At 37.9% G+C, this 57,671-nt stretch carries 59 protein-coding genes and 2 pseudogenes (2 of these 61 only partly in view); 37 read left to right on the plus strand and 24 right to left on the minus strand.

Features of this window, described 5'->3' with window-relative positions:
* The 19 genes and pseudogenes from R8495_RS00735 to R8495_RS00825 all read left to right on the plus strand — a co-directional run.
* Positions 1-69, plus strand: the end of a protein-coding gene (locus R8495_RS00735; protein ID WP_317635657.1) for a DUF262 domain-containing protein. The gene continues 1,890 nt to the left of window position 1, outside the view; 69 of the gene's 1,959 nt are visible here — the last part of the coding sequence; its start codon lies beyond the left edge, outside the window; its stop codon occupies positions 67-69.
* Positions 70-123: 54 nt separating this feature from the next.
* Positions 124-1,302, plus strand: coding sequence for a MalY/PatB family protein (locus R8495_RS00740; protein ID WP_317635658.1), 1,179 nt, complete (start codon positions 124-126; stop codon positions 1,300-1,302).
* A gap of 121 nt (positions 1,303-1,423) precedes the next feature.
* Positions 1,424-2,269 (plus strand): class II aldolase, encoded by an 846-nt coding sequence (locus tag R8495_RS00745; protein WP_317635659.1) that lies wholly within the window; start codon positions 1,424-1,426, stop codon positions 2,267-2,269.
* A 16-nt stretch (positions 2,270-2,285) separates the two neighbouring features.
* Entirely contained in the window at positions 2,286-4,145 is a 1,860-nt protein-coding gene (locus R8495_RS00750; RefSeq protein ID WP_317635660.1) for a BglG family transcription antiterminator, read from the plus strand.
* 4 nt (positions 4,146-4,149) lie between these two features.
* Positions 4,150-4,554, plus strand: a complete 405-nt coding sequence (locus R8495_RS00755) for a PTS sugar transporter subunit IIA (protein ID WP_317635661.1) — start codon at positions 4,150-4,152, stop codon at positions 4,552-4,554.
* 2 nt (positions 4,555-4,556) lie between these two features.
* Positions 4,557-5,033, plus strand: a complete 477-nt coding sequence (locus R8495_RS00760; protein ID WP_317635662.1) for a PTS sugar transporter subunit IIB — start codon at positions 4,557-4,559, stop codon at positions 5,031-5,033.
* A 9-nt stretch (positions 5,034-5,042) separates the two neighbouring features.
* Complete coding sequence (locus R8495_RS00765) at positions 5,043-5,819, plus strand: PTS mannose/fructose/sorbose/N-acetylgalactosamine transporter subunit IIC (protein WP_317635663.1); 777 nt, start codon at positions 5,043-5,045, stop codon at positions 5,817-5,819.
* The gene (locus tag R8495_RS00770) at positions 5,812-6,639 is read left to right on the plus strand and encodes a PTS system mannose/fructose/sorbose family transporter subunit IID (RefSeq protein ID WP_317635664.1); all 828 of its coding nucleotides are present in this window, start codon (positions 5,812-5,814) and stop codon (positions 6,637-6,639) included. The genes R8495_RS00765 and R8495_RS00770 overlap by 8 nt, the downstream gene beginning before the upstream one ends.
* Before the next feature lie 3 nt (positions 6,640-6,642).
* Positions 6,643-7,685, plus strand: a pseudogene (locus R8495_RS00775) (zinc-dependent alcohol dehydrogenase).
* Position 7,686: 1 nt separating this feature from the next.
* A complete protein-coding gene (locus R8495_RS00780; RefSeq protein ID WP_317636642.1) occupies positions 7,687-9,135 on the plus strand; it encodes a xylulokinase in 1,449 nt (482 codons plus the stop codon).
* A complete protein-coding gene (locus tag R8495_RS00785) occupies positions 9,132-9,638 on the plus strand; it encodes a DUF4428 domain-containing protein (RefSeq protein WP_317635665.1) in 507 nt (168 codons plus the stop codon). The genes R8495_RS00780 and R8495_RS00785 overlap by 4 nt, the downstream gene beginning before the upstream one ends.
* A gap of 110 nt (positions 9,639-9,748) precedes the next feature.
* Positions 9,749-10,027: an autorepressor SdpR family transcription factor gene (locus R8495_RS00790; protein ID WP_317635666.1), complete on the plus strand. Its 279-nt coding sequence runs from the start codon at positions 9,749-9,751 to the stop codon at positions 10,025-10,027.
* Positions 10,017-10,604, plus strand: a complete 588-nt coding sequence (locus R8495_RS00795; protein WP_317635667.1) for a DUF1648 domain-containing protein — start codon at positions 10,017-10,019, stop codon at positions 10,602-10,604. The genes R8495_RS00790 and R8495_RS00795 overlap by 11 nt, the downstream gene beginning before the upstream one ends.
* 41 nt (positions 10,605-10,645) lie before the next feature.
* Entirely contained in the window at positions 10,646-13,483 is a 2,838-nt protein-coding gene (locus tag R8495_RS00800; RefSeq protein WP_317635668.1) for a YfhO family protein, read from the plus strand.
* A gap of 24 nt (positions 13,484-13,507) precedes the next feature.
* Positions 13,508-16,249, plus strand: a complete 2,742-nt coding sequence (locus tag R8495_RS00805; protein WP_317635669.1) for a YfhO family protein — start codon at positions 13,508-13,510, stop codon at positions 16,247-16,249.
* A 162-nt stretch (positions 16,250-16,411) separates the two neighbouring features.
* Positions 16,412-16,753, plus strand: a complete 342-nt coding sequence (locus R8495_RS00810) for a YwqH-like family protein (RefSeq protein WP_317635671.1) — start codon at positions 16,412-16,414, stop codon at positions 16,751-16,753.
* Positions 16,750-17,028 carry a hypothetical protein gene (locus tag R8495_RS00815; protein WP_317635672.1) on the plus strand — a complete coding sequence of 93 codons (279 nt, stop codon included), beginning with the start codon at positions 16,750-16,752 and terminating at the stop codon, positions 17,026-17,028. Before R8495_RS00810 ends, R8495_RS00815 begins: the two co-directional genes overlap by 4 nt.
* A gap of 11 nt (positions 17,029-17,039) precedes the next feature.
* Complete coding sequence (locus R8495_RS00820) at positions 17,040-18,602, plus strand: DUF3114 domain-containing protein (RefSeq protein WP_317635673.1); 1,563 nt, start codon at positions 17,040-17,042, stop codon at positions 18,600-18,602.
* Between the two features lie 10 nt (positions 18,603-18,612).
* The gene (locus R8495_RS00825; protein ID WP_317635674.1) at positions 18,613-18,846 is read left to right on the plus strand and encodes a hypothetical protein; all 234 of its coding nucleotides are present in this window, start codon (positions 18,613-18,615) and stop codon (positions 18,844-18,846) included.
* Between the two features lie 26 nt (positions 18,847-18,872).
* Here the strand turns inward: R8495_RS00825 and R8495_RS00830 are convergent, their stop codons facing one another.
* The 6 genes from R8495_RS00830 to R8495_RS00855 all read right to left on the minus strand — a co-directional run bounded on the left by R8495_RS00830 (position 18,873) and on the right by R8495_RS00855 (position 25,172).
* Positions 18,873-19,712 (minus strand): hypothetical protein, encoded by an 840-nt coding sequence (locus tag R8495_RS00830; RefSeq protein ID WP_317635675.1) that lies wholly within the window; start codon positions 19,710-19,712, stop codon positions 18,873-18,875.
* Positions 19,713-19,715: 3 nt separating this feature from the next.
* On the minus strand, positions 19,716-20,579 hold the full coding sequence (locus tag R8495_RS00835; RefSeq protein ID WP_317635676.1) for a hypothetical protein: 864 nt from the start codon (positions 20,577-20,579) through the stop codon (positions 19,716-19,718).
* A 366-nt stretch (positions 20,580-20,945) separates the two neighbouring features.
* Positions 20,946-21,419, minus strand: a complete 474-nt coding sequence (locus R8495_RS00840) for a PTS sugar transporter subunit IIA (protein ID WP_317635677.1) — start codon at positions 21,417-21,419, stop codon at positions 20,946-20,948.
* Positions 21,420-21,430: 11 nt separating this feature from the next.
* On the minus strand, positions 21,431-22,990 hold the full coding sequence (locus tag R8495_RS00845) for a PTS transporter subunit EIIC (RefSeq protein WP_317635678.1): 1,560 nt from the start codon (positions 22,988-22,990) through the stop codon (positions 21,431-21,433).
* A gap of 115 nt (positions 22,991-23,105) precedes the next feature.
* On the minus strand, positions 23,106-23,852 hold the full coding sequence (locus R8495_RS00850; RefSeq protein WP_317635679.1) for a carbohydrate deacetylase: 747 nt from the start codon (positions 23,850-23,852) through the stop codon (positions 23,106-23,108).
* A gap of 9 nt (positions 23,853-23,861) precedes the next feature.
* Positions 23,862-25,172, minus strand: a complete 1,311-nt coding sequence (locus R8495_RS00855) for a family 4 glycosyl hydrolase (protein ID WP_317635680.1) — start codon at positions 25,170-25,172, stop codon at positions 23,862-23,864.
* 175 nt (positions 25,173-25,347) lie between these two features.
* Between R8495_RS00855 and R8495_RS00860 the strand changes: the two genes are divergently transcribed.
* Together R8495_RS00860 and R8495_RS00865 are read left to right on the plus strand one after the other, a co-directional pair.
* Positions 25,348-26,094: a MurR/RpiR family transcriptional regulator gene (locus R8495_RS00860; RefSeq protein WP_317635681.1), complete on the plus strand. Its 747-nt coding sequence runs from the start codon at positions 25,348-25,350 to the stop codon at positions 26,092-26,094.
* A 133-nt stretch (positions 26,095-26,227) separates the two neighbouring features.
* Positions 26,228-26,404, plus strand: coding sequence for a transposase (locus R8495_RS00865; protein ID WP_317635682.1), 177 nt, complete (start codon positions 26,228-26,230; stop codon positions 26,402-26,404).
* Between the two features lie 457 nt (positions 26,405-26,861).
* On the opposite strand, the gene R8495_RS00870 is transcribed toward R8495_RS00865, so the two are convergent.
* The 12 genes from R8495_RS00870 to R8495_RS00925 all read right to left on the minus strand — a co-directional run bounded on the left by R8495_RS00870 (position 26,862) and on the right by R8495_RS00925 (position 36,620).
* Positions 26,862-28,244 (minus strand): bacteriocin secretion accessory protein, encoded by a 1,383-nt coding sequence (locus R8495_RS00870; protein WP_317635683.1) that lies wholly within the window; start codon positions 28,242-28,244, stop codon positions 26,862-26,864.
* Positions 28,237-30,411 (minus strand): peptide cleavage/export ABC transporter, encoded by a 2,175-nt coding sequence (locus R8495_RS00875; protein ID WP_317635684.1) that lies wholly within the window; start codon positions 30,409-30,411, stop codon positions 28,237-28,239. The genes R8495_RS00870 and R8495_RS00875 overlap by 8 nt, the downstream gene beginning before the upstream one ends.
* A gap of 14 nt (positions 30,412-30,425) precedes the next feature.
* A complete protein-coding gene (locus R8495_RS00880) occupies positions 30,426-31,172 on the minus strand; it encodes a response regulator transcription factor (protein WP_317635685.1) in 747 nt (248 codons plus the stop codon).
* A gap of 3 nt (positions 31,173-31,175) precedes the next feature.
* Positions 31,176-32,504 carry a sensor histidine kinase gene (locus tag R8495_RS00885; protein ID WP_317635686.1) on the minus strand — a complete coding sequence of 443 codons (1,329 nt, stop codon included), beginning with the start codon at positions 32,502-32,504 and terminating at the stop codon, positions 31,176-31,178.
* A 48-nt stretch (positions 32,505-32,552) separates the two neighbouring features.
* On the minus strand, positions 32,553-32,675 hold the full coding sequence (locus R8495_RS00890; protein WP_317635687.1) for a hypothetical protein: 123 nt from the start codon (positions 32,673-32,675) through the stop codon (positions 32,553-32,555).
* Between the two features lie 694 nt (positions 32,676-33,369).
* The gene (locus R8495_RS00895) at positions 33,370-33,537 is read right to left on the minus strand and encodes a class IIb bacteriocin, lactobin A/cerein 7B family (RefSeq protein WP_317635688.1); all 168 of its coding nucleotides are present in this window, start codon (positions 33,535-33,537) and stop codon (positions 33,370-33,372) included.
* A 21-nt stretch (positions 33,538-33,558) separates the two neighbouring features.
* Positions 33,559-33,750 (minus strand): bacteriocin, encoded by a 192-nt coding sequence (locus tag R8495_RS00900; protein ID WP_317635689.1) that lies wholly within the window; start codon positions 33,748-33,750, stop codon positions 33,559-33,561.
* A 39-nt stretch (positions 33,751-33,789) separates the two neighbouring features.
* Positions 33,790-33,984, minus strand: a complete 195-nt coding sequence (locus R8495_RS00905; RefSeq protein ID WP_317635690.1) for a hypothetical protein — start codon at positions 33,982-33,984, stop codon at positions 33,790-33,792.
* 33 nt (positions 33,985-34,017) lie between these two features.
* Entirely contained in the window at positions 34,018-34,179 is a 162-nt protein-coding gene (locus tag R8495_RS00910) for a hypothetical protein (protein WP_317635691.1), read from the minus strand.
* A 21-nt stretch (positions 34,180-34,200) separates the two neighbouring features.
* Positions 34,201-34,392, minus strand: coding sequence for a bacteriocin (locus R8495_RS00915; RefSeq protein ID WP_317635689.1), 192 nt, complete (start codon positions 34,390-34,392; stop codon positions 34,201-34,203).
* A gap of 313 nt (positions 34,393-34,705) precedes the next feature.
* Positions 34,706-35,992: a PTS sugar transporter subunit IIC gene (locus R8495_RS00920; protein WP_317635692.1), complete on the minus strand. Its 1,287-nt coding sequence runs from the start codon at positions 35,990-35,992 to the stop codon at positions 34,706-34,708.
* Positions 35,993-36,002: 10 nt separating this feature from the next.
* The gene (locus R8495_RS00925; protein WP_317636643.1) at positions 36,003-36,620 is read right to left on the minus strand and encodes an AAA family ATPase; all 618 of its coding nucleotides are present in this window, start codon (positions 36,618-36,620) and stop codon (positions 36,003-36,005) included.
* A 29-nt stretch (positions 36,621-36,649) separates the two neighbouring features.
* Here R8495_RS00925 and R8495_RS00930 point away from each other — a divergent pair, with 29 nt between their 5' ends.
* Positions 36,650-37,342, plus strand: coding sequence for a MurR/RpiR family transcriptional regulator (locus R8495_RS00930; RefSeq protein WP_317635693.1), 693 nt, complete (start codon positions 36,650-36,652; stop codon positions 37,340-37,342).
* A 134-nt stretch (positions 37,343-37,476) separates the two neighbouring features.
* On the plus strand, positions 37,477-38,901 hold the full coding sequence (locus R8495_RS00935) for a 6-phospho-beta-glucosidase (protein WP_317635694.1): 1,425 nt from the start codon (positions 37,477-37,479) through the stop codon (positions 38,899-38,901).
* Between the two features lie 69 nt (positions 38,902-38,970).
* On the opposite strand, the gene R8495_RS00940 is transcribed toward R8495_RS00935, so the two are convergent.
* Genes R8495_RS00940 through R8495_RS00950 form a run of 3 tightly spaced genes read right to left on the minus strand, consistent with a single transcriptional unit; the run spans position 38,971 to position 41,844 of the window.
* Positions 38,971-39,726: a MurR/RpiR family transcriptional regulator gene (locus R8495_RS00940; protein WP_317635695.1), complete on the minus strand. Its 756-nt coding sequence runs from the start codon at positions 39,724-39,726 to the stop codon at positions 38,971-38,973.
* Positions 39,727-39,772: 46 nt separating this feature from the next.
* Positions 39,773-40,576 (minus strand): tyrosine-protein phosphatase, encoded by an 804-nt coding sequence (locus R8495_RS00945; protein WP_317635696.1) that lies wholly within the window; start codon positions 40,574-40,576, stop codon positions 39,773-39,775.
* Positions 40,577-40,593: 17 nt separating this feature from the next.
* Positions 40,594-41,844 carry a PTS sugar transporter subunit IIC gene (locus R8495_RS00950; protein WP_317635697.1) on the minus strand — a complete coding sequence of 417 codons (1,251 nt, stop codon included), beginning with the start codon at positions 41,842-41,844 and terminating at the stop codon, positions 40,594-40,596.
* 228 nt (positions 41,845-42,072) lie between these two features.
* Here R8495_RS00950 and R8495_RS00955 point away from each other — a divergent pair, with 228 nt between their 5' ends.
* From R8495_RS00955 to R8495_RS01010, 12 genes and pseudogenes are all read left to right on the plus strand, one after another.
* Positions 42,073-42,252, plus strand: a complete 180-nt coding sequence (locus R8495_RS00955; RefSeq protein WP_317635698.1) for a hypothetical protein — start codon at positions 42,073-42,075, stop codon at positions 42,250-42,252.
* A gap of 454 nt (positions 42,253-42,706) precedes the next feature.
* Positions 42,707-44,023, plus strand: a complete 1,317-nt coding sequence (locus R8495_RS00960; RefSeq protein WP_317635699.1) for a PTS sugar transporter subunit IIC — start codon at positions 42,707-42,709, stop codon at positions 44,021-44,023.
* Between the two features lie 27 nt (positions 44,024-44,050).
* Positions 44,051-44,992, plus strand: a complete 942-nt coding sequence (locus tag R8495_RS00965; protein WP_317635700.1) for an ROK family protein — start codon at positions 44,051-44,053, stop codon at positions 44,990-44,992.
* Positions 44,992-46,428, plus strand: a pseudogene (locus R8495_RS00970) (6-phospho-beta-glucosidase). Before R8495_RS00965 ends, R8495_RS00970 begins: the two are co-directional and overlap by 1 nt.
* Positions 46,429-46,562: 134 nt before the next feature.
* Positions 46,563-48,068: a gluconokinase gene (locus tag R8495_RS00975; protein WP_317635701.1), complete on the plus strand. Its 1,506-nt coding sequence runs from the start codon at positions 46,563-46,565 to the stop codon at positions 48,066-48,068.
* A gap of 112 nt (positions 48,069-48,180) precedes the next feature.
* Positions 48,181-49,626: a 6-phospho-beta-glucosidase gene (locus R8495_RS00980; RefSeq protein WP_317635702.1), complete on the plus strand. Its 1,446-nt coding sequence runs from the start codon at positions 48,181-48,183 to the stop codon at positions 49,624-49,626.
* An 11-nt stretch (positions 49,627-49,637) separates the two neighbouring features.
* On the plus strand, positions 49,638-50,420 hold the full coding sequence (locus R8495_RS00985) for a tyrosine-protein phosphatase (RefSeq protein ID WP_317635703.1): 783 nt from the start codon (positions 49,638-49,640) through the stop codon (positions 50,418-50,420).
* On the plus strand, positions 50,398-51,702 hold the full coding sequence (gene celB, locus R8495_RS00990; protein WP_317635704.1) for a PTS cellobiose transporter subunit IIC: 1,305 nt from the start codon (positions 50,398-50,400) through the stop codon (positions 51,700-51,702). Before R8495_RS00985 ends, celB begins: the two co-directional genes overlap by 23 nt.
* A 332-nt stretch (positions 51,703-52,034) precedes the next feature.
* Positions 52,035-52,295, plus strand: a complete 261-nt coding sequence (locus tag R8495_RS00995; protein ID WP_317635705.1) for a SemiSWEET family transporter — start codon at positions 52,035-52,037, stop codon at positions 52,293-52,295.
* Positions 52,296-52,333: 38 nt separating this feature from the next.
* Complete coding sequence (locus tag R8495_RS01000) at positions 52,334-53,044, plus strand: MurR/RpiR family transcriptional regulator (RefSeq protein ID WP_317635706.1); 711 nt, start codon at positions 52,334-52,336, stop codon at positions 53,042-53,044.
* A gap of 39 nt (positions 53,045-53,083) precedes the next feature.
* A complete protein-coding gene (locus tag R8495_RS01005) occupies positions 53,084-53,947 on the plus strand; it encodes a MurR/RpiR family transcriptional regulator (RefSeq protein WP_317635707.1) in 864 nt (287 codons plus the stop codon).
* Between the two features lie 76 nt (positions 53,948-54,023).
* Positions 54,024-54,227 (plus strand): hypothetical protein, encoded by a 204-nt coding sequence (locus R8495_RS01010; RefSeq protein ID WP_425613250.1) that lies wholly within the window; start codon positions 54,024-54,026, stop codon positions 54,225-54,227.
* A gap of 80 nt (positions 54,228-54,307) precedes the next feature.
* Here R8495_RS01010 and R8495_RS01015 read toward each other — a convergent pair whose 3' ends face one another.
* The 3 genes from R8495_RS01015 to R8495_RS01025 all read right to left on the minus strand — a co-directional run bounded on the left by R8495_RS01015 (position 54,308) and on the right by R8495_RS01025 (position 55,889).
* The gene (locus R8495_RS01015; protein WP_317635708.1) at positions 54,308-54,673 is read right to left on the minus strand and encodes a Fic family protein; all 366 of its coding nucleotides are present in this window, start codon (positions 54,671-54,673) and stop codon (positions 54,308-54,310) included.
* A gap of 89 nt (positions 54,674-54,762) precedes the next feature.
* Positions 54,763-55,323 (minus strand): hypothetical protein, encoded by a 561-nt coding sequence (locus tag R8495_RS01020; RefSeq protein WP_317635709.1) that lies wholly within the window; start codon positions 55,321-55,323, stop codon positions 54,763-54,765.
* Between the two features lie 32 nt (positions 55,324-55,355).
* Positions 55,356-55,889 (minus strand): type I restriction endonuclease subunit R, EcoR124 family, encoded by a 534-nt coding sequence (locus R8495_RS01025; RefSeq protein ID WP_317635710.1) that lies wholly within the window; start codon positions 55,887-55,889, stop codon positions 55,356-55,358.
* A gap of 632 nt (positions 55,890-56,521) precedes the next feature.
* Here R8495_RS01025 and R8495_RS01030 point away from each other — a divergent pair.
* Together R8495_RS01030 and R8495_RS01035 are read left to right on the plus strand one after the other, a co-directional pair.
* The gene (locus tag R8495_RS01030) at positions 56,522-56,695 is read left to right on the plus strand and encodes a hypothetical protein (protein ID WP_317635711.1); all 174 of its coding nucleotides are present in this window, start codon (positions 56,522-56,524) and stop codon (positions 56,693-56,695) included.
* Positions 56,685-57,671, plus strand: the 5' portion of a protein-coding gene (locus R8495_RS01035) for a hypothetical protein (RefSeq protein WP_317635712.1). The gene runs 21 nt beyond the window's last position; only the first 987 of its 1,008 coding nucleotides appear in the window; its start codon is at positions 56,685-56,687; its stop codon lies beyond the right edge, outside the window. The genes R8495_RS01030 and R8495_RS01035 overlap by 11 nt, the downstream gene beginning before the upstream one ends.

Genomic DNA, 57,671 nt, shown 5'->3' on the forward strand with positions numbered 1-57,671 from the left:
TTGGCATTACTAGCGAAAATGTCAGAAGTATCCGGGATTGAGGATGAAGTTAGTTATACGATTAAATAAATGGTAGCGGATTCTAACAAGAAGTAAGATAATAGAACACAGGAGGACTTTCGGATGACAAATAAATTTGATTTTGATCAAATAATAGATCGACACAACACCAATTCAGTGAAATGGGCGCCCGAGACGCTGCAAGAAAAGTTTAATGAACCAGAAATTAAGTATCCTTGCTGGGTGGCAGATATGGATTTCTTGTGCCCGCCAGCAGTGCGGGAAGCGATTAATAAGCAAGCTGCGCACGGAATTTTTGGTTATAGTTCTAGTAATAAGCCGGATGCAGCTTATATTAACTGGGCAAAACGGCGTTTTGATTGGGAAATTTCGCCCGAATCGCTTTTGCATACGCCAGGCGTTGTGACAGCGATCCGGCTGGCAGTTCAGACTTTTACTCACCCAGGCGATCAAGTCTTGATTCAGCGGCCCGTTTACTATCCATTTAGTGAGGCTGTTGTGGATAATGGGCGCAAGTTGATTTCAAATTCGCTTGTGTTAAAAGACGATCGTTATGAAATCGACTTCGATGATTTCAGTGCCAAATGTAGCGATCCTAACACGAAGCTGTTTATCCTGTGTTCGCCGCATAATCCGATTGGTCGGATTTGGACAAAAGATGAGCTATTAAAAATGTTGCAGATTTGTTATGACAATCACGTTTTTGTGATTGCTGACGAAATTCATCATGATCTAATTATGCCCGGGACTACTCACCACGTTGCAGCAACTCTCGATGCTAAGTACGCCCAAAATCTGATGACTTGTACCGCGCCAAGCAAGACTTTTAATTTGGCAGGCTTACAGTTCTCAAACGTGATTATTGAAAATCCAGAGCGTCGCCATGATTTTCAGCGGGCGCTTAATAATGTCGGTTTAGGGTCAAGCAATCCTTTTGCTTTGGTTGCGACAACGGCAGCTTACGATGAAGGCGAAGAATGGCTTGATGAATTACGCGAATATTTAGCTGGCAATTTAGCCTGGATTAAAGATTACTTGGCGAAAAATTTACCTCAGATCAAAATTCGTGAGCATGAAGCGACCTATTTGATTTGGCTGGATTGTCGCCAACTGGGCTTAAGCGACTCAGAGCTTGAGCAGGTAATGTATCGCAAGGCGAAAGTGGCAATGGACGCTGGCACTTGGTTTGGACCAGAAGGCAGTGGGTTCATGCGCTTTAACATGGCGTGTCCGATCAGTGAGGTCAAAGGCGCCTTTGAAAGTATTTATAAAGCAATCTGAATGGTTGCTTTTTTTTGTAGTCAAAAACGAAAAATTGCATGAATAATGTTGCAGAATGTTAGGGCTTTCATTCTGTTTTTTTTGGTTATATTTAACTCATCAATAAAGAAAGGTAAGAAAAATGCAATTAGTAAATGGATTTACTCTGATGGATTATGCCAAAAAGCATAATTTGGTTTTGCCCGCGTTTAATACAACGGATTACGAGATGACTTTAGCTATCGTGAAAGCTTTTGATGAGATGGGGTTGGGAGGATATATTCAGATTTCTTCAAACAATTTAAAATTTTCTAGTCCCCAAATTATTGCAAATATGACTCGAGAAGTGATGGAAAGGGAGAACGTTTCGACTCCAATCGGTTTACACTTAGATCACGGTAAGAGTTTTGACGATGTCAAAGCTTGTATTGACGCAGGGTTTACTTCTGTGATGGTTGATGCGTCTGAATTACCCTACAAAGAGAATATTAAAGCTGTGAAAAGAGCCTCGGAGTACGCACACTTTTTTAACATTCCAGTTGAAGCAGAACTTGGCGGAATTAAAGGTAAGGAAGACGATCATGTGTCAGATGTTAATGCTAAGACGCATCCAGAAGATGTCCTGAATTTTGTGGAAAAAACGGGTTGTGATGTGTTGGCTGTTGCAGTAGGAAATGTCCATGGTCTTGATTTATCTCCAAATCTTGATTTTCCATTGTTAGAAGAAGTTGCAAAAAATTCACCTGTTCCGCTAGTTTTACATGGGGGTTCAGGGATTCCATTTGACCAAGTCAGAAAAGCTAAGAATAGTAATTTGATCAAGGTGAATTATGGATCTGACCTACGTAAAGCTTACATTAAAACTTTTGGCCAATCTTATGATCAGAATCATAACGAATTTAATTTAATTGCGGTGGCTAGTGCAGGAGTGGACAAGGTGATTGATGCAGCGAAGAACATTATTCACGAGGTAAATGAAGTTAAGTAGGAAATGAGGTGTTGGAGTGATGAATGAGCGGCAGGTTCGAATGATTGGTGATTTTTATCAGGTTAATTCATCATATCTTACTTCCAATTATTTTGTGGAAAAATATGGGGTTAGTGTTCGAACTGTTCAAAGTGACATCAAACAAATTCGTGAGTGTCTGGCCGAAAACGACTTTGCGACTTTTAAAACGATTCCCTCCAAAGGGAGTCAGTTGATCGTTAGTAATCCACTAGATTATTATAAATTTATGGACGGAGTTAAAAGCCTTGATCGATCGTCGCGCTTAAAGAAGTTGAGCCTAATCTTATTGAATCAAATTCAAGCGGTAAGTAAAGAACAGCTTTGTCAAAAACTTTATGTGACTCCAACAACGATGACGCAAGACCTTAATAAAGAAGCAGAAATTCTTGAAAAATTTCAGCTCAATTTAGTGCGTTCCTCTCATCACGGTATTTATATTGAAGGCAGTGAAAATGATAAACGGCGATGTTTGATTAATTTAGGTTTGGAGAGTCAGGATGATGATCGCGAGCAGTTCCAACAAAATATTAAAAATGTGCTTGTCGAAATTCTTCATGCGCACCATTACCACATGTCTGACGTTTTGCTGCAAAATTTATTGGTCCATTTGGAGATTTCGATTTATCGGATCAAACATGGATTTTATCTGAAGGATTTTTCGCCTTCCGCCGCTAAAAGATTTGAGAAAGATTTTAGAGTTGCTAAAGAAATATTTGAAAAATTAGCAGGTCGATACTATTTGAAGGCACCAGATAGTGAAATATTAAGTCTAGCGATTTATATTAGAGGTAAAAGTGATCTCGAAAATGAATACATTTCTAAAAATGTTGATGAATTTATCAAAGCTTCACTTGGTGAAATTAAAGAAAAATTCAATATTGATTTTGCTCAAGAAATAGAATTGAGGGTTTCTTTGGCGTTACATATTATTCCACTTTTGACCCGGATTGAGTTTAATATTCAAAATAAAAATCATCTATTAAAACAAATCAAACGTTCATTTCCCCTCGCTTTTGATATGGGGGCATATATGGGCATGTTGATTCAAAAAAAAATAAATAAAAAGATTGAGGAAGGTGAAATTGCTTATTTAGCGATCTATTTTAATCAATATTTGATAAAACTCAATGGTTTATCGGGGCTTCAGCGAATTTTGATCATTACAAATCTTAAAAGGAGCGAAGATATCCTTTTGAAACAGCGCCTTGTGACCTGGTTCGCTAACGAGATTGCGGAAATTAAAATTATTAATTTTTACGAATTAGAAGAAATAAAGTTTGATGACTATGATGTGATTTTTACCACAGAACCGGGACATGACGAATTGGGAGCGATTTTGATTAATCAGTATCCAGATGATTCTGAATATACCAAAATCAAATTAGCAATTGATGGTTTTAGAAACGTTGAGGAAATTACGCAGTTGTTTAGTTCTGAACGCTTTGTGGTGGGTGATTTTAAAACAAAACAAGAAGTTCTTAATCGATTGTGCCAAATTTCGGCAAGCAAAATTGCTACTGACAAGACAGAGTTGTTGGAAGCGGTGAATTTACGAGAAGACTTGGGTAGTAGCTATTTTGGTAATCAAATTGCCTTGCCTCACCCGCTTAACCCTTTTTCGGTGGGAACTTTCGTTTCAGTGGTAGTGATTAAAAATTCTCTGGCATGGGATGAAGATCAAAATCAGGTTCATTTAGCTTTGTTGGTAGTGATTGAGAAAAATAATACAAAAGTTTTTCAGTTGTGGGATTATTTAGGTCAAATGATTAAAAGTCATCATTTTGTTGAACGAGTATTAAATAAACCTACATATGGGAGATTTATTAGTGAATTAACGGAATTATTAGGAGAATAGATTAGTGCAATTTATTATGGCTTCGCATGGAAGTTTAGCAAAGAGCATGCTAGAGAGTGCTCAAATGATTGTAGGACAGCAAAATAACGTAATGACATTTGGACTTTATCCCGAGGATGATGTTGACCAACTGCGTGAAAGAATCGAAAAGCATTTGAAAACGCTTGAAGGTGAAGAGATCATCTGCTTTACCGATCTTTATCACGGGAGTCCATTTAATGTAGTTGTTCAGTTAATGGGTCAATATAAATTTCACCATCTTACGGGGATGAATTTATCAATGATTCTAGAAGCATTAATGATGCGGCAGAACTCAGAAAACACGATTCAAGATATTTGTGACACGGTGATGTCTGAAGCCCCTGCGACTTTTATGGATGTTAATAAACAATTGGATTTAGGAGAATAAAAATGAAAAATATAGTTTTTGCGCGGGTTGATGATCGTTTAATTCATGGAGAAGTGGTTACGGCCTGGGTTCCGACTTATCGAATCAATCATATTATCGTTGTTGATGATGAAATAGCAGGAAATTCTTTTCAAAAGAGAATTTTGAAATCACTTTCTCCGACAAACGTGCGAGTTGATTCGATGACGGTATCTGATGCAGCACAGTATCTGCAGGGAGAAAAGAACGACAAAGAGCGAATTTTGCTTTTAACCAAGTCGCCGATCGCATATCAACAACTAGTCGAGAAAGAAGTCGAATTACCACAGGTTAATTTAGGGGGCATGGGGATTCGGGGGGAGCGCAAGCCATTTGTCAAAAATGTTGCTTGTAATCCAGCTGAAGTCGAAGCAATTAAAGCTCTTATTGCTGCAGAGATTCATGTGTTTTATCAATTAGTGCCCGAACAAAGAGTTATTGAAGTTAAAGATTTAGTTTAGGAGGAACTTATGTCAGTTTTACAGGCATTTTTATGCGGTGTTTTATATTACCTCGCAATTGGTAATATGCCTTTTGTTGGTTTGTGGACTTTACAGCGTCCGTTAGTTTGCGGGTTACTTACTGGCGTCATTTTGGGACACCCTTTGATTGGAGCGATGACGGGGGCATCGATTAACTTAGTTTATTTAGGATTTATTTCAGCTGGTGGTTCAATGCCTGCTGATATGGCTCTCTCTGGCATTTTAGGGACGGCTTTTGCAATTACTGGTCACCTTGATGCAAAAACGGCGTTATCGCTAGCGGTGCCGATTGGTCTTTTAGGGACAATTGTTTGGTATGCCCGGATGACCTATGGCTCAATTTTTACGCATTTAGCTGATCGTTATATTGAAAAGGAGCAGTATAACAAAATTTGGCGCGCTAATGTTTTATATCCTCAGCTGGTAACAGCGATTATTACGATTATTCCTTGTGGGATTGCTGCTTACTTTGGAGCAAGCTATATCAATGGACTTGTTAAGGTTCTTGGAGGAACCGTGTTAAATATTTTTAAAGTCATCGGAGGAATGATTCCAGCACTTGGAGTTGCGATTACATTGCAATACATTTATAAAGACGATGCGAAGGTTTTTCTTTTCTTAGGTTTTGTACTGGCGACGTATTCAAAGCTTGGATTATTGCCTTTGGGCGTGATTGCAGGTCTTGCTGCCATTATTTACATGCAAGTGATTGGCAGCAAAAATAAAAACGAAGTATCTTTTGAGGATGGTGGCGATTATGAATAAAGAGAAATCTTTAATCAGTAAAAAAGATTTAGTTAAATCCTGGCTCATTTGGGAGAATTTCCCTCAAACCTGTTATAACTATGAACGGATGATGGGTCAAGCGGTAGCCCACGTTTTTGTACCTGCATCGCGCAAGTTTTATCAAAATGATCCTGCCAAGAAAAAGGAGATGATGAAACGCGAAATCGAGTTTTTCAATGTTCACGTTGAATTTGGTTCAGTGATTATTGGAATGATTATTGCAATGGAAGAACAAAAAGCCAAAGGTAAAGAAATCCCCGGAGAATTTATTACAAGTTTGAAAACTTCGATGATGGGGCCACTTTCGGGAGTTGGAGATACTATTTATCAGGGCGTTTTGATTCCAATTCTGTTAGCGATCTGTATTGATATTACTCTAAAGGGCACGATTTGGGGTGCAATTTTATATTTTGTCTTAATGTTTGCTTTTTCGTGGATTTTCAGTTATGCCAATTTTATGTTTGGTTATCGCGCGGGCGCCGAAGCGGTGATGGATTTCTTAGAAAAAGGCATCCTGAACAAAATTTTAAAAGGTGCCGAAGTAATGGGCTGTATGGTAATGGGTGGCTTGGTCTCCAGTTATGTCAAAATCACAGTTCCACTAAAAATAGTTACCTCGACGCAGACTTTTAGTATTCAAAAACAATTTTTAGATGTTTTAATGCCTAATATTTTGCCATTTTGTTTTACTTTACTGATTTTATTCTTATTAAAGAGAGGCTGGCATTCTTTAAAAGTGATTGGGCTTATTATTGTGATCGGGATTCTTGGCGGATTATTTGGAATTTTAGGAGTGTAGACAATGAAAGTTATTATGGAATTGGGCCCGAAAAAAATTGAACTTAGAGACATTGAAATGCCAGAAATTGCGGCCGATGAAGTTTTGATGAAAGTAAGAGCCAATGGGTTATGCCAAAATGACGTTCGAGATTATACAGGAGATACTTTGTGGACTTATCCTCGAATCGGCGGACATGAATTTAGTGGAGAAGTTGTGAAGATTGGGACAAATGTAAATCCCAAAAGATTTCAAACGGGCGATCACGTAGTTAAATATATTTTGCCTAATTGCGGGGAATGTTATTACTGCAAGAATGGCAGGGAAAATCTATGTACCGAGATTTATACTTCGCCTACTTTTAAAAATGAAAATGGTGTTTCTGGATTTCGGGGAATGTCAGAATATTTAGCTGTTAAATCAACGGATCTATTTAAATATCCAAAAACGACAGATTTTATTGAGATGGCTTTTACTGAACCATTAGGTTGTGTCATCAACAGTGTTGAGAGAGCGCATTTGAAATTGGGGCAAGACGTCTTAATAATTGGCGGCGGAGTAATGGGTCTATTACATGTGCTGGTGGCCAAATTACAAGGAGTTCGAGTGTTAGTCTCTGAACCGAATGAGCATCGACGTCATCTAGCGCAAAAGTTGGGTGCTGATGTGGTGTTTAATCCGATGGCAGGTGATGCAGTGGAATTTGTCAAAGAAGAGACTGGCGGATCTGGCGCTGATGTGGTTTTTAACACAACTGCCAATCCAAAGATTGCAATTGATGCGATCAATTTTACGGCCGCGGGGGCCAGACGTTCATGTTTAGTTCAATGCACCCCAATGAGCCAGTTGCTATTGATTTAGGGGCAGTGCATTCGCACGAGAAATTCATTAAGGGAACAGTGAGTCCGACTAGACAAACATATTTCCGGGCTACCCAGTTGATCGGCAAAAAAATTATCGATCCGCGTCCGTTGTTAGGTCAGGTCTATAATTATCAAGATTTTCTGGCGGCATTTGAGGATGCATTGCAACCCGATACGTTAAAGACGATGATTTTGTTTGTTTAATATGGATAAATACTATTTAGGAATTGATGTTGGAACCTCTTCTTTAAAAATTGCAGCGCTTAATGATCACTTACAGCAACTTAGTAGTAAACAGATTCAATATCAATATGACGAGCCAGCGCCAAATTATAAAGAAATTGATCCTAAGATTTGGTTAAACGCGGTGATCGAAGGTCTAAGGGCAATTTTTCAAGAATTGCCTGCTGAATACGCTGTAGCAATTGGGATTACAGGTCAAATGCACACGACAGTTTTTTTGGATCGTGCAGCTAAAATTATTCGGCCTGCAATTATGTGGAATGATACGCGCACTAAGGATTTGGTTTTGCCGGTGAAAGAACGTTTGGTTAAACATCTTACATTACAAGAGAATGCGAAAATTATCTCAACAGGAAGCCCGCTTATAAATCTTTTGTGGTTAAAGGATTATGAACCGTTAAGCTTTGATCGCCTCGGTCAAGTTTTAATGCCAGTTGATTATTTGGTTTATTGTTTAACAGGTAATTTTTCGACTGATTATTGCGATGCGTCAACTACAGCTTATTATGATTTTACCAACGACGGGTGGTCTAAAGAGACTTTTAATTTGTTTGATTTACCTTCAGAAATTTTTCCGCCAATTAACGCAGCTAGTACGATTGTTGGGGAGTTGACTGACGAAATGATGGGCTTGTTAGGAATAAAAAATAAAATTCCAGTAGTGGCGGGCACGGGTGATAATGCAACCTCAGCTTTAATTAATCGGAGCTTTGAAGATCAAATTCCGCTATTATCGCTAGGAACCTCAGGCGTGGTCATTATACCTAATGAAAATCATCAATTAAACTCGATTGGCAAGAACGTAGTGGTTAAGGTTAACCCGCAGGACCAAACGATTTTGACCCAGGGAACCGTCCAGGCGGGTGCGCAGCTTAATAGTTGGTGGCTTGAACAAATTATGCACCAAAGCAATTTTGAGCGAGCGCAAGCCCAAATCTCAGAAGATCGTTTAGGAAAAAATTCGGTATTGTTTTTTCCTCATGTCAATGGAGAAAAGACTTTGTTTAATAATCCTGATCTACGTGGGGCATTCGTTGGCCTCGAATTGTCAACGACATCCGATGATTTATATCAGGCTGTTTTAGAAGGCGTTGCCTTTGCTCTTAAAATGCTTGCTGACGCAATGCAAGATGGGGAAAAATCAGATTCATATACTATTATCGGTGGAGGAGCAAAGTCTAAGCTATGGCAGCAAATTTTAGCAAATGTTTTTGATTGTCCTATGAATCATTTTAGAAAAGATCGAGAGGCGGTGGAAGGAGCAGCGATGTTAGCAATAATTGGTACAGGCTCTAAAGTACACAGTTCGCTGGATCTTCCTGATGTAGTAGTGCCGGATGCAAAAATTGCTGCAAGGTATCAAGAGAAATACCAAAAGTATAATTTTTTGTGCAAGGAGCTAATTAATTGAAACAAGATTGTGTGATTTGCGGTCAACCTTTAGGATTTATGAAGTTCAAGTGTCGTGATGGAGCGGTATGCAAAAAATGTTACCGAATTGTGAGTCAAGAGTATACCCAAACGATTGTTGATCGAGATACAAGTGATTTGCTTGCCATTTTTGAGAAATACAAATCACAACCAGATTTTGATATTACTAGGCGGATTAATCAATATTTGTTGTTTGATGACCCTCATCAACTAATTTGTTTACCTAATAATCGCAAATACAGTGACGCGAAATTGCCGCCGGAGTTTTTTAGTTATCGATCTTTAAAAAGTTGCAGTTTGGTCCAGGATACAATTGAGATCAAGGGAAAAGTTCGTAAAAATCTTGAGTTGAAGCTGAGTTTTGATGATTCAATTGAACGAAAAATTGTTTTAATTAAAAAGCCAATCGAAGTTAATAGTTCGATTTATCAATCAATGAATAAAGTAGCAAATCAGATTATCAACAATTTAGCTAAAATCTGAAGGGTTGCTTTTTTTTCTAAAAATCATTTCGAAAAAATTCGAAATAATTCTTGCTTTTGAATTTTTTGAAGTCTATAATCTAATTAGAAAATTTTCTAAATAGGTGTGAAATGAGTTTAAATGAAACAATGAAAGCTTTAGCTGATGATGAGCGGCGAGAAATATTAGAGCATTTGCGTGAAAGGCCGATGTCAGCAGGAGAAATTGCGGCAAATTTCGATTTAAGTAATGCGACGGTTTCTTATCACTTGAAGGTGCTAAAGAAAGCGGGGCTGATCACGGAAAACCGTGAGAAAAATTACATTATTTATTCACTTAGTGCAAGTGTTTTTGAAGATGTGTTGGCTTGGTTTTACAAAATTGGAGGAAAAAAAGAAGATGACGAGTAAAAGAAATTTGTTCAATTGGACAATTGTAACGGTTGCGATAATTTTGGCTCCGATGATTTTAGGGGTGATTTTCTACTCGCAATTACCGATGAGAATTCCAAATCATTTTGGAGTTAATAATCAACCTGATCGTTTTATCAATAAGAATCTTGCCCTTTTTGGCATCCCAATAATCGCGACGCTTTTGCAGCTCGTTTTGGTAGGGGCTTACCAGGCTGATGCCAAAAGAAGATCGCGACCGCTAAGAATGTCTTGGGTGCTTTTTTTGATTACTCCGATAATTTCAACAGTTATTTATCTGATCACGCTCAGTTTTGGCTTGGGAAACGCACTAGATGTCCGCCGGATCGTAACTTTTGTGATCGCAATTTTTTTCATCGCGATGGGTAATTATTTTCCGACTCTTACATCGGAAGATCACATTGCGTTTAAATCAAAAATTGGCCGCAAGTTAGGTTACGCATTTGTGCTCGCAGGGCTTGCGTTGCTGGGATCTTTGTTTTTTAACTATGTCGGATCTCTCTTAGTCATGGGAATTTTCATCGTCTATATTTTAGGTTTAGTAATCCATCGCTAAAAGGGTTGCTTTTTTTCTACCAAAAAACGGATAATATCAGTATGAAGAAAATAATCCAGCATGCCAATCTTTTTTATAGTATTCTCTTTGTGCTCGTAGCGCTCGTAGTGTTTGGTCCTCAGTTGTTAGGAGGCGGAACTTTGATTTGGAGTGGAGACGGGATTGCGCAGCACTATCCAGCGCTGGTGAGATTTCATCACGATTTGCAGGAATTAATATTCTGCGGCAAGTCAATTTCCTTGTGGCAGTGGAATATCGGTCTGGGGCAAGACTATCTTCAGACTTTTTCTTACTATGTTTTGGGCGACGTCTTATTGTATCCCGCCGTATTGTTTCCAGCGTCGTTTCTGCCTGACTACTACTCGATCATGGTCATTGTCAGGCTGTACTTAGCAGGACTAGCCTTTATTTTTGCAGTGCGACGTTTAGTTAAAGCTCGTGATTTCACGCTTGGTCTTGGCGGGATTGTCTACGTCTTTTCGGGCTACACAGCGTATAGCAGCTTTGCTCATCCGTTCTTTTTAAATCCGTTGATCTTGTTTCCGATCCTCATAGTTCAGCTGCAGCGAGTGTTGAAGCAAAAATCTGTTTTACCGTGGATCGGGATCGTCGCACTGACCCTTTTTGTTAATTTCTATTTTGCTTATATTTTGGCGCTCGGGACAGCCGTTTATTGGATTGTGGCTTTAATTCGGCATCGTGAATACCGTCGTTGGCAAAATATGTTTAGAGTAGTGGCAGGTGCTGCAGTCGGATTTCTCATCAGTGCGGCGCTATTTCTGCCTTCGCTTTATTTTCTGTTGAATTCGGCTCGAACTGATGGAAAAATGGCGAACGGGCTTAAAATTTATCCGTTATCTTACTATTTGTCGTTGCCAGGCCGGATGTTGGTTCCGCAAGGTAAATCAGCTTTCTGGTTGATGGGCGGGTTGATGATTTTGGGACTTTTAGGCGTAATCTTCGTGTTGCGGCGTGCCCGCACTTATCAAACATTGACGATAATCTTTTGTCTGAGTGGGCTTGGACTCTTATTGCCATTTTTTGCCAGTGTGCTCAATGGATTTTCGTCGCCGTCCAATCGCTGGCTTTTATTGGTACAGTTGCCTCTGGGAATTGCAGCAGTTTTGCTGCTCGAACATCTCAGCGAGCTAGTCAAAGCAGATTATCTAATTTTTGTGATTTTTGGCGGAGTAATTTGTGTTTCTTTGCTGGTGATTTCAGCATTCGGGCGTTATGACGGAGATCTAGGCTTGCTGACATTTCAGTACCTTTTGACCGTCATTGCGCTCCTTTCGGTCAAAAAAAATCGCAATCAAATTTTAACAGTACTGACCGTGATTAATGCGATTACAATTTTTGCATGTATTGAACCTTACAATATTAGTGCCACCAATCGCCTCTTAAGCCGCCAAGCGGTTCAAGAGTTGACCAAGCGTCAGGCCGGATATGAGAAGAAAGTGGTCAATGATTACCAAATTGATCCTAAAAATCGTGACGCAGACCAACCAACTTTTTCACGTGCGTACATTGACACACAGCTCCCCAAGTATACATATCATCCGAGTTTGCCGATTTTAAGCGACCTCAATTCGCTGGAAACGTATTGGTCGTTAGAAAGCAACGATGTATACAAGTTGATGCACGAGTTAGGAGTTAGTAACTCAATTCAAAATGATGTGACTGGGAATGCTGACTTGCGCAATATTTTGCTTAATTACTTGGGAGTAAGCGAAATTATGCTCAACGAAGATGCCAAAATTATTCCTGCGTCGTTTCAAAATTACAACTCTGAAATTTATAATGGGCAACAAACATATCTTTCTGATTCGTCGTTTCCACTGTTTTATTTTCCTGAGTATCTGATTTCAAATAAAGATTTTACCAAAATGACACCAACTCAAAAAGAAGCCAGTTTACTTGATTCAGTTGCTTTAACGCAGGGTCAAGATCAATCCAAAATGGCAGCCAAAGTTCAAAATGTGCCATTTTATAATAAGACGATTTTGTATTCTAAGGGTCAGCACGTGAGCTTTACAACTCAAACTCCAGAGCAATTGAAATTGCAAAGTCCGTCGGGGCAAGTAGTTTTGCTGATGGCAGCTGATCCGGAGTTAAAAGACCAAGAGCTGCACCTGGAGTTTAGCAATATTAACTATGATCCTTTTAATTTTGGTCAATTGTGGCAAGCCGATTTGACTGATTATCAGGCTGAGCATGAAAATGATCAATTAAAAGGCGCAGATGATTTTCAGGATTTTAACGTGAATGGATATCGAAATCGCTGGTTGGCGCGCAATTATCTCAAAATCGGGCGCGCAACCCCAGGGTACGAATTAAGCGCAACTTACTTAGATCGGACCGATAGTTTTCGCCAATTATCAGCTGAGCGGCTTTCGGGGTATGAAGTTAGAAAAAACGTTAGTTTAAATTTAGGACCAGTTGATCAAACCGATCACGAGCAGTGGATTCTTTTAAACACCGACGTGATGGCGCATTTTTCGTTTGATTTAAAACTCACGACTTTGCCGACTGGTGAGGAAATTACCAAAACTGCGAAGAAAGTCCGCAAAGTTAGTCGTGACAACCTTGATTTTAAAATTGGGCAGGACAAAATTGATCTCAAGGTCAAACATCCAGTGAAAAAGGTCGTCGCGACAACGATTCCTTATTCGCCAGGCTGGCGCATTGATCACGGCAAAATTGTGAAACTTAATGGAACTTTTATCGGTATTGAACTAGATCAGGGGCAAAGAGAATATCAGCTTAGATATCGCACGCCGTTTCTTGATCTTGGCTTAAAGCTGAGCGCTTTGGGAGTCATGGTGGCACTAGTTTGGGCTGGTGCGGCAAAAATTTTAAAAAAATTTGCTTTTTTTTAGACGAAAATCTTGTATCATAAATTAATGAGATTTCACTTCCGAAAGTTAACAAGAAACGTAATTCTTTTTTACACGATCGTTTTTACAATAATTTCGCTAATTATTTTTGGACCTCGTCTGTTAGGCGGAGGAACGTTAGTGTGGAGCGGGGACGGAATCGCCCAGCATTATCCGGCTCTTGTTCAAGTGCATCAGGATTTCCAAAATTTGTTGTTTCATGGCAAGCCACTCGCGATGTGGCAGTGGAAAGTGGGACTGGGGCAAGATTACCTTCAGACCTTTTCTTATTATGTTCTAGGCGACCCATTTTTCTATCCAAGTATCTTAGTACCCGAGGCGTGGTTGCCCGATTACTATTCAATTATGGTTATCGTGCGCTTATATCTAGCTGGCTTGGCTTTTGTTTTTGCCGCCAAGCGCTTGATTAAAGTTCGCAATGTTCCAATCGCTTTGGGAGCCATTGTTTATATTTTCTCCGGATATTCGGCGTACAGCGTCTTTTCACATCCGTTTTTTGTGAATCCGTTAATCATTTTTCCATTATTAATAATTGCTGTTCAAAAAGCCGTCCAAAATAAATCGATTTTTCCTTTAATTGTGATGGTCGCTGTGACCCTTTTGGTGAATTTCTATTTCGCCTATATTTTAGCGGTTGGAGCAATCGTTTACTGGTTGATTGAGCTAGTTAGGCATCGAGAATATCGTCAATGGAAAATTTTTCTTCGGACATTTTTAGCGGCTCTGACGGGATTTTTGATTAGTGCCTGTTTATTCATTCCTTCATTATACTTCCTTGTAAACTCAGCTCGGACGGCCGGAAATGTGGCCAACGGGATCCATATTTACCCGCTTGCCTATTATTTGTCGCTGCCAGCAACGATGTTAGTTCCCCGAGTGTCGACGGGTTTTTGGTTTCGCGGGGGCTTTATGTCTTTGGGGCTTCTGGGAGTTATATATATTGGACGGAATTATCGCAAATATCGCACGTTGACCGCGACTTTTGGGATCGGGGTCATCTGCATGCTCGTTCCGTTCTTGTGTGGCGTGCTTAATGGAATGTCTTCGCCCTCGAATCGTTGGTTGCTACTCTTGCAGCTGCCACTTGGCCTTTCAGCAGCCTTTTTACTAGATCATGTTAGCGAGTTAACCAAAAAAGATTTTCAATGTTTGATGATTGCAGGCGGCGTGATTGCAGTTTCGCTACTGCTGACACTTGATACAGAGCATTGGTTTCGCGACCTAACGATTCTTGCTTTTGGATATTTTTTGACCGCAATAATTTTGTTTATATTCAGAAAATCTGAGCGGAAAATTACGGCAATTACTTCAATTTTAGTCATTTTTAACGCGGCGGCGATTTTCCTAAGCGTTGAGCCATACGGGAAAAACCGGACCAACAATCTTATGAGTAAATCCGAAGTTCTATCTTTAGTTAAGCGTCAGCGCGGCTACCAAAATGCAGACGATCAGCGCGATTTTAGTCGCACTTATATCGATACGCAATTGCCTGGCTACACGTATCATCCGAGCTTGCCGATATTAAGCTCTTTAAATTCGTTTGAGACTTATTGGTCTTTAGAGGGCGACAACGTTTATCAGTTTATGCATGACCTTGGAGTCAGCAATTCGATTCCAAATGACGTCACCGGCAACGGCGATTTACGTGATGTTCTCTTCAACTATTTGGGTGTTGATAAGTTATGGCTAAATGAGAGTCAAACGATCGTTCCCAATTCCTATCAGAAAGATGAAAATAGAGATTATAACAATCAAAAATTCTATCATTCTGACTCAGCTTTTCCGCTCTTTTATTTTCCGAAATATGTAATGTCTTCCAAAACTTATCAAGCGCTGAGCCCAACTCAAAAAGAAGCAAGTTTGTTAGACTCAGTCGAAGTAGCTGGCGGCAAAGAGGAATCATCGATGGCGAAAAAAGTTCGAGTTGTGCCTTTTGATAATTTTAAAGGGTTCACAACCAAAACACCGACGCAATTGGAGAATCAAAGTCCTTATGCCCAAGTAGTTTTGCCCTTTGATGCTGACAAAAGTCTAGAGGATAAGGAAATTCATCTCGAGTTTAGCAACATAGATTATCAAACATTCAAATTCGGTGAGCTTTGGAACACAGCAATTAAAGATCATGAAACAGATGATACTTATAAATATCGCTGGTTGGTTACAAATTATTTGAAAATTGGTCGGATTAAGCCAGGTTATATCATGAGTGCCAGCTATCTTGATCGGACAAATAGCTTTAAACAACTCTCTCCTAAACGGCTTTCAGGTTATGAGCTGCGCGATAAAGTTGCGCTTAACTTGGGACCAGCTGAGAATACCGATAAAGATCAGAAAATTTTATTAAACGTTGATACGCTAGCTCATTATTCATTTGACTTAAAAGCTGTTGCTGGGCCTAGTAGCAAAGAAATTAAGAAATCAACGCAAGAAATTAAGCGCAATAGTCAGGAAAATATCAAATTTGATTTAGAGCGTGATCAAATCAAGGTAAATGTTAAAAATCCTGTGAAGAAAGTAATTGCCAGCACGGTTCCTTATTCGAAAGGCTGGCGGATTAATCACGGTAAAATTGTTAAAGTCAACGGAGCTTTTATCGGGATTGAATTAGAAAAAGGACAAAAAGATTACAAACTAACTTACCGCACGCCAGGCCTTTTGCTTGGGTTAATCATGAGCGCGGTAGGGTTGATCATTGCGCTGGCTTGGTGGGGCATCAAATTAAAAACAAGTGATTCCTATGTCAATTAAAGACTTTAGGATCATTAATCTAAACTCCTTTCGGAGTTTTTTTGTTTTTTGCTCAACGTTAGCTGCAATTTTCTGCACTTCAGCACTATCAAAGCGCTAACATTCATGATATGGTAAAGCACATATAGTAAAGAAATGCTGATTTAAATAAAAAGAGGAACCATGAATTCAAGTGAAATTATGAGCCAAATTAGAGCAGCCGAAGAAAAGATCCAGGTGCTAAAAGGTGCGTTGATTGATATGTCTAGTGCTGGTAAACGGCTGACCGAAGCTGGTAATTCGATCAAGCAAGCTAAATCCACGGCTCACCCTTGGCGCGGGCAACAAAAGGAGACTTTCAGTTACCAAGCTATTCAAATTGAAGATATTATCACCGCAAATATTAGAACTAACAACGATAATATCTTTGCTACAATGACCAGAATTAAGCAGTTGGAAAGTGAAATTGAGAGTTTGCGCAACAGTTTAGCGAGCGCATTACAGGCGGAGGCAAGTGTCAAATGACGAAAATTCAAATCGACAAATCTAGTTATGATTCTAACGTAAATAAAGCAAAGAAGGATATCAATTGGCTGAAGTCGCAAAAGATCCACGTTATTAATACACCGGGGACTGATATTCACCCCTTCGTTCAAGCAGTTGAACTCGAAAAACAGTTGGACGGTATTATTAAGAAATACGCTGACGTGGCATCCCATGACACCGATGAATTTAACAAAACCGGCAAATATTTTAAAAAGACTGATCAAGCCATTGGTCAGGCAATCGAAAAGAATTGAGGTGATCATTAATGGTTAAAATTAAAATGAGCGAAGTGTTGGAGAATTATGAAAGTTTGAAAAGAGATGCTGATCTCCTTCAAAATGCTTTAAAAGACGTTAACGAATCAATGTTAGGTGTACCAAAGACAGAGAATTTCCACGGTCGTGCTCAGACCTTGATGCTTGATTACACCCAAAAGATTCACGAAACTTCCACGAAAAAATTGAACCAGAATCTTGAAGATTTAACTAAACAGATGCATCAGATGATCAACATCTTCAAAAGTAGCGTTGATAATAGCGATGATGCGGTCATCATTTCAGAGAATCTTACCGAAGTTTCAAGAAAGGTGAAAAACGCCCAAACTAGTAACATCTCTGGTGAGAATTTAGCAAATAATGCAGCTGCAAAAGCCGCAAGTGCAGGAGCGGACGTCTACAAATTATCTAGCAGCTGCGATGAACTTCTGCACAACTTAAATCGACACATCGATAAAACCAAAACCAATTTAATGACTTTCCACTCGCGCAAAGATCTCGATAAATCATTTGATAACATTGGCAGAAGTGCTGTGCGAGTGAACACGGTGATTTCTTCCATTGATACAGTGAGCCTTCACGGCGACGAGAAATTTATCTTGGGAGCATTATTAGAAGAATTAGCAGCAGAAGGCTGGTCTGAAGCAGGTCTAAAATCGTTGAATAAATTTATCGACAAAAAGATGCTTAATGCCAAAGATCGAGTAAAGGTGCTCAATAACATCGCCAAAAGCGTCCGGGAAGTCGGCTCTGATGCATTTAATGCACTGATCCGACCTTACGCCAAAAAGAATGTTAAAGACCAAACTGCTAAAGGGGCACTGAAAATAATGCTTAAATACTTGGGAGCTGAAATGAAAGACGGTTACTTGAAAATCCCGAACGGATTCCCCACAAACCTAGATCCATTTCATAACGAGTTCTTACAAAAACTTCTGCCGAAAGTGGTACAAAACGCCTTCCCATTTGATGGTAAGAAACCTGGTGGACTCTCAACTGCAAGGGGAGACCTCGCCGCTGCAATTCATCAATTGCGCTATTACGTTTCTTATGCCAACGCTGTCTACGTCGAGAACGAAGCCAAGAAACTGGGCATTAAACCAGCTGCGTTCTTGGATTTGTTGACAAAAGAAGGTGATGAAAACAAAAACAATTATTTCTTAACGCTTGAAAACAATCGTAAATATGGTAAAGAAATGAACTTCGATACTCTGCTTAATAATTACATGGACGTCAAATTAACTTTCGAAAGTTCACGACCTCACAATAAGTTAACTTCATTTAAAGCTACTGAAGACGATTTAGAAGGTATCTCTGAAGTACAAAAAAATCTCACAAAGGCAGGAATTACAGATATTAAGGATTTGACCAACTACAATAATTATAAATTATTATCCAAATTCAACGTCGAATTCATTGTTAACAACCAGACCGGCGATTTAGTGAAGGTAAATCTTAATAATACCGCAGGAAAGAATGCCCTCGACTACAAAAATTGGGATTTCAACGACCTTAATGGATTCATAAATGGACCCTTCCTACAATTATTCTGATACAGGAGACATGCATAAGAACAAAGGCGACAACAAAAAATACGCTCAAGATAAACTTCACAGTTATCACTATAACTATGATTATAACTATTGGTATAAATTAGATATGCCTAATCGAAACAAAGCAACCAGCGGGGGGATGAAAATTTATGTTTCTCCGGGAGGTGATAACTATGACGCAAACACACCTAAGACGTTCTCTGAACTTAACAATATAAATTTCTCAGATATTCTAAAAAAATAACTTTAACAGAAAAGGAAGAGCCAGCACTAATTGCTGACCTCTCCCTTTTTTATTTTGCCTAAGATTAAGTCATTAATGGAGTTGGGAATCTTATACACATGATCGTACTCGTGGAGGTAATCCTTGTATTCCAAATGATCGGTATCCAAAACCTTGCCGTCCTTACGATCTACTTTGATCGTCGCAAAGCGCCAATTTTCACCCTTTTTCTTTATGACATAGTTGTTTTCATCTTTAAACCGTTCCGGTAAATCTTCATTATCTGGAATTATATTATCTTTCTTTATATTGTTCTTTACTTCAGGTGGCAATTCCTGTAATATTCTTCTGCTGACACTAAGCAATTTATAGTTAATCTTCACCTCGTTGATTCTTTTTAGTTTTTCCACTTTTTGATCATTGAAACCCTGACGAATAACCGCATATCTTCTGACATTTAACTTAATTTGATCCTCGTTAACTATGTAATCTCCTGAATATATCTCAAGCCATATAGATGATTCTGCATGGTCTGGCAGATACGAATCAGTAAAGGTATGGTTATAGACCAAAACAAAAGTTTGATCTTTATTTAGTCTGAGAAAATACTCGCCATGACCCGGGTATTCCATTGACCTTTCAGTAAATACTTCTACATTAAACGAAAATGATTTGCCCACCAACTCTGAAGCTTGATCGGCTTTAATCCTCGGAGTAAGCGCAATGCCTTTGTCTTTCGCCTTCTCTAGCTCCCTGGAACTCATGTTTATAAAAACGGGATCTAAGATTTTACGGCGAGCTTGATTACGTCTATCAAGATATAGAACAGCAGTTACTAATCCAATAATTGCGAAAATGCCGAGCGCTATTTTAATTTTATTCTTCATCTGCTACTTGCTGACCTCTCCCTTTTTTATTTTGCCTAGAATTAAGTCATTAATGGAGTTGGGAATCTTATACACATGATCGTACTCGTGGAGGTAATCCTTGTATTCCAAATGATCGGTATCCAAAGTCTTGCCATCCTTACCTAGATCTGCTTTGATACTCGTCACCCACCAATAACCGCTCTCTTTCTTTATGACATAGTTATCCTCATCTTTAAACCGTTCCGGTAAATTTTCTTTGCCTGGAAATATATTATCCTTCTTTATCTTGTTCCGTACTTCAGGTGGTAATTCTCGAAAAGTTCTTTCAGTGACACTAAGCAACTTATAGTTAATCTTCACTTCATTGATTCTTTTTAAATTTTCCACTTTATGATCATTGAAACCCTGACCAATAATCGCATATTTTCTAACATTTAACTCAATTTGATCCTTTTTAACTATGTAATCTCCCGACTTTATTTCAAGCCATATAGATGATTCCTCATGGTCTGGCAGATATGAATCAGTAAAGGTATGATTATAAACCAAAACAAAAGTTTGATCTTTATTTAGTCTGAGAAAATACTCACCATTTCCTGGATTCTCCATATCACTTTGGGCAAATACTTCTACATTAAACGAAAATGATTTGCCCACTAAGTCTGAAGCTTGATCTGCTTTAATCCTCGGAGTAAGCGCAATGCCTTTATCCTTGGCTTCCTCTAATTCCCTGGAACTCATGTTTATAAAAACGGGATCTAAGTTTTCATGACGAACTGGCTGATTATTAGAATGCTTCTTTTGAGGTCTATTAATAATTAGGACAGCAACTACTAATCCAATAATCGTGAGAATGCCGAGCGCTATTTTAATTTTATTCTTCATCTGCTACTTGCTGACCTCTCCCTTTTTTATTTTGCCTAGAATTAAGTCATTAATGGAGTTGGGAATCTTATACAAATGATCGTACTCGTGGAGGTAATCCTTGTATTCCAAATGATCAGAATCCAAAATCTTCCCGTCCTTACGATCTACGTTCCGCCAATTCTTGTTCTCTTTCTCTACGGAATAGATCAGAGTTGAGCCGCTATCAGAAGTAAAATGACCACCATCGTTTAGGCTGTTAAGTTCAATTAAATCCGGAGAGGCGCTTTTGTTGATATTTTTTTGGTAATCTCAATTTAACATAGCAAAACTTTTTTTGCACCAAAAAACACGCAACACTCCAACATGTTACGCGTTTTTCAAATTTTACTGATAAGTGAGTTGACCAATTAAGTTGCCATGCTGCACTTTTTCTTCTGGAATTTTGGGCAAAGATTTGAGGACTTCCACGTTGGTGCAGGCAACTACAACAGTTGAAGCCTTTCCCCGCAGCTTAATCAAATCCAAATCCATTTCTGCTAAGCAAGTCGTTTCATCGACTTGATCGCCAACTTTCACTAATACGTTAAATGGCTCTCCTTGGAGTTCGACGGTGTCAAAGCCAAGATGAACCACGACTTCAAGGCCTTTTTTAGTTTTAAGACCGATCGCGTGTTTAGTGGGAAATATTGACACAACGGTGCTTACCAAGGGAGCGTAGACTTGCTTGCTGCTGGGCTCAATCCCGTAACCATCACCCATCATTTTCTGAGCAAATACTTCGTCGCTGACTTCAGTAATCGGCATTAGAGTACCGTCAACTGCGGCGAAAATTTTTTGACTTTTATTAAAACCAAACATCACGTTCTCCTTTAGTAATCTTTTGTACCCAGTCCTGCAATATAGCTGTCCAACTCATCTCTTGTGCTTTCAACACCGGGGCCAATAACAATTTGAATATTGTTCTTTTTGTTGATTACACCGGAAGACGGGAACTGTTTAATTAAGTTCAGATCAATTTTGGAAATGTCACGCACATCGATTCGTAAACGACTATAGCAATTTTCTAAATTTTGGATATTGCTGGCACCACCGAGCCCCTTAATGAGATCAGACATCTGAGCGTTAGTATCATTGGTGCTTATCACTTCAGATCCGGTGGTCTTGAGCGCTTCGTCACCCACGAGTTCTTCTTCGCGGCCGACAGTTGGAATGTTGAATTTTAAAATTAAAAACTTGAAAGCAAAATATTCAATGACCACCATCAGAATTCCAATTGGGATAATTAACCATTGGTGTCCTAAGCGCATCGGGATGGCGATACAGTACATAATCGTTTCAATAACGTTACCAACCATGATTTTAAGACCAAAAATATGGGGGATCACCAGGCCTAAACCGTAGATAATGCCGTGAGCTAACCAAAGAATTGGTGAAATAAAGAGGAACATAAATTCAATTGGTTCGGTAATGCCAGCGAGCATGGCGGTCATCACTGCGGGGATGACTAGTCCTTTGACCTTAGCCTTATTTTCAGGCTTAGCTGTTTTAATAAAAGCAAGAGCAATCCCAATTGGTAAGAAAATATAACCAAAATTAACCAGAAATCCAATTGACCAATCCATTGAATGAACCTTGCTAATATTACCGACTTCGGCGAGGAAAATATTGAGCGCGCCACTGTAAGATTTGCCAGCGATCATCGCTGTGCCGCCAAGCGGAGAATAGTAAAGTGGCATCCACAATAAATGGTGCATTCCAATTGGTAAGAGCATCCGATTGAGAAATCCATAAGCAAAAAGGCCAACAGCACCGGAAGTCCCCATTAATTTAACAGTGCTTGAAACAAGCGCATTAATTGGCGGCCAAATATAGGTGACGAGGATTGCCAAGATAATAGTGGTAAAGATTAGCAGAAGGAAAACAAATTTGGTTCCTTCATACGAGGCAAAATATTTGTGAAATTTAACTCCGCCCCAACGATTGATAAAATATCCAACTAAACATCCCAAAATGATGCCGAGAAATACTCCCATGTCGGTTACTTGAATTCCTAGAACCATCGATTGTCCAGTGCCGAAGAGGCCCTGACTGCCAGCTTTAGCCAATCGATGGGTAAAGTTAAGCCAGAAATTATTGGTATATAAGAAGATTAAATAGACGCTAATTCCTAAAATTGCCGCGTCAGTTTTGTGTTTTTTGGCAATTGCGGCCGAAATCCCGACGCAGAAAATTACTGACAATTGGCCGATAATTCCACTGGAGAGGACGGTAAAGAATAGGTTGCCGACGTCTTGAACAAATTTTGGCATTGCTTCTAATTTGAAAATGGCTGCTAGCGCAATAATGATCCCGGTGACCGCCATAAACATCACGGGCTGGATGATTGATCTTGCGAAGGTTTGCATCGCATTTTGTAATTTTTCTTTCATTGCATTTTACTCCTGTTGCACATTTAAAGAGCGAAAAAAGAGAATAGCAGTAAACATGATGAAAATTAGCAACATTTGTTCGAAGATTTGGCTAACTACTATTCTCGCTACGACCTTACAGGTCGCAATAGGTTCCTAGTTGAATCCCAGCTTGTTCAAATAGCTTAGGATAACGAGGATCTTTTAATTCTTTCATGGTATAAGTTCGATTAACGGTGAGGCTGGACCCCTCAAGGATAAAAGAATCCAAATATCCCGGATGGCACATTGCTTCAACGCTGCCAAAAGTTTCAACGTCTTCTACCAAATTGTGGATATCGTAGGGTTTCCAGATTTCTTTATCGCGGCCCAAATTATCAAAAGTTGAATAAAATCGGTTAGCAATTTTGATGTTGTCCGATTGATCGTAATTTCCCCTAACCGGCAGGTCATATTCTGCTGCGAGATCTTCAAAGACCGAGGTCAAAGGCTTAATTGTGTGAACGTGGTGATGACTGTCAAGATGATCGGGTATAATCCCGCTTGCAATAACTTTCTCAATTTGTGCTTTCCATTCTTGATAAAGTTCTTCGAGTTCAAGCGAGAAGTCTTGTTCATAGAAGCCAATTTTGTGAAAATTGCCGTCACTTTCGACGAGGCTGGGTACGTTTTTTAACACTGGTTTTTGACAAGTTAAAGTTAGATGAACGCCAACTCCTAACTTCGGATTTTCTTTTGCAAGTTTTACGGCCTGATTAAACCCAGGCATGCCAGCCATGATGGTCGTTGAAGATAGAATTCCTTGTTGAAATGATTCAATAATTCCTAAATTAATCGCGGGGCAATAGCCAAAATCATCGGCGTTAACTATTAATAATTTCATGATTGCTCCTTAGTTCAACTCAACCCAATAGTCGCCGTTGGCCTCAATTAAGTCATTTAGGGCTTTCTTGGCCACGGTTGCGTTAGGCACCGTTTGATTTAAAGTGAAGGCTTCTAAAGCCTTTTGATATGAATGTTCAAAGAAAGCGTCAACTAGCAATTTCTCTGAAGCAACTTGAGCTTCCATCAAGCCCTTATGCAGATCGGGGATGTCGTATCGTAAAGAGATTGGTTCAATTCCGCGCGCATTAACATAGCATGGAACTTCCACGACGGCATCTTGGCGTAAATTAGGAATCGCGCCCTTATTAGGGACGATTAGCATGAAACGCCCATTCTGATTGTGCAAAATTGAAATCGCAATTTGGACAATATACTGTCCATGAGATTCGCTCTCGTAATCGATCGTTTCCAGATCACGATTTTCTTTGATTTTAGCCACGGTGTCTTTGATCTTCTTCAAGCGACCGTCCATAATCTCGTTGGCGCGAGTATAGTTGGGATCTTCTTTTTCCATTGCGCGATCTTGGTAAAGATAATATTGCAAGTAATTATTGGGGAGATACTGGGGGAAAAATTCGCGCACCATATCGGCCATAACTCCGTAAGTATGAGCCCATGAGGGGTCCATTCCATCAAGCTTAAACCCTTGAGTTTTGATCTTTTCAATGATCTCGGGCAAAATATCTTTGCCGCGACTGACGTCATAGATTTCGCGATACCAGCCAAAATGATTTAAACCATAGTATTGGCAAATAAAATTGTTGCGATCGTAACCAAAAGATTCTTCCAATAATTCTTCAATTCCAATTGTCATATCGCAAGCGTTAACAATTTTAATTTTAGGAAATTGCCGCCGCACCGACTCGGCGATAATTGTTTCTGGATTGGTATAATTTAGAATCCAACAATCTGGCGCATATTTTTCGATGAATCCGACTAGCTTCAAAAAACCTTTCATTGAGCGCATGCCGTAAGAGAATCCGCCCACGCCACATGTTTCTTGACCAACAAGGCCATACTTCATCGGGATTTTTTCATCTTTTTCCCGCATCTTCATGCCGCCAACTCGAATTTGAGAAAAGACAAAGTCACATCCAGTAAAGGCAACTTGTGGATCTTCGGTGACGACTAACTTGATTTGCTCGTGGTTTTTTTCGAACAAATAGTTCATAATTATACCCATATCAGCGTTGCGTTCATGATCAATGTCATAAAGCCGAACTTCGCTGATCGGGAACTCTTTTTTAAATTTCAATGCGGTTAATAAGATTCCGGGAGTATAGCCGCTTCCGCCCCCGGCAACTGTGATTACACTCATTAATAAACCTCCAATAAATTAACTTAAGTTATCGATCTTTGCCTCTAGGATCGTTAACAAGTGTATTTAAGCATATAATCTGGGATCGATGGAAGCGGTTACTAGAAGAATGGAATTGGATTCAAATGTTGATAGTTGTTTTCAAAACCAGAAAATTATTTCAGTGGAGGCAAAGATGGAAAATTTTTTTGTACGCATTTTGAGCAAAAACAAGAATTCATTGACGAAAAATGATTATGCAATACTGCATTTATTAGATCAAAATATTAGGGAAATTCCCAAAAACAATATCAAAAAATTATCGGCGTTAGTTTTCACTTCGCCAGCTAGTATGTCACGTTTAATTAGAAAAATCGGATTTTCGAGCTTTTCCGAGTTTATTTTGCGTGTGGGGGATTATTTACAACAAAAAGATATGCCCGAATTAAATACAGTTGATTATTTGGCATCAGTGATTAATGAAATTAATGCAACACATAACTTAAATAAAAGCAGCGTTAAAGAAGTTGCTAAGCTAATAATTAATGCGCATGATCTTTATGCTTTTGGCACGGGCTGGAAACAGCATCAACTGCTCAATAATTTTTGTAATGATTTAATGCTATACGGAGAGAAATTTTATTTTTTGCGGACCAAGGATGATCTGGCTGATTTGGCTAGTTATATGGATGAGAATTCGCTCATCATGATTGTTTCAGTTTCAGGCAAAATCAAGGATTACCACGAAGCACTAGAAACTCTGAAGTTAAAAAAAGTTCAAGTTATTTCCATTACCTACCAGCAGGACTGTGATTTAGCCAAAGTTAGCCAACAGCCCTTATTTTTTACAGATAAAAATCTATCCAACGGCAGTAAGCATTGGGGCGCGCTACCATTAACGTATCTCTTTGACTTTTTATTGGAGACAATCAAAAAGATGTGAGTTGATTTAACAGCCTTGTGGCTGCTCTCTCAATTATTCTGCTCTATAATATTGAGTGTTGATCAGTAATGATCGGCGATCTTTTTTCATTTATACCAATTTTAGATTTTTGGCAAAATAAAGCATTACAACGATGAAGAAACATATGAAAGAGGTGATAAACAGCTGTCGTTATCCAGATAGTAACGGACTATTAGAGGGATTAAACGGAAAGATCAAGAAGATTAAGCAGACGAATTATGGTTTTATGGGTTGGGAGAACTTCAGATTAAGAATTTATCTGGAATGCGGCATGCTTAAGGTTAGCTAAAGGGATCTTTGAAGGGGAGTTAACGACAAAGCAAGTCTAATACCAAGCATAGACAGAAGACAGCTAAAAGGGACTGCATATTTAGCACGCCTAAAAAGTCATCAAAAGAAGCATTAAGAAGAACTGAGAAAGCAGTTAAAGAAAATAAATACAAAAACGATTTGAAAAGTAAAAAACAGCTAGACCAATTTAGATCTGGCTGGCTGGAAAATTACTCATCAACACTGGTGAACCATTTAATTCCAATTTTCAGCTTCTGTTTCTGACTAAAAATTAGTGCATTACAATTTTAATAGTTTTCACTGGTGGTACGTAGGGAGGAAATAGCTTCGGTCTATTGTGACGTTCGGGGCTTACCAATCCGCCATTTACTTTATCAAGCTCTGTTTTTTTTAAATCTATAAAGTTTTTCATATCTTTTCCTTTCTGAATGTAATGTTAACGCTTGTTTTTGGTCCTAATCGTCCAAGCCCTTGTTAAACAACCGATTTTTGTAATACGTAAAAAATGACTCTTTGCCTGTTATTACTGAACCTTGCCCTGTCATTCCATAGTGTAGTTTACCAACTTGATTTTGATCGACTTTGGCAAAAGCCTCTACCACATAATAGTTAGCTTTATTCATAATCACAGGCGCGATACTAATTTTCTTGATCTCTCCTTCCACAATAATGGGCGTTGGAACATTGCGAACGATTTTTAATCGCAGTTTCTGACCTTTTTTTACCGAAGAGATGTCGCTAGGCGCAATATAAGACCTCAGTTTTATCTTCTGCTTACTATTTAGTGCAGGATAAATTTGAGCGAGCGCCGTGCCTGTACCAACTAACTTTGTTTGTTGATCAGGATTCAAGACGTGAACAATACCCGTTGCTGGAGCTCTTACTTCCAAATTTTTAGCTTCAGCTTTGGCGCTTTTAATTTTCAGATCTATCTCGTCTTTTTTCTGATTCAAACTCAGCTTGGTCTCAGAACAATTTTTGAGCTGATCGCTTTGAAGACTAGCAATTTTCTCTTCATTAGATTCGACATTGTACTTACTGGCATCAAAATTATCTAATTCCAATTTTTGCTGCGTAGTGCTTTGAACACTACCTTTTAATTGATCAATTCGTTGTTGTAAGTTATCCAGGTATTCATTTTTATTGGCGCTTTTATCGCTATCTGTCGTTAATTCTTTATCTTTGGCAAGATAATTCTGATAAATATAGTTATACGTTGAATTGTCTGGCTTCCCTCCGTTCTTAATCGCATTAAAAATACTTTGATAAGAATTAATTTGATCGTTATAAGTCTGAAGATTGGAATTAAGATTATTGATGATCTTTGCCTTTTTTCCACTCTCTTGCGACGACTGTTCGGACACAAGGCTATTTTCTAGCGAGTACACCTGGCGTTGATTAGCATAACTTTTGAAAAGATCATTGTAGCCAAATTTACTATCCTCATTAAATAAATTTTTGTTTTGTAGAATACTCTTTTTTAATGTATCCAAATCTTTGAGCTGCTCTTGAATCAGATTACTTTGACTTTTAAGTAAATCTAGTTGTTGATTTACATCGGTTGACTGATAAGTGACCAAAACATCTTTTGCATGAACATAGTTTCCTTCATTCAAATAATTTTTTAGAATTTTATTGTTACTCATCGATTGGACTACGGGAACGGTTTTTCCCGAATTAATTTGAACAACTGATTTAATAGTAATTTCTCTTTGGCCAATCAATGAGAACATAATTACTAAGAACAATAGAATGGCCGTGGGAATAATTATCATGATCGAGAAATTATTAAAACGTTTATTATAAAATTCGCTACTTTCCAAAACTGATTTATCCATTAGTTAACTCTCCTGTCGCATTGAGCAGCTGATAATATTCGTCTTGATTATCGAAAAGTTCCTTATGAGTTCCTATTTCAACAACTTTTCCTTGTTTCATAACTACAATGTTATTAGTTTTCTTGGCGATCGATAATCGGTGAGCAATAAAGATGACCGTCTTATCTAGTTTTAATAACTTGTCGATTAGATGTGCTTCAGTAATTGCATCTAAGCCACTGGTTGACTCATCTAAAATTAAAACTTTAGCAGGTGATAGCAACGCTCGCGCAATTGTAATTCGCTGTTTTTGACCGCCAGAGAGAATATTCCCATTTTCGTCCAATTTTGTTGCATATTGCAAAGACATTTTTTCGATATCATCTTTAATTTGCGCAATTTCGCAGGCTTCTTGAATGTCTTCTAAAGTTACTCCTGGGCGATTTCCCAATCTTAAATTATCCAAAATGGTACCTGAGAAGACGTAAGGAGCCTGTGGAACATAGACAATCTGCTTTCGTAAGGTTTCCTTATCAATCTCACTAATATTGTGCTTGTTAATCGTGACTTTTCCTTTAGTTGGTTCGAAAAAATCCACCAACAATTTTACTAAAGTCGACTTTCCTGAGCCGCTCATTCCGACAATTGTTAACTTGTCGTTTTCTTTAATATCCATGTTGATATTCTTCAGCACATCTCCGCCGTAACCATACTTGTAGTACACGTCTCGCAAAGAGATCTCACCATTCAATGTATTCGCTTCTTTTAAAGGCCGATCTTCCTTAGCTTCTGATTCAACGAGATAAATTTCATTTAAACGATTGTTAGCAACCTTAGCGGTTTGTAGCTTGGGTTGAAGGTTAATGATGTTTTGAAGCGGATTGGTGAAATAGGTTAGAAGGGCATTAAAAGTCATTAGTTGTCCTACTGTTAGAACGTTTTTTACCACTAACGAAGCTCCTACCCACAAGATCAAAACTCCTAATCCCAGCTGAACAAAAAGTTTAATTGCTTGCTGCAGTTGATCAGTTTGCGTATATTTTAGATTTTTCTTCAGAAGGTCTACAAATTCGGTGTCAATTTTTTGATACGTTTGATCTTCACTCGCAAGCGATTTGATCGTTTCAATTCCATGTAAATCTTCAATAATTGAAGAATCCAAAATCGCACCACTCTCCATTTGTTCATGATTCAGCTTCTCAAAGGGTTTGTTGAAAGCCCAAATGATAATCGTGTACAGCGGCAACGCCACCAAAGTGATCAGAAACAGAGTAGAGTTTTGCACAGCCAAAACAATTCCCATAATAACAACAACGCTTAGATCTAATCCAATGGAAATGATCGAGCTGGCCAAAGCGTCAATAATTTTATTAGCATCATTGAACCTAGAGATGATGTCCCCTGTCTTACGAGTGCTAAAAAATGACATCGGTAACTTAAATACGTGCTTCACGAATCCCAAAATAATATCAATCGATAGCCTTTGACCCAAAATTGCCAGTAGAAAATTTTGCGCGTAAGAGAAAATAGCTTGAAAAATATAAGCTACAAGCAGACCGACCGCAATCACCGATAACGTCCGAGTTGTGTTGTTCGGAATATAAGTATCAATGATACTTTGTAGAAAATATGAACCCAAAATACTGATAATCGTACCCAACAAAGAAGCGATGATAATATTAATTAAGAGTTTCTTCTGTCTGAGAATAGATGGCATGAACTGAAATAACGAGTTAGATTTGTTGTCTTTAACGGGTTTATACGTGGACTTGGGCGAAAAAAATAGTGAAACTCCTGTCCACTCTTTTTTAAAAACATCGTATGACATTTTAGTCACTTTAACACTTGGATCTGGATCAGCAACCAATATGTAATCCTTTTTTGCAGCTAAAATCACATAATAATGAAGTAGTCCCCCTTCTTTAACAACATGTGCCACAAAGGGGTAAGGTATATCGTCCATCGAGAAGATACTCATGTCAGCCTGGATTGCCGTTACTTCCAGGTCGAAGTGTTCAGCCGCCTTCTTAAGACCTAGAGCAGTAGTTCCTTCGTTAGTAGTTTTAGTATAAGTTCTCAGCTTTGCTAAAGAAAAATCTGATCCATAGTTCTTAAGGATCATGGCAAGAGAAGCAACACCACAATCTTCCTCATCAACTTGTGGGACGTAAATATTTTTAGGGTTCATGGGATTTTTATTCCTTATTTCTTTAAAATCTTAGCTAGTTCGCGTGCTTTTCTAAAAGAAGCATATGCGGTACTTCCATCTCTAAAATACAATTCTCGTTTAGAATTATCAAAGCTTTCTAACATATCTAAATTGACCAAATAACTTTTGTCACATCTGAAAAACATCGGATACTTTTTTTCAAGATCGCTTAAGTTCCCATGAAAATCAGCATTTTTTGTGACAGTCCGGACTGATACTCGACCTGAATTAGCTGGTAAATCAGCAGTGGTTAAGTAAACCAAATCAGCGATGGGGATAGAGAAATAATGACTACCGATCCGATAGATGAAAAGATTTTCTTTTTTATATTTCTCAGATTTAATTAATTCTTCAGTCTTTAACATATCAGCCATAATACTTTGCTTAATGTAATCAGCTCCATATTCTTTGGAAATATAGTTAAGAGGTGCGACTTTGCGTTCTAAAGTTAGAAGTGAAAGTTCATTATGAGTAGTTATGAAAACAATTTGTGCACCAGGTAGTTGTTTACGAATCAAAACAGCAGTTTGCAAGCCAATTTCTTTGATCCCATTAATTTCCATATCCAGAAAAAATAATCCTTGGTGTTCTTGTTCAATGGAATTCAATAAAATTTCAGGGTCGTCGGTTGCACAGATCAATTCCATTGCGAGATCATTAATCATAATTGAGTTTTTGACCGCATTGGCATAAGCTTTTTGTTGTTCTAAATTATCTTCTAAGATATAAATTGGGTACATTCATTATTCTCCCGTCGTAATTATTAAGGTATTTTTTAAAATTCCATCTTTAAAATTATTATCCAAAAGCAAAGATTTATTTTTGTTCACGAGTTCTCTAACGTTAGCTAAACCAAATCCAGTGTGATCAATTTTAGTTGTATAACCATCTTGGAATAGTTGGTCAATATTTTTAAGCTTTGAAGCCTTATTAGAAACCACGATTTCAATTAAATCACCTGAATTAATAAACGCACATTCAACTTCCTTTTCTTTTTCTTCAGCAGAATGCTCAATGGCGTTATCAAGTAAAATTCCTAAAATTCTAACTATTGGTAAAATATCAGTATTCATGATATTTATTTGATCATCAATTCCAATTTGCAGATCAACTTCCACTCTTTGTGCAGCAAAGAATTTTTGGATAATTAAACCTTTGAGTGGATCATTTTTAAGATTGTCAATGTGGCTGATGGAAATTCTCTTTAAATCATTACTGATGGGTCTTTGCTTCACTAATTCCTCATAGTACTCTTTGAATTGCTGCTGATGGTCATTTTTGGTAAACTCCCCCAGCGCCAAAAGCATGTTGTTGTAGTCATGCTTGAAATGCCGAATACTTTGATATTGGTGTTCGATATTGGTTAAATACTCCTTTAACTGCTGGTTCTGAACAATTTGCATCTCTGCATCTTTTTTGTAGCTGTAAGATTCAATGAAAGCAAAAAGTTCAATTAAGGTAAATCCGATAAAGATGAAAAATATGAGCATTAAAGGAATCTGAATTAAGGCAGTTATCTGTGCCATTTGACTGATTAGTAAAATTGTCACAATTGATATAACTAAAAAGAGAAAAATACGAAATACAATTTGACTTATTTCCAAATCCGTATTTTTTTCTTGTAAATTACTATAAATTTCTGACTTTTTTAAAGTAATAGCTGATACAACAGTTATTATGATATATAAAATAATGTAGAAATATGCACCAACATCATTTGATATATTAATGATGTTATATTTTCTGAGCATGAAGCGACCAAAAGTTTCAATTCCATCAGATATCATTATTGATAAATAAGAGAGAACGATTGCGAATAATCTACGATTCAAAAACTCGTAATTTAGCTGATGATGTCTCATCTTTTGATAGACTATTGTGCTAAGAACCCAAATTATCAAATTAAAACTTTGAAAAAAAACTCCAATTATTCCGATAACGAGGGCAACAAAAATATCACCCATAATAGTTTGTCTTTTAGAATCTTCTTTTAAAAAGTTAGTGACGAAGACTATCAAAAAGCAAATAGTTATGTTGTCAACAAAATTTGTTTGAACACTTATCAATGTCAAATTTTAGCCCCTTAAGATAATTAGTATTCTTTAAAATTTAAAACAAATTTATTTAAACCACTTCCACCACCAAAGTCCACTCCAGGATTGATTTTTTGATGAAGCAAGAAGGTTTAAGCCACTTCCCCCTTGAATGTCTTCCAATTGTTTATCTGTCAAATAGTTTAACATTTTAATTTTCTCCTTTTTCCCTTGTTCAGGGATTAATTTGTTTATGACATTGATTTTAACAGCCAAATCCCGCAACAAACCAAATTATATTTAACGTTCATTTTCTCCTTTTTAACGTAATCTATAATTTCCCTTTAAAGGACCAGTCGAATATGTCATTATTTCAAATAAGAAAAAGTCTATTCCGTCAATGCCAGAGCGCTACACACCATCAGAATTGGATTCCGTTTTCTGCGATTCTCGCACTAGTTCCACCTCCTTAGTCAATGAGTTTTGTTATTGTTCAGTCCTTCATCATCAATTTGATGACTACTATGACCTCTGCTGACTTCTGCATCACTGCTTAGTTGATTCTGTGAACTGCTACTACGCTAATAACCAGAACATGTGGTGCAGGTCTCCCCAGGTAAGAGATACCGTGTTTCTGTTGGCAAGACCTTCATGATTCCAAATATATTGGACTTCAGCTTGTAGAGCAGCCTTATAGTCACTTTGCGGTTCTCTAGAGCAGTACTTTGCTTTACGCTTCCAATTCACCCAGAACACCCTTGCGATCCTCTTGGGGTTCCGACTATTGCGGCCCTCAGTGGACTTGCACCACTCAGATATCACCCATGCCAGGCACACCTCGAAAAAAAGCAACCCCCAATATATAACAGGGTTGCCTTTTATGTTATTAAACAATTTATATGATTTAACCTTTACGATGTCTCTTTTTAGCGATGTCCGCGCCAATTCTATATCCAATTACAAACAAAGAACAAAATAAAGCAGGTGCAATCCCACCATTTGTATTGCTTAATTCATCGTTGGACATACTTTGAAACTTATTAAGTTTCACTAATTTATCATCTTGTTTCATTTGTTATCTCCTTACACTTTACTATCTATTGATCCAATATCCTATACCTATACCACCGCCTATAGCTAGAGCGCCCCAACCAATTGCGGCTTTTGAAATCGCAACTCCACCTATAATAAGCGGGATGACACCGCCGTCCACTTGCTCCAAATTACCGTCTGACAAGTTTGTAAAACTATTTAATCCTTTTGACTCTAATGTTACTGAATTCATTTTTTCCTCTTTCTTTTTATAGATTTTTAATTCGATAAATTAAAAATCTAATTTATATAAGTTTGTTGTAGTGTATAATAAAAATAAAGCCACAAAAATCAATTGATTGTTTTCTATGAACGGATTCGCTTGAACCATATGAATGTCTGATAAAATAGGCCACACAGCAACAAAAGCAAATATTATCCACATAACAATTTTAATAACTAATTTAATTATCAGTTCTTGTTTCATATTCTCTTCATCCTCATAAAAATTCTACCATTTTTAGCGACGTCTCTTTTTAGCGATGTCCGCGCCAATTCTGTATCCAATTGAAAATAAAGCACAAAATAAAACAGCTGTAATCCCACCATTTGTATTGCTTAATTCATCGTTGGACATACTTTGAAACTTATTAAGTTTCACTAATTTATCATCTTGTTTCATTTGTTATCTCCTTACACTTTACTATCTATTGATCCAATATCCTATACCTATACCACCGCCTATAGCTAGAGCGCCCCAACCAATTGCGGCTTTTGAAATCGCAACTCCACCTATAATAAGTGGGATGACACCGCCGTCCACTTGCTCCAAATTACCGTCTGACAAGTTTGTGAAACTATTTAATCCTTTTGACTCTAATGTTACTGAATTCATTTTTTCCTCTTTCTTTTTAAAAAATTTTCAAAACTTATAAATCAATTAATTGAATTTATGTATCTATCTTACAAGCTAAACGAGACTAAAAATCAGATTTTTTTTAATGTCAATTTTTGAACTTTTAACGTAAGTGGTTCTGGAGAGTAACTAGTAATAACGGCGGTTCACGCCGTATTGTCAAGCAATGTGGGAAAAATTTAATTTCACGCTCTTATTATTTAAGATAAAGTATTTCATTATAAATTGTGATGCATCTAGTATACGAATTTTAGAAAATTCCAACAAAAAAACAGCCTTGCGGCTGCTCAGATTATTCTTCGTTAGTTTTTAGTAATTGCTCTTTTTCGAAAGCTCTAAAGAAAGGGAGATAAATCACAATACTGACGATTACTAAGAAGAAAGAAAAAACTGTATTACGCCAATCTAAACTTGATAAGTATAGTTGGGCAAAGAAAGGAGTAAATGACGGATCTACGATGTAACCATTTGTAATCAAGTGAAGTTTTTCAGCCCAATAAGTTAGGGTCAGCGAAACTCCTGGAGTGATTAGAAAGGGGATTGCAAGAATCGGGTTAAAGACAATGGGAAGACCGAAGATCACCGGTTCATTGATTCCGCAACATCCGGGAATAATGGAAATTCGGCCTAAAAGTTTGAGCTTGGGGACTTTGCTGAACATCATGAGAATTACTAAGCCTAGAGTATTTCCCGCGCCCCCGAGAATTGAAATCCGAAACATCTGTAGGTTCATAGCGTGAGTCATTGCAGCGCCATTTGTGAATTGCTGGGCATTATACCCAGTTTGTGAAACACCGATACTAAAAAGAATCGGAAAAATAATCGACGATCCATTGATTCCAAAGAGCCAAAGGATTTGACCAAGGGTAACGATTAAAATAAATCCCCCGAGACTGCCGGCGACATCGATGCCTGGGGTCAGGACATCCATGATAACTTTAGGGAAATTATTTTTAAAGGTTGCGATAAAGATCAAATTGATCCCATAGAAGATGATAATATTAGTTAATAGGGGTAGAAGAGAATTTATGAAGGTTCCAACCATCGGCGGAACCGCACCCGGTAAAGAAATCTTAATCTCACTGATTTCAACAACCCGACAGATTTCAACCGTCAAAAGTCCTAGGATAATAGCGACGAAAAGGCCGTCAGTTCCCAAGTAATCTAACTTGATTGAGCTGTTTTTGACCTCAGTACAAACTAGTAAATAGGTGATCATGGCGATTAATCCATCTGTGGGAGCGTCTAACTTATATTCTTTGGCTAGTGAATAGCCAATCCCAAAAGCAGATAATAAACCAACGATGCCAAAGGTTAGATTGTAAGGTGCAGTAATCGTGCGATAGTTGGCAACCGCCCAATGCTTCCAGCTTGCTAAAAAGCGGAGAAAGAAATTGGCTTTTGAAGCGTTATAACGTGCTAAATCGATTGGAGGGTTGGCGATGATTAGAAATATTGCGCCGATTACCATAAAGGGGAGACTAAAAAACATGCCTGAAGAAACTGCTTTTAAGTGACGCTCATTGCCGATTTTAGCAATGATGCCATCAAATTTTTCAATCAGGTTTTCTTTGCGCATTCAATCCCTCCTAAACTTGCCAGGAACTGAATGGAAATGCGCTCGGAATTGTTTTTGTTGGCTCGTATGTCTTTAATAGTTCTCGATATTCTTCTTGATAACTATTATCGACTTTTGCGCGAGGGCAGATTTTACTGGCCTCCTCTAAAAAATGTTCAGAGCCGCGTCCCATTTCTTTGCCGCGGACGGTATGCTTGTCTAGGGCAAAGTCTGGAATTTCAGGGACGTAACCCATTGCAAATTTTTTAATGATTATATTTTTAAGTAAATCAGATGAACGATCTTTAACTGATTGACATAAGTAGCGAATCGCGTGGATGAACATCATTGCTCGATCGGTGTCGTCATATGGAAAGTTCTGACGCATTTGATTTAACGAATTAATTAGTGGTGCTGCTTCAGCGTTTCCCATGCCGATATCCTCGACTGAGATTGCCTGGAGCCGACGCCACAATTTTTCTTCCATTTGAGGAGAAGTGATGTACATTTCATAGCCGAATTCACAAGCAGCTCGTTCGTCACCACGGCGAATGCTCTTTTGCAAAGCAGAAATTACTTCATCTCCATGAAGACCGTTACGGGTTACAGTACGTGCCCACGGATCTTCAATAAATTTTTGACTCATAATAATCTCCTTATTCAAACGAAGGTGCTAATATGGATATTGAAAGTATCAGCGAAAAATATCAATTATCAACAAATGAAACTAATGTTTTAAAATATCTTAATCAAAACAAAGATAAATCAAATTTAAATATTCGGGAAGTTGCTAAAGCAACTTATACCTCACCAGCTTCAATTATTGCAATGTGCAAGAAAATGGGGTTATCAGGATATAGTGAGCTAATATATTATTTGGTGCGGGCAAAAAATTTAACTTTTTCGCTTCACCAAAACGACGTTATTAAACAATACGGTGCGGAGTTTAGTTCGCTAATTTATAAGCATCGAAATGATAATTTCATGATAATTAGTGCAGGATTGTCTAATAATATTGCTAAATATATGTCTGATTATTTTAACTTACATAATTTTCGCGCAACTACCAATGGTTATTTAGAGTACCTCCGCCCAGATTGGAAAAATAAAACTTTGCTTTTTATTGTTTCAAACTCAGGAGAAACTAGGTCAATAGTCGAATTGTTGGAGATGGCTAATCAAAACAAAATTGATAATATAGTTTTTACCGGAGACTCTGCTTCAATTTTAGCTAAAAATGCTAAACTTTCAATCAGCAGTGATACTCATTCGGCATATTCTTATCAAGAGTACTATCCGCAATTGTTTTTTGGAACAACTTTAAATACTTTTGAGCTACTCATGAGTCATACTCTTACAAACTGGGAATAATAATTCCCAGAAATTATTCTAACTGACTTGAGGCAATTTCAAAACACAATTTGTCGATTATTGAACATGTTTACGAAAAATTGAACGTGTTCAAGCTGGTGTATAATTAGATTTAGAAAAGTAGGAGGAACCAAATGAGTAATTTTCCAAAAGATTTTTTATGGGGCGGAGCAGTTGCCGCTAACCAATGCGAAGGAGCATATAAGACTGATGGCAAGGGAATGTCGCTGGTAGATATTTTGCCGGATGCTCATCACGGGCGCTGGGATGCGCTGATGCATCCCAAAGAAGCTGAAAAAACGACTTATGATTTCTATCCAAGTCATGAATCGATCGATTTCTACGAGACTTATGAAGAAGATCTTGAATTAATGGCTGAGATGAACTTCAAGGTTTTTAGAACATCGATCAGTTGGCCTAGAATTTTCCCAAATGGCGATGATTTAGAGCCCAATGAAGAAGGATTGAAGTTCTACGATCGACTATTTAAAAAGTGTAGAGATCTCGGCATGGAGTTATTAGTAACGATCAATCATTTCGATACGCCGCTTGCTTTGTTCGACAAGTACAATGGCTGGGAAAATAGAAAACTCGTTGATCTCTATTTGAAATATTGCGAAGTTTTGTTCAAGCGTTACAAAGGCATTGTAAAGTATTGGATTACATTTAATGAAATCAATATGCTTTTGCACATTCCTTTCTTAGGAGCAGGAATGGATGTTTCCGGCTTAGACGAAAATGATGCTTTGCAGAAAAAGTATCAAGCAGCGCATCATCAATTGGTGGCTTCCGCTAAAGCTGTCAAGATGGCACATACGATCGATCCTGACTGTCAAGTTGGCTGCATGCTCGCAGCAGGCGAAGTCTATCCCAACACTCCTAATCCAAAGGACGTCTGGGCTGCAGTTGAGTCCAACCGCGAAGGATATTTCTTTATCGATGTTCAGGCACGTGGATATTATCCGAACTATGCTCTTTCGTTTTTCGACCAAAATAATATCAAATTAGAGATGGAAAGTGGCGATTTGGAAGCTCTTAAGGATACAGTGGATTTTGTATCATTTAGTTATTACTCAAGTCGGCTTATAAGTGCTGACCCGGAGGTTTCGGCTGAGACTGGCGCTGGAAATGTCTTTAATAATTTGAAAAATCCATACTTGAAAACTTCAAGTTACGGCTGGCAAACTGATGGCTTAGGCCTCAGAATCACGATGAATAACATTTGGGATCGTTACCAAAAACCGCTTTTTGTTGTAGAGAACGGAATGGGCGAGAAGGACGTTCTTACCGACGACCATAAAGTTCACGATGATTACCGGATTGAATATCTAAAAGAGAATATTGTAGAAATGGACAAGGCTATTGAAGATGGTGTGATTTGCCTCGGCTACACTTCTTGGGGATGTATCGATTTGATTTCTGCGGGGACAGGAGAAATGGCCAAAAGATACGGCTATATCTACGTTGATCGCGATAATGATGGCAACGGAACTAACAAGAGATACCGCAAAGATTCATTTGATTGGTATAAACAAGTTATCAAAAATAACGGCATCTGATAAAGGATTGCAACTAGAGAACACTCGTTTAATTAGCGAGGTTCTTTTTTTGTGTAAAAGCCGAATTCTTTAGTTTAAATGTTCAAGATATTTTCTAATTAAAGTATCGATGCAGAGGTTTAGGGGCAAAAAAGAGTAGATCTTATTATTGTGAATCGGATTTTTGATCAATGTGGAGAAATAAAAGAGATTATAATCAGCCAAGCGGACGAGAGTGTTATTGGAGAAAGCGGTAATACTGATGATTCGTGATTGTTTCAGTTTAAACATTTCCAAAATATCAATTAACTCTTGAGATTCTCCGCTGTGAGAAGATACAATTAAGCAATTTCGATCAGTAATAAGCGGAATAATTGATTCGAGTTCACTTTTGCCCGAAAGATAAACAACGCGTTTGTTGCCAATACTCATTAGATTTCTTGAAAGTTCTTTAATACAATTTTGATTTGAATGACCGGTGCCATAGCAATAAATGAAATCAGCGTAATCCAAAACTTTAAAAATTGCCGAAAAATTTACTTGCTGCAGCAGGCGCTCAGTTTCTTGCAGATCTTTTTTTTGAGCTTCGATGAGGTCTGAATTCGGGAGTTTGTTATATTGCGTAGATTCAGCTTTTATTTTGACTTTGAATTCAGCAAAACTTGAGTACCCTAGTTTTTTGATTAGTTTTGAAATAAAAGATTTCGAAAGGTGGACGTTAATCGCGAGGTCTTGAATTTTAAGTCCTGTTAACAGAGCTTTGTTTTTATACATATATTCAACTACTTGCTTTTCGTTATAGTTGAGTTTATTTTTAGTAGCAATAATTCTCTGTTCAAAACTCATCTGATTCCCCCATTTTTTACTATCATACTGGGATTTGTTAGGAGAATCAAGTTAAATAATAGTTGCGAAAATTATTAATGAAGTTTTGATCCAAATTAAATGTTTTTGTTAAGTAACTTAATATTGTTCCGTCGCGTTTTTTCATTTCGTCAATGGCAGCTCTCATGACCGATGCTCTTGTGTCCATTGCCCGAAAAAGATACTTCAAGACCTGTTGATTGTCGGTGTAGAGCCGGTACTCATTCATTCGTTGATTGTTACGAGTGTTGTTGTAGCGGCTAGTTAAAAGATAATCTTGAACTACAGTTTCTTCATCAACACCTAACAGCAGTAGAACCAAAGCAGATCCATAACCGGTCCGATCTTTTCCACCCCGACAGTGTTGCAAAGAGATTAGCTCAGGACTGCTGCCAAGGAGTTTGATCATTTGAGCATATACTTGTTGAGAGTAAGGGGTATTTACGTAGTTAAGAATGCTTTGCTTCAAAAAATCAGTCGAGGTATCTAATTTTCCGGCTTCCTCAAGCTCGATTAACTTGTTAATCTTCTCGCGATCAGTTGTGAGATCACCACTAGCAATTGCAGCAATTTCGTCTTCTGGCGATAAAATAACGGTCTTGGCGCCAGAGATTGGTCGGTTGGGCCTTTTTTGTCGCTCAGCCGCGCTGCGGTAATCAATAATCAAATTAATTCCTAAAGCTTCTAATTTTTGCTGGTCTTGGCGGGATAGATTAAATAAATCATCTGAACGATATAATTTATGAGTTTTAACTGTTCTACCGTCTGCACTTTGATATCCCCCAAGGTCGCGGGTATTGAAAGTGCCGTCTAATTTAATTAAATGTTCCAATGTTTGTGCTCCGATGATTAAGATAATTTTTCTTCTTTTAAACTTTGGCGATTCAGGAATTTAATAAATGGATAATACAGAAGCATTATTAGGATCATTTGGACAATTTGTAGTAATCCGGTTCGCCAGTCGCCAATAACTAGTCCGCTGAGAAATGGGATATTCCAAGGGAAGGTGACGCCATTGGCGCGAGGAATTAGGTTAAGCACCGTTGAGATATAAGCAATTGCAATTGACATTACGGGTGCTAAACACATTGGAATAAATAGAACGGGATTTAAGACCATCGGAATTCCAAATTTCATCGGTTCACTAATGCCGAAAAATCCAGGCACTATGGCAATTTTACCGACTTCTTTTAAATGTTTACTGTGACAAACCATCAGTAGCAAAAGAGCGAGAGCGAAATGCCGCGGTCCTTTTAAGGTATTAATAAAACTCATCGTCATAATATTTGGAAGAGCCTTCCCGGCGGTATAAGCTGCTAAATTTTGCATCTCAAGGGGTTGGTATAAAGTATAGAGGATGGCAGAAGTTGTTAAACTGCCATGAATTCCAAAGAACCAAAGAAATTCAGAGAAGAACATCAGGAATAGGAGGGTCCAAATCGAACTTCCTAAGTGTTTCAAAGGGGTTTGAAGAACAGTATAGATAAGATCATGAATATTACCAAAAGAAGTGAACTTCAGGCAGCCAGAAACTAATAAAGTAATCGCTCCAATGATAATGCCAGGGATTAATGAAGTAAATGAATTAGCAATACTGGGCGGGACGTTGTCAGGCATTTTAATAGTAATATTTTTCTTGGTTAAGAAGTGATAAAACCAGGTCACGCAAAGGGCGACGATCATTGCCACGAACATTCCTTTCGAGCCTAAATAGCTGATCTCGATGGCGTTGACTTTGCCGTTGAAAACTCCCAGAGGAGTCAGGATAAAAAAAGACATTACTGAAATTAAAATTGAAGCGACCAGATCGCTTTTCATTAATGAAGACATTTCATAGGAAAGAGCAATTAGGACATAAACTGAAATCAAGTCAGTGGTCATTGTCGAGCCAATTTTAATTAACGGGGTAATTCCAGCATGATCAATGAATTTTTGGTAAGCTGGGATTCCCAAATTGGATAAAATTGCACAAATTGAACCGACCATTGTTACTGGCAGAATTTTGATCATCCCGTTAGCAATTGATTTGATGATCAAGTTTGATGAGAATTTTCCCATTACAGCGGTCAGTTTATCGGTAAAGGGCACTTTTGTTTCCATGGTTGATTTTCCTCCATCTAAATTTACTAGGTTCAGCATAATCTGAAAGCGCTTCAAAATAAATAGAGGAGTCTTGTTTATCAAGGGCTTCAATTTAAATCATAAGTTTCTATTTCGTAGAATAGTTTCCGTGATGTCGCTTGGTGTGACCCCAAATAGTAAACATAATATTGTGAGGTGAGAGAACGGAGATTTTCAAATAATAGCAGCGGGGATTGATGGTAATTTTTGGAACGGATCAAAGACACGCTGGATTATACCAAATATATCAAAATTATCGATCTAATTTCTCAATCAATGCGAGAAGATTTAGGTGAAATAGAGCCTGAACAATTTTCTTTAGATCTGGGACGAATCATTGACGGTGTTAAAAACGATCCCTGGTTGGAGAAACGAAAAAATGCGTAAGCTAGATATACCCACGTTATGAGTCAAGGAAATAACAGTTAAATTATATTCAGTGTGATTCAAAAAATGGACAATTATGCCGCTGGAGTTAATCAGAGATGAATTTATAATTATCAAAAAAGATGATTACGATCGAGATCTCAAACAGCACTCTAAGAAATCAGTGGACTACATTTGTGCAACTTGCGGGATTAAATTCCTACTATATAACTATAATTCTAATTCATCCACTTTGAAGTTGATTGAAGAAATCATTAAGTTGTATGGTATTTATAAAAAAATTAATTACTTTCGTATCATCGAAGTGAATCATCACATTCTTTTTACGAGAAACTAATTTGCTGTTAATAAGTATTTTTATCTAAATTTGTTTTATTGCCCTCCCTTAAGAAATCGGTTACAATGTTAATGTGAGAGCGTTTTTATTTTTAGGATTTAGAACAAAGGAGAAAAAATGCAAGAATGGATCAACAATAAGATGTTGCCGGTTGTCATGAAGTTTGCTAACAATAAGATTGTAAGCTCCATGAAAAACGGTTTGATTTACACGATGCCTTTGACGATTGTCGGATCGCTATTTATGCTACTATCCAATTTCCCAGTCCCAGCGGTATCAAATTATTTTATGAAGACTGGTTGGACGCTCTGGTTTTCTCAGGTAACAGGGGCGACTTACGATATCATGTCTTTGGTTGCGGTGTTTGCAATTGCTTATCAATGGGTTAAAGAGGATGGTTTTGATGGATTGCCAGCTGGAATTTTAGGGCTTGTGGCATATGTTATTACGCTTGATCCCACTAAGCCATTGATCGATAAAGGTAGTCAAAAGGTTTTGGGAACGGTGACAGGTGTGATTGACAAAACTTGGTCGGGAGGCCAAGGGATGATTGCAGCTATTATTATCGGCGCTTTAGTCGGCTGGGCGTACTCTTTCTTTTTAAAGCGCGATATTCGAATTAAACTACCTGAACAAGTTCCGGCAAACGTGAGTGGAGCTTTTACCGCATTGATACCAGCTGCCGTAATTATTACGAGCGCTTTTGCGGTTTACATTTTCTTCAATGCGGCATTTCATATGACAATGGTGTCAGCAATTTATAAAGTTATCCAGACTCCTCTACAGGGTATGACAGATAATGCTGCGGGATTCTTTGCCTATATCTTCTTAATTTCATTTCTTTGGTTCTTTGGGATTCACGGGGCAGTTGTGGTCGGAGGAATCTTAGGACCAATTGTCACTGCTTCGACGCTTGAAAACGTCAAGATCTTTCAACAAGGCGGACAAGCAGCTCTAGAAGCCCATGGTCATATCTTTATTGAACCCTTGCTTTCGCAATTTGCAACAGTTTCTGGGTCAGGATTTACCATTGGTCTTGTAATTTATATGTTGTTTTTCGGAAAATCAGCAATCTTTAAGCAGTTAGGCCGGCTAGCAATTGGACCTGCACTTTTCAATATTAATGAACCAATTCTATTTGGAGTTCCAATTGTTTTGAATCCACTACTTGCAATTCCTTTTATCGTTACACCACTGGTGACGGGGATGCTAACATATGCGGCAGTAGCTTTACACTTTTTGCCAGTTCTTTCAGGCGTTCAGGTTCCGTGGACCACGCCAGTGTTGTTCTCTGGTCTAATTGTCGGCGGGTCTCAAGGCTGGAAGTTCATGCTGTGGCAAGTGCTGCTAATTGTAATCTCTTGTGCAATTTGGTTCCCATTTGCGAGAATTCAAGATCGGCAAAATCTCCTTCAAGAACAAGGTAAAGCGTAGTAGTAGCTAAATATGAGGAGTATGATTTTGAAAAATTATATGGCATTTGATATCGGTGGCACCACCGTTAAATATGCGCGAGTTGATGAAAATGGAAAACTTTTTGATCGCGCAAGCTTTGAGACCGTTGATAATGCGCAGGCTCTAATTAATCAAATGGTTGATGTTGTTAAAAAAATTGAAACGAACCATCGACTTGAAGGGATTGGGGTTAGTGCCCCGGGAATTATCCGTAAGGACGGATTCATGGTTACCGGCGGAGCAATTCAAAGCCTTTACGATTTTCCATTGAGTGCAGAGTTGGCGAAAAAAACAGGTCTAGCTGTAACGGTTGAAAACGATGCAAACGCTGCTGCGATCGCTGAACACTGGATTGGAAATGCTGTTCATTGTGATAATTATCTGACCATCGTTTTGGGTACGGGAATCGGCGGCGGGATCGTGATTAACGGGGAAGTTTACCGAGGAGCTCACGGAATGGCTGGTGAATTTGGCTGGAATGTCATCCATGACATCGATTTGAGTGAAAATCTTGAGGATTATTCTTTGAACCTTCATGCAGCGGTAGTTTACGGGTTGATTCGCCGCTATAATGCTAGTAAAAAGCGCATGGGTGATGACAAATCTGTAAATGACGCACGAGAGATTTTAGAAGCCGCAGATCAAGGTGAACTTTTAGCTCAAAAGGCGGTTGATGAATTTATGCAAGATTTGGTAGTCATGCTTTTAAATTTATTTGCTAACTTTGATCCAGAACTGATTTTAATTGGCGGCGGAATTAGTGCAAACGTTAATTTCATGGAGCTGCTCAACCGAAAATTAGCTGAATATGTCAATCGTCATGGTAGTATTAGTCGTATTAAAAATATTTCACTAGGTCAAGTAAAGCCTGCAAAACTTTGTAATGATGCTGGTTTGGTCGGCGCGACTTATCAGATTAAGAAATATTTAGAAAAGGAAGGAAAATAGTGAGTCCATTATCAGATGATTTTTTGTGGGGCGGAGCAGTTGCTGCCCATCAGTTAGAAGGTGCTTGGCAAGAGGGCGGCAAAGGAGTTTCAATTGCCGATGTTATGACAGCAGGTGCTCACGGGGTTGATCGTGAGATCACGCCTGGCGTGCAAGAAGGGAAGAATTATCCTAATCATGAAGCAATTGATTTTTATCATCGCTATCATGAAGACGTTAAGTTGTTTGCAGATTTGGGGTTAAATTGTTTTAGGACTTCGATTGCTTGGGCCCGAATTTTTCCCAACGGCGATGAGTCAGCACCTAATGAAGCTGGATTAAAGTTCTATGATGATTTATTTGACGATTTGTTGGCGCACGGAATTGAGCCAGTTATTACATTATCGCATTTTGAAATGCCATATCATTTAGTTGAAAAATATGGTGGCTGGCGTGATCGGCGTTTGATCGATTTCTTTGTGCGTTTTGCAACCGTTGTTTTCTAGCGCTATCAGCATAAAGTAAAATATTGGATGACATTTAATGAAATTAATAATCAGGCGAGTCTTAATGAATGGGGCTTGTTTACAAACTCGGGGATTTTAGTTAAAGATAACGAAAATGCTGAGCAGGTAATGTATCAAGCTGCACACTATGAATTGGTTGCGAGCGCCCAGGCAGTCCAAATCGGTCATGCAATTAATCCGGATTTTGAAATTGGGTGTATGGTGGCAATGGGCCCAACTTATCCAGCGACTCCAGACCCAAGAGACATTTTGAAAGCCCAAAAAGTCATGCAAGCTAATTATTGGTTTTCTGATGTTCAAGTATTGGGCAGTTATCCAGAATGGTTGACCAAGTACCAGGAAAATCAAAATTTCAAATTGGATATTACTAATGAAGACTTATACACTCTAGATTCGGGAGTCGTTGATTACGTCGGGATCTCTTATTACGCTTCGAACGTGGTGAAATCTTCTGAAAATGAACCGCTAAGCAACTTAACACCAGGACATAATGAAGAAGTTACCAATTCGGCGCTTGAGAAAACTGATTGGGGTTGGCAAATTGATCCGCTTGGTTTACGATACAGCTTAAATTGGCTCACTGATCGCTATCATTTACCAATTTTTATTGTGGAAAATGGGATGGGAGCGTTTGATCAAGTTGAAAAAGACGGCAAAATTCATGATCCTTATCGAATTGAATACCTCAAAAAGCACATTGAACAAATGAAATTAGCAGTCTCTGAAGATGGCGTTGATTTGATGGGTTACACTCCGTGGGGCTTGATTGATCTCGTTTCGGCGGGTACGGGTCAAATGGAGAAACGTTATGGTGTTATCTATGTCGACAAAAATGATAAGGGCGAGGGAACTCTTGAGCGATCTCGCAAGGATTCATTTGATTGGTTTAAGAAGGTGATCGCGACTAACGGCGATGATTTAACTGAATAAATTACAAAAAAGCTTCTCAAATTCAATGGGAAGTTTTTTAATGTTTTTTTCTTTGAAACATTTATTTCTCTTGGTAATTTTCGAAGCTGGGTTAAAATTAAAGAAAAACATTTATGAAAGTCAGGAGTCGGTTAATGAACTACATTATTGGCATTGACGTGGGGACGACGAACACGAAGGCAGTTCTCTATGATCTCAATGGGCATCTTTTGGCGAAGGCCTCTCGAAGTTATCGTCTTTATCAAGACGAGATTGATCAGGCAGAAGAAGATCCAGAGGAAATATTTCAAGCGGTAGTTGAAGTGCTTCAGGCGGTTATTAAATGTGCGGGGGTTGAAGCTCAGAATATTTTAGCTATCTCCTGGTCTGCTCAGCAACACAGCCTTTTAGCGCTTGATCAAAACTTTAAGCCGCTTACGAGGGTGATTACTTGGGCAGATAATCGTGCGATGTCAGTGACTCAGAAATTTAAAAATAGCGGTCAGGGCCTTAAATTTTATCACTCGACGGGCTTGCCCATTCATCCAATGGGTCCGATTTACAAATTATTTTGGTTAAAAGAAGTTGATCCAGAATTATTTAGACGCACATCTTACTGGGTTGGCATTAAAGAATACATAATTTGGCGTTTGACTGGTCAATTGCAAATTGACGAATCCATGGCTGCTTCAACGGGCTTGTTTAATTTAAATAGTTTGCAGTGGGATCAAGATATTTTAAAAACTGTGGGCGTTAGAGAAAGTCAATTGCCAGAAGTCGTGCCGATTACGGCGGCGATTAGCGGAGTTCACTTGGAAATTTCGCGCCAACTGGATTTAAATCCAGCGATCAAGATCGTGATGGGTGCAACAGACGGTGCCTTGTCAACGCTAGGTATCGCTGGCACCCAAGAAAAAACTTTGACAATTAACGTTGGAACTTCAGCGGCAGTGAGAGAGGTAGTGGATCAACCAATTCTTGATTCGGATGCGCGGTTATTTTGTTATCCGATCGTCAAGGGAAAATATTTGGTTGGCGGGCCAATTAACAACGGCGGGATCGTTTTTAATTGGGCAAGAGAAACTCTATTAGATGGTGAGGCTCAGGCCTTTGACGAGGTGATCAAACTCGCCTGCTCAGCGCCAGCGGGATCTAACGGTTTAATTTTTTATCCGTATTTAGGAGGCGAGAGAGCACCTTTGTGGGATGCCGATGCGCGGGGAACTTTTGTCGGGCTTAATCGAAATCACAGCAAGGCGGATTTAATTCGTTCAGTGATGGAGGGCATAATTTTCAACGTTTATCTGGTTGCCCAAGCAACTAAGCTTGATTATACCAAAATTCTCGCTACCGGCGGATTCGTTCAGTCAGATTTAAGTGCCCAAATTTTAGCCGATGTTTTTGAACAAAGAATCTCAATTCCAACTGACAGTGAGGCCGGATGTTTTGCAGCAATGTTTATCGCTCGTTTGAGTTTAGGATTTGCAAAAGAACTGTCAGATATCAGTAATAATTTTGGATCCGAAAAACAATATCTCCCAGCGGATAAGATTACAGATTCTTATCGGGAACTAAAGCAGATTTTTATCAGATTTGCTAAAAATAATACTAATTTAGATCATGCCCTTGCTGATTATCAAAGGAAATATCACAAACTTTAAACAAGATTGTTTTATTTTCAAAAACACAAATCTTAAGATAAACCGTCAATTAAGGTGGTAATATGTTAAACTCTGGTGTAAACGTTATCACGAATGAGGGGGATATTAATTTTTGAAAGAAAATGCTGGATTTAGAGATGATTTTCTTTGGGGCGGTGCAGTTGCGGCTCATCAGTTAGAAGGAGCCTGGCGCGAGGGTGGTAAAGGGGTCAGCATTGCTGATGTTATGACTGCCGGAAGCAATGAATCTAAGCGCCAGATTACTGACGGAGTTCAACCAGGTGTTTATTACCCTAATCATGAAGGAATTGATTTCTATCATCGTTACCCAGAAGATCTTAAGCTGATGGCCGAGATGGGGTTTAAATGTTTTCGGACTTCAATTGCTTGGACGCGAATTTTTCCAAATGGCGATGAAACTAGTCCAAACGAAGAAGGTTTAAAATTCTATGATCAATTGTTTGATGAATGTTTGAAATATCAGATTGAGCCGGTTATTACTTTATCGCATTTTGAAATGCCTTATAACCTGGTAACTAAATATGGTGGTTGGCGCAGTCGAAAACTGATTGATTTCTTTTTGAATTATGCTCAGACAGTTTTTGAACGTTATCAAAATAAAGTGAAATATTGGATGACTTTTAATGAAATCAATAATCAGGCGAATTATTATGATCCGTTACCACTGCTCGTTGATTCGGGTCTCATTGTTCAGCCAGATGAAAATATTGAGCGGACAATGTATCAAGCGGCCCATTATGAATTGGTAGCGAGTGCTAAAGCCGTCAAATTAGCGCATCAGATTAATGACGATTTTAAAATTGGATCGATGGTCGCGGTGACACCAATTTATCCGCAAACTTCTAAACCAGCCGACGTTATTAAAGCAGAGAAAATTTCACAAGCTCGTTACTGGTTTGAAGATGTTCAGGCGAACGGTGAATATCCATGGTGGTTAAAAAATTATCAAGCTAAACAGAATTGGAATTTAGATATTACTAAAGAAGATTTAGAAGTTTTGGCTGAAAATACCGTTGATTACCTCGGTTTTAGTTACTATAAATCGCGGTGTGTGAGCGCTAATCCTGGAGAAGCTCCGCAATATCGCTATCAAGGTATTAAAAGTTTTGCACCCAATCAACATTTACCAAAAACCGAATGGGGCTGGGAGATTGATCCAGAGGGTCTGAGGATTGCGATGAATTGGCTTGCTGATCGATATCACAAGCCGCAATTTATCGTAGAAAATGGACTGGGAGCCGTTGATCAGGTTGAGCCTGACGGCAAGATTCACGATCCTTACCGAATTGATTATTTAAAAGCTCATATTGAACAAATGAAATTAGCAGTGGTGGAAGATGGGATTGATTTGTTGGGATACACTCCATGGGGATGTATCGATTTAATTTCGGCGGGCACTGGCGAGATGTCCAAACGTTATGGTTTTATCTACGTTGATCGCGATGATGTGGGCAAAGGAAGTTTAAAACGGCTTAGAAAAGATTCATTTTTCTGGTATCAACAGGTGATTAAATCCAATGGTGAAAAACTTGATTAAGGAGCTAGAAATTGAATTTAGTTAATTTTCGTGATTTAGGCACACTGGTTTCAAGTGATGGACGGCCAGTTAAAACCAAACGACTTTTGCGTTCTGGCGAGCCCGTAGCTCTTGATCCAGATACGCAAGAAAGCCTAGTAAAAGATTATCATTTAACACAAATTATTGATTTTAGAGGACCTAAAGAGATTAAAGAGCGGCCTGATACCGTACTTCCAGGCGTTAAAATGGTTAATCTAGATATTCAGCACGGGACCAAAGCTAATGGGGTCAGCTTAAGTGACTTAGCAAAAATCGGAAAGTCCGATTACGTCGATCAACATATGATGAACGTTTACGAAGATATGGTCATAAATCCTAATCCGCAAAATTGTTATCGTGATTTTCTAAATTTGCTTTTAGAAAATCGTGAAGGTGCGACTTTGTTTCACTGTTTTGCAGGTAAAGATCGGACTGGATATGCTGCCGCTTTAATCCTTTGGTTATTAGATGTTAGTGATGAACAAATTATGCAGGACTATTTAGCCACTAACGAAAACCGTAAGACCGCAAATGAACAAATTTTAAATGATTATCGCAAACAAGGATTTAGCGAAGAAGCGGTGCAGGCTTTGTCAATTTCGCTTTATGTTAAAGCTAAATATTTGAAATGTGCTGAAAAATTAATTAAGGACAATTATGGGGATGTTCAGAATTACGCTGAAAAAGTTCTTGATTTTGATTCAGGCAAAGTAAGTAAATTAAAAGAATTGTATTTAGGAGAAGAGAACAGTGGGACAGAAAGAAAAAAGTAGTTTTTTAAACGAAAAATTAATTCCCTTTTTTAACAAAATCGCAGGCTCTCGTCATTTGATTGCTTTACGTGACGGGATGACGGCGGCTGTACCAATGATTATTATTGGTTCAATTTTTATGATGATTGGTCAATTTCCAATTAAGAGTTACCAGACATTTATGACTCAGACGTTTGGGGCAAACTGGGCGACGATCGTGCAGTATCCAACGAACGCTTCATTTCATATCATGGGTTTAATTGCCGTTGCGGGGATTTCTTATAATTTGGCAAAAAGTTATAAGATAGACGCATTTTCCAGCATGATTGTGGCAATTGGTGCGTTCATTTTAACAATTCCAATGCAAATTGATAAAAAAGGAGCTCTATGGATTCCTTTGAAACTGTTAGATTCATCAGGATTATTTATCGCATTGATCGTCGGCTTATTTGTGACGGATCTGTATGTTTGGTTGGTACATAAGAATTTAACGATCAAAATGCCCGATACCGTTCCGCCAGCAGTTAGTAATTCGTTTGCTTCACTGTTTCCTGGCGCAATCGTCTTAATCGTAGTTTGGTTAGTGCGTCTCGGAGTGGAAGCAACTCCAATGAAGAGTATTCCTAATGTGATTACTTTCTTCTTGCAAGCTCCACTAGGTCATTTGACAAATACTTTAGGTGGGGCGTTAGTTATTGAGTTTATTGTTAGTTTTCTATGGCTTTTTGGGATTCACGGAGCCAATACTTTAACCGGAATTACATCGCCAATGTTACTTGCAGCATTAGCTGAAAATGCTTCTGCTCAAGCTGCTGGCAAACCATTACCAAACATTGTAACTAAGCAGTTTTTTGAAATTTTTATCAGAATTGGTGGTTGTGGGGCAACTTTAGGTTTAGCACTTATGATTGCTTTTATGTCGCGAAGTAAAGAGTTTAAAGTACTTGGAGAATTAGTGGTTGGACCGGCAATATTTAATATTAATGAACCGATCGTCTTCGGGTTGCCAATTGTTTTGAACTACAAAATGGCGATCCCTTATATCTTGGCGCCGCTTAGTAATGTTGTGATGACTTATACGTCGATGAAATTTGGTTGGGTGGCAAGAACTTTTGGGGTCATGGTACCATGGACCACTCCACCGCTTCTTTCGGGCTACTTATCGACCGGCCATATCTCGGGTGCGGTTTTACAGCTAGTAGAGATAATTGTAGATGCGATGATTTATTTCTTCTTCTTTAAGAGTATGGATAATGACAAAGTAAAAGAAGAAGCAGCGGCAGAGGCAGCCTTACAAGCCTAATTAGAAACCTGATTGTGGCGTGAGCTCAATCGGGTTTTTACTTAAAACACAAATTTAGGTATTCAGTAGCGATATTTAAATGATGATTCGTTTTGATAATATCATCAGTGACTTTTTAACGGACATTCATGGCTTTTTTCAGTGGTATTCCTGTTAAAAAAAGATTTTGCAACTACAGATATTGCTGGGTATAATTACATGACTGCTCGTTTTTTATTAACCCAACTTTAGATATGAAACGCAATATTTTAGCTATTATTAGAAAAGTTATCATACCTAGTGATAAGTTGAAATTGATTAATGAGTAGAAAAATGGTTGATGGAGATTAGATGTGGAAGATAGTAAATTTATAAAAATTTTGGGTATTGCAGCAGCTGTGATGGCGATTTTGATGTACGTTTCTTATTTGCCGCAAATTATGGACAATTTATCAGGTGCTAAAGGTAATCCATTGCAGCCCCTTGTAGCAATGATTAACTCTACTTTATGGTTTATATATGGAATTGGAAAAAAACCACGAGATTTTTCAATCGCCGTGGCAAATTTTCCTGGAATTATTTTTGGAGCTATAACATTTTTGACAGCCATTTAACAAGCTGATTGTTATATTGAATGTGAGGATATTTTTTTATGAAAGCTAAAAGTAAATTCACGCCAACCGAGCTCAAAATTTATCAATTTATTCTGTCTAAACCAGATAAAGTGGTCAATTATAGTTTGCGCCAACTGGCTTTAAAGTTGAAAGTGTCGCCAGCTTCAGTTGTGCGAACAGTTAAAGATATGGGATATGCTCACTATGAAGATTTGTGTGAACAGCTAAAAAATAGTGCTGAAGATTTACCAGTAACTGACGACATTACCTACCAAGCTAGGTGGTATTTTCAACAATCATTATCTCGGATTTACGATAAAAAAATTGATCAATTTAAGAAAATTGCCAAGGACTGTCTCGATTTCGTTTTTTTTGGAATTGGCACTTCAGGTTATTTGGCTGAGTACGGGGCCCGACAATTTGTTAATAACGGACAAAGTGCTTTTGTAATTTCTGATTCCTCATATCCAATTCAGCTTGGAAAAAAAGATTTTCCCAAGCGAGCTTTAATTGTTCTTTCGGTTAGTGGTGAAACTGATCATGTTATTAAAAGAGTAATTAACTTCAAAGCAAAAGGCGTTAAGATCATTAGTATTACGAACAATTCAGATAATACTTTGGCTCAATTATCAGATATTAATTTCGACTATATGTTGGAGCCAAAAATTATAGGGTATACAATTAATTTGACGAGCCAAATCCCGGTAGTTTATATCCTTGAGCGGCTTTCGCGTTCTTTTGATGAATGAGATGATTACATTAAATGATTATTTTCTTGGTGAATAACAATGACCCTTTTAGAGACGATTCAAGCACGTTTAAGAAGACTGAGCCCCGTCAATCGGGCACTTGCTCAGCAAGTTCTTAATGATCCAGATTCCTTTTTAAATCAAACAACCTCACAAATTGCTCATGCTAGTGGGGTTTCAGACGCTTCGGTGATCCGCTTTGTTCGTTTATTTGGTTTTGCCGATTTGCGATCGTTTAAGTTGACGCTCGCCCGAGAAGAAGATCAGTTCATCCCCGACACCCCGCTAGATCCTTTGGTACAAGATGAGGATGACTTATCGACGATGATGCATAAGCTAAGCCAAACAACAACAGAGGCAGTTAATGATCTTCTTAATGAATTAGATCAAGCAGCTTTGAAAGAGGCAATTAAAATTTTGCGTCATGCGAACCGAATTTATTTAGCAGGGGTTAGTGCCTCGGCATTAGCAGCACAAGATCTTTATCAGAAATTGATTCGAGCTGGTAAATTGGCTATTTTTGATCGTGATACTCATACAGCTTTGGAGCGGGCTTATTACATGACGGCAGATGATGTGTTGATCGCTTTTTCTTACGGCGGTTTCACCAAGGAAGTGGTCTTGATGGCTCAGCAAGCTCGTAAAAATGGGGCGCCTGTAATTGTTGTAACTCGAAAGTCTAGCAATCCTTTACGCGAGACAGCCAGTTGTGTAATCACTTTGCCACCAACCGAGTCACTTTTAAGAATTGGGGCGATTACCTCACTTTTTGGCGAGACTTACGTTGCTAACATTCTTTTCTTGGGAACGGTGCAGGGCAGCTTAAATAAAATGGAACAAAATTATCGTGCCACAACTCAGTTGACAAACAAATTAAAATTAAAAGGCAATAAAGACAAATGAAAGGACAACTTGAGCGTTTGTCTTTTTTGTTAAGGATTGCACGGGTTCAAATTTAAATAAGAAAAAATAATGAAAATTGTTCGAAATTAATTGTTACATGGACTTTGCTGATTTGTCGTTTGGCGGCAGCTCTTATCGGAGCAATAACTTAGAACGGTGGAATTATTATTTTTGCAATTTAGATATTTACCGGAAGCCAGTCAACAGCAAAATTCAAGCGCCGTTTGATCCAATCGATAATAATTTGGAAGTCATGCAGGAATTGATTTTGATTCAGTGAGTGGTATGCTAGCGAAAGTAATGAAAAACCTGCAGAAAGAGGTAAAAAGGCTGCAGAAAGTTCAGAAATTATTTGTGATTTTAATATTGATCGAGAGCGGTTCTGATTAATTCAGGAAGCGCTTGATAATCTGCTAAAATTTGTTCTTTAGTTTGGAATATTCCATATCTAGTTGACTTTGATTTTCCATATTTTTCGATTATTCCTTTTTGTATGAGTGAGTTTAAGGAATTGGTTACTTGAGTTCGAGTCAATTCGGTAATTGTTTCAATTTGTTTATGAGATAAAGAATTTCCAGGTGAACTAATTATCGACTTTAATATTATCCTCTCTCTTTCGTTGATTTCCTCCCCTTGAAAGGTACTTAGGAAATCAACTTTCCAAATTTTTAAAATGGTTTTTTCAACATTAGTTTTAATTTCAGGAGGGGCATATTTATTAAGCAAAGATGATTCGTATATTTTTTCTCCTCCGTGACCAGCTCTTTCACCATAGCCCGCCTGTACAAATAATTTAGAAATTATAACATTTCTGTTTATTGAGTCATTGGTGTAGAAAAAATTTGCGGTGGAACTTTCATTTTACCGGGATTAGCAAACTCGTAATAGTTTAAATAGTTATTTACAATTAAAGGAAGATCACCAAAATAATCGGTATGCATTAACATATTGATTAAACCCTCTCTAAGTGCTATTGTCATTGGAGTTTTGTGGTCAATTCTTTGAGCCGATTCTTTATCGATTGTAAAAGGGTTCTCTATTGTTGAATATAACTTTTGTTCCACTGTTTTAAAAAAGGTATAAATGTTTAAATCGCTTTCGATGGATGAAATGCGATCTGTCCACCGATCTTTTTCAGGATGACTTTTGTCATAGTAATCTAATTGAAAATGCGGAAAAGCATGGATTATTGCGTTGTTTTTCCCAAAGAACAATAGGCCTCCTGCGGTAATGCCCCACTTCCCGTCATTTTCGTAGTCTTTTGATAAAACCCTGATTCTTTTAAGAAACTCATTGATATCTAAACTGGAATATGATTCATATCCGTTTCGGTTTAATAAGTCGTTTTTATAGCCAATGATAGATTCATAGTCCAAAACGTTGCTCCGATTGCTTACTTATTTGTAATTTATTTATCCATTTCTTGGAACTTCATGATGAGCTTATCTTTAAGTTCTTTTTTCTTTTTAAATTTTAGATCCAATTTGATATTAATTTCATTAATCTTGCTATTTAAACTTGGGTTATCTTTGAGCTCAACTCCAGGGATGAACAAATGATAGGCTTCTAAGATATCTTCTGAATTATAGCCATTTTCATATGCCCAGCGATTAAGTTCGAGTTCTTGATTCTCTTTGTGGATTTCCTTGATTACATCGTTAAAACTTTGAGACGTAAAGTGCTTGTGGAAATGTCCAGCCAAGATACCCTCTAACAAGCGTCTCAGATCCAACTCCTCAACCGAGTTTGATGACGCAACGTGTTCCTTGATTGCAGCTTCGTTTTCTGGCGTTTTTTCATCCATATAGTTATTTAAAAGCTCGATTAAGTAATCGTAGTCAATGATCTCGCTTGAGTATTTTTCAACCGAAATTTTGATATCAGTGAAATCCATTTGCTTCTTTTGGGGCAATTTTTCGTTGAAGTCATTCATTCGATCCATGACATTATACTATTCTTTGCTGTTAAACCAATGGTTCTTCGTATAGTAGTAACGCATATAATAGTTATGCATGACAATATTTGTTATAATTTGATTGTTAATACATGTAAGACTTGTGTAGTAGCATACTTAAATGTTTTGGAGAAAAAATTGCTATTTGGAACCCCGATATTATTTAGAATTGCTTATTTTTTTACATCGTTCGCCCCAGCGTTACTGTTGGTCGAGTTTGGAGCAAACAATAGATTGAAAAAAATGATGGGGATGAGCAGCTTATTTATTATTTTAATTACTATAATTTTCATCATTTGTTCTGGATTTTACATAAAGAACCATTTAGAAAAAGCTCAAATGAATTCGAAAAATACAGTTAACAATGTTGTTTTAAACTTTAATATAAAGAAAAAGAGCTATGGCGAGCATTATGTAATCCAGTCTCAAAAGGGAATCAAAGTCAATTCTGGGTTTATTTCTTTTACTACGTCGATAGTTGCTCCCTCACTAATCTTTAATTTTTTGAAAGAGGATCAAGTTTTAATTTCTTTTGCTATAATAATCACTTTTTTATCTTAATGATGATGAGTAATGATGTATTTCCCAATATTGTTTTACCGTTATTTGGTGTTCAGCTAATGGTTACTTATGATAGATATAATATTTTTTATTTTTCTAATAATACTGATATATTATCGGGTGTTAAAAAATTAAATAGCATCGGAACTGCTGGAAGTCTTGCGAGGACGTTTATAATTACGGATATTGAAGTTGAAGACAGTGAATTGAAAGATAATAAATATGACAAATAATTTTTATGCAGTAGGGTGGCAATCTCCCAACAGAAGTCAGTCGTTTGGACAAGTTAAGAATTTTAGAAAAGTAAACATTAAAAAGGGGTTTGATGAATTTGTCAAACAAATTAAATTTTCTGGAGTTTCTCAGGAATTAGAGAGTGATCCAGTCAGTAAATTTGAAGATGCTAAGTCTTGCTTAGAAAATGTTGAAACTAATGGTAACAATACAGATGTGCACTTTTATAGAAAAGTTACAGAAAAATATACAAATGAACTTTCAAGAATTAATAAAATAAATGATCAACTAAATGAGGATTTACCGCCTTTAAAAAACTTTGAAAATATACGATTTTATATTTTGACAGATTCAGATGAAAGCAATACTTATAGATTTTATATTAAAGCTTTAAGAACGACTAAAATAAAAACGAGATTTATTTTAACAATTATTGATAGTCTTCTAAATATTAATGATATTGAACATAATGGAAAGTCTCTTCCCTATGGTGTTTGTTATGTTGAAGTTTTAGATAGAAACAGCAATATAGTTCAATATATATTTGATGTGCAGGAGTATGAAGATATATTTGGGTTAAATGATTCAAAAATAAAGATGGCCAAATTAAATTTCGAAAAATTTATATCCGTTGAAAATAATGTTAAACCAGAATATATGATTTCTGGAACTTATTCAGTTAAAGTTGATGACAGGGAACGTGAGGGAATATATAAAAAGATAAAAGAAGACAGAAAACTCGCAAAAGCACTCGCTAAATACAACGGAGAGGCTAATGACTTTGAATGGGAAAATATAAAAAGATCTAATGAAATGGCTGAACAGTTTAGACAGACTCCATTTAAATTTGATAATGATTCAAAAGAAATTTTCTTAACCTCAGATTCTTTAGATGCGTGGGTTTCAGCCATTACTAATACAAAGAAACATAGTATAGCTAAAGGTGAGGATGAAGACAGTTTAGCAAGAAATAGA

Source organism: Xylocopilactobacillus apicola (assembly GCF_033095985.1).
Lineage (GTDB): Bacteria > Bacillota > Bacilli > Lactobacillales > Lactobacillaceae > Xylocopilactobacillus > Xylocopilactobacillus apicola.

What these genes read in the sequence shown, in the direction of transcription:
- R8495_RS00740 (WP_317635658.1), top strand. Translation starts at nt 124, where the DNA reads ATGACAAATAAATTTGATTTTGATCAAATAATAGATCGACACAACACC.
- R8495_RS00745 (WP_317635659.1), top strand. Translation starts at nt 1,424, where the DNA reads ATGCAATTAGTAAATGGATTTACTCTGATGGATTATGCCAAAAAGCAT.
- R8495_RS00760 (WP_317635662.1), top strand. Translation starts at nt 4,557, where the DNA reads ATGAAAAATATAGTTTTTGCGCGGGTTGATGATCGTTTAATTCATGGA.
- R8495_RS00765 (WP_317635663.1), top strand. Translation starts at nt 5,043, where the DNA reads ATGTCAGTTTTACAGGCATTTTTATGCGGTGTTTTATATTACCTCGCA.
- R8495_RS00770 (WP_317635664.1), top strand. Translation starts at nt 5,812, where the DNA reads ATGAATAAAGAGAAATCTTTAATCAGTAAAAAAGATTTAGTTAAATCC.
- R8495_RS00780 (WP_317636642.1), top strand. Translation starts at nt 7,687, where the DNA reads ATGGATAAATACTATTTAGGAATTGATGTTGGAACCTCTTCTTTAAAA.
- R8495_RS00790 (WP_317635666.1), top strand. Translation starts at nt 9,749, where the DNA reads ATGAGTTTAAATGAAACAATGAAAGCTTTAGCTGATGATGAGCGGCGA.
- R8495_RS00795 (WP_317635667.1), top strand. Translation starts at nt 10,017, where the DNA reads ATGACGAGTAAAAGAAATTTGTTCAATTGGACAATTGTAACGGTTGCG.
- R8495_RS00800 (WP_317635668.1), top strand. Translation starts at nt 10,646, where the DNA reads ATGAAGAAAATAATCCAGCATGCCAATCTTTTTTATAGTATTCTCTTT.
- R8495_RS00805 (WP_317635669.1), top strand. Translation starts at nt 13,508, where the DNA reads ATGAGATTTCACTTCCGAAAGTTAACAAGAAACGTAATTCTTTTTTAC.
- R8495_RS00810 (WP_317635671.1), top strand. Translation starts at nt 16,412, where the DNA reads ATGAATTCAAGTGAAATTATGAGCCAAATTAGAGCAGCCGAAGAAAAG.
- R8495_RS00815 (WP_317635672.1), top strand. Translation starts at nt 16,750, where the DNA reads ATGACGAAAATTCAAATCGACAAATCTAGTTATGATTCTAACGTAAAT.
- R8495_RS00820 (WP_317635673.1), top strand. Translation starts at nt 17,040, where the DNA reads ATGGTTAAAATTAAAATGAGCGAAGTGTTGGAGAATTATGAAAGTTTG.
- R8495_RS00825 (WP_317635674.1), top strand. Translation starts at nt 18,613, where the DNA reads ATGCATAAGAACAAAGGCGACAACAAAAAATACGCTCAAGATAAACTT.
- R8495_RS00830 (WP_317635675.1), bottom strand. Translation starts at nt 19,712, where the DNA reads ATGAAGAATAAAATTAAAATAGCGCTCGGCATTTTCGCAATTATTGGA.
- R8495_RS00835 (WP_317635676.1), bottom strand. Translation starts at nt 20,579, where the DNA reads ATGAAGAATAAAATTAAAATAGCGCTCGGCATTCTCACGATTATTGGA.
- R8495_RS00840 (WP_317635677.1), bottom strand. Translation starts at nt 21,419, where the DNA reads ATGTTTGGTTTTAATAAAAGTCAAAAAATTTTCGCCGCAGTTGACGGT.
- R8495_RS00845 (WP_317635678.1), bottom strand. Translation starts at nt 22,990, where the DNA reads ATGAAAGAAAAATTACAAAATGCGATGCAAACCTTCGCAAGATCAATC.
- R8495_RS00850 (WP_317635679.1), bottom strand. Translation starts at nt 23,852, where the DNA reads ATGAAATTATTAATAGTTAACGCCGATGATTTTGGCTATTGCCCCGCG.
- R8495_RS00855 (WP_317635680.1), bottom strand. Translation starts at nt 25,172, where the DNA reads ATGAGTGTAATCACAGTTGCCGGGGGCGGAAGCGGCTATACTCCCGGA.
- R8495_RS00860 (WP_317635681.1), top strand. Translation starts at nt 25,348, where the DNA reads ATGGAAAATTTTTTTGTACGCATTTTGAGCAAAAACAAGAATTCATTG.
- R8495_RS00865 (WP_317635682.1), top strand. Translation starts at nt 26,228, where the DNA reads ATGAAGAAACATATGAAAGAGGTGATAAACAGCTGTCGTTATCCAGAT.
- R8495_RS00870 (WP_317635683.1), bottom strand. Translation starts at nt 28,244, where the DNA reads ATGGATAAATCAGTTTTGGAAAGTAGCGAATTTTATAATAAACGTTTT.
- R8495_RS00875 (WP_317635684.1), bottom strand. Translation starts at nt 30,411, where the DNA reads ATGAACCCTAAAAATATTTACGTCCCACAAGTTGATGAGGAAGATTGT.
- R8495_RS00880 (WP_317635685.1), bottom strand. Translation starts at nt 31,172, where the DNA reads ATGTACCCAATTTATATCTTAGAAGATAATTTAGAACAACAAAAAGCT.
- R8495_RS00890 (WP_317635687.1), bottom strand. Translation starts at nt 32,675, where the DNA reads ATGTTAAACTATTTGACAGATAAACAATTGGAAGACATTCAAGGGGGA.
- R8495_RS00895 (WP_317635688.1), bottom strand. Translation starts at nt 33,537, where the DNA reads ATGAAACAAGATGATAAATTAGTGAAACTTAATAAGTTTCAAAGTATG.
- R8495_RS00900 (WP_317635689.1), bottom strand. Translation starts at nt 33,750, where the DNA reads ATGAATTCAGTAACATTAGAGTCAAAAGGATTAAATAGTTTTACAAAC.
- R8495_RS00905 (WP_317635690.1), bottom strand. Translation starts at nt 33,984, where the DNA reads ATGAAACAAGAACTGATAATTAAATTAGTTATTAAAATTGTTATGTGG.
- R8495_RS00910 (WP_317635691.1), bottom strand. Translation starts at nt 34,179, where the DNA reads ATGAAACAAGATGATAAATTAGTGAAACTTAATAAGTTTCAAAGTATG.
- R8495_RS00915 (WP_317635689.1), bottom strand. Translation starts at nt 34,392, where the DNA reads ATGAATTCAGTAACATTAGAGTCAAAAGGATTAAATAGTTTCACAAAC.
- R8495_RS00920 (WP_317635692.1), bottom strand. Translation starts at nt 35,992, where the DNA reads ATGCGCAAAGAAAACCTGATTGAAAAATTTGATGGCATCATTGCTAAA.
- R8495_RS00930 (WP_317635693.1), top strand. Translation starts at nt 36,650, where the DNA reads ATGGATATTGAAAGTATCAGCGAAAAATATCAATTATCAACAAATGAA.
- R8495_RS00935 (WP_317635694.1), top strand. Translation starts at nt 37,477, where the DNA reads ATGAGTAATTTTCCAAAAGATTTTTTATGGGGCGGAGCAGTTGCCGCT.
- R8495_RS00940 (WP_317635695.1), bottom strand. Translation starts at nt 39,726, where the DNA reads ATGAGTTTTGAACAGAGAATTATTGCTACTAAAAATAAACTCAACTAT.
- R8495_RS00950 (WP_317635697.1), bottom strand. Translation starts at nt 41,844, where the DNA reads ATGGAAACAAAAGTGCCCTTTACCGATAAACTGACCGCTGTAATGGGA.
- R8495_RS00960 (WP_317635699.1), top strand. Translation starts at nt 42,707, where the DNA reads ATGCAAGAATGGATCAACAATAAGATGTTGCCGGTTGTCATGAAGTTT.
- R8495_RS00975 (WP_317635701.1), top strand. Translation starts at nt 46,563, where the DNA reads ATGAACTACATTATTGGCATTGACGTGGGGACGACGAACACGAAGGCA.
- R8495_RS01000 (WP_317635706.1), top strand. Translation starts at nt 52,334, where the DNA reads ATGAAAGCTAAAAGTAAATTCACGCCAACCGAGCTCAAAATTTATCAA.
- R8495_RS01005 (WP_317635707.1), top strand. Translation starts at nt 53,084, where the DNA reads ATGACCCTTTTAGAGACGATTCAAGCACGTTTAAGAAGACTGAGCCCC.
- R8495_RS01025 (WP_317635710.1), bottom strand. Translation starts at nt 55,889, where the DNA reads ATGGATCGAATGAATGACTTCAACGAAAAATTGCCCCAAAAGAAGCAA.
- R8495_RS01030 (WP_317635711.1), top strand. Translation starts at nt 56,522, where the DNA reads ATGGTTACTTATGATAGATATAATATTTTTTATTTTTCTAATAATACT.